This window comes from Nostoc piscinale CENA21 (assembly GCF_001298445.1).
Lineage (GTDB): Bacteria > Cyanobacteriota > Cyanobacteriia > Cyanobacteriales > Nostocaceae > Nostoc_B > Nostoc_B piscinale_A.
In genome coordinates this window covers 3804092-3861762 of the sequence record NZ_CP012036.1, presented here as the reverse complement: position 1 = coordinate 3861762, position 57671 = coordinate 3804092, and the positions used below count along the sequence as shown (strand labels likewise).

The 57671-nt window shown below is 40.8% G+C and carries 49 protein-coding genes and 3 pseudogenes (1 of these 52 cut by a window edge); 33 read left to right on the top strand and 19 right to left on the bottom strand.

All coding sequences use genetic code 11. The features are described from left to right. A protein-coding gene (locus ACX27_RS16745) for an STM4015 family protein (protein WP_235526240.1) crosses the window boundary here: on the bottom strand, positions 1-404 show its beginning. 742 nt of this gene lie to the left of the window's left edge; 404 of the gene's 1146 nt are visible here — the first part of the coding sequence; its start codon is at positions 402-404; its stop codon lies beyond the left edge, outside the window. 286 nt (positions 405-690) lie between these two features. Here ACX27_RS16745 and ACX27_RS16740 point away from each other — a divergent pair, with 286 nt between their 5' ends. From ACX27_RS16740 to ACX27_RS16715, 6 genes are all read left to right on the top strand, one after another. Then, positions 691-903, top strand: coding sequence for a DUF2997 domain-containing protein (locus tag ACX27_RS16740; RefSeq protein ID WP_062294520.1), 213 nt, complete (start codon positions 691-693; stop codon positions 901-903). An 11-nt stretch (positions 904-914) separates the two neighbouring features. Then, positions 915-1547 (top strand): hypothetical protein, encoded by a 633-nt coding sequence (locus ACX27_RS16735; RefSeq protein WP_062294519.1) that lies wholly within the window; start codon positions 915-917, stop codon positions 1545-1547. Between the two features lie 104 nt (positions 1548-1651). Continuing rightward, the gene (locus ACX27_RS16730; RefSeq protein WP_062294517.1) at positions 1652-3211 is read left to right on the top strand and encodes an Hsp70 family protein; all 1560 of its coding nucleotides are present in this window, start codon (positions 1652-1654) and stop codon (positions 3209-3211) included. Positions 3212-3327: 116 nt separating this feature from the next. Further along, complete coding sequence (locus tag ACX27_RS16725) at positions 3328-3930, top strand: hypothetical protein (protein WP_062294516.1); 603 nt, start codon at positions 3328-3330, stop codon at positions 3928-3930. Positions 3931-3938: 8 nt separating this feature from the next. Next, positions 3939-4727: a GUN4 domain-containing protein gene (locus ACX27_RS16720; RefSeq protein ID WP_062294514.1), complete on the top strand. Its 789-nt coding sequence runs from the start codon at positions 3939-3941 to the stop codon at positions 4725-4727. A 37-nt stretch (positions 4728-4764) separates the two neighbouring features. Then, complete coding sequence (locus ACX27_RS16715) at positions 4765-5556, top strand: GUN4 domain-containing protein (RefSeq protein WP_062294512.1); 792 nt, start codon at positions 4765-4767, stop codon at positions 5554-5556. A gap of 174 nt (positions 5557-5730) precedes the next feature. Here ACX27_RS16715 and ACX27_RS16710 read toward each other — a convergent pair whose 3' ends face one another. From ACX27_RS16710 to ACX27_RS16700, 3 genes are all read right to left on the bottom strand, one after another. Next, positions 5731-6105, bottom strand: a complete 375-nt coding sequence (locus tag ACX27_RS16710) for a DUF1257 domain-containing protein (protein ID WP_062294510.1) — start codon at positions 6103-6105, stop codon at positions 5731-5733. Positions 6106-6175: 70 nt separating this feature from the next. Then, complete coding sequence (locus ACX27_RS16705) at positions 6176-7801, bottom strand: AAA family ATPase (RefSeq protein ID WP_062294507.1); 1626 nt, start codon at positions 7799-7801, stop codon at positions 6176-6178. A gap of 239 nt (positions 7802-8040) precedes the next feature. Further along, positions 8041-10023 carry an amylo-alpha-1,6-glucosidase gene (locus ACX27_RS16700; RefSeq protein ID WP_062294506.1) on the bottom strand — a complete coding sequence of 661 codons (1983 nt, stop codon included), beginning with the start codon at positions 10021-10023 and terminating at the stop codon, positions 8041-8043. Between the two features lie 736 nt (positions 10024-10759). On the opposite strand from ACX27_RS16700, the gene ACX27_RS16695 reads away from it, so the two are divergent. Together ACX27_RS16695 and ACX27_RS16690 are read left to right on the top strand one after the other, a co-directional pair. Further along, positions 10760-11272, top strand: a complete 513-nt coding sequence (locus ACX27_RS16695; protein ID WP_062294504.1) for a hypothetical protein — start codon at positions 10760-10762, stop codon at positions 11270-11272. A 220-nt stretch (positions 11273-11492) separates the two neighbouring features. After that, positions 11493-11855: a prolipoprotein diacylglyceryl transferase family protein gene (locus ACX27_RS16690; protein ID WP_062294503.1), complete on the top strand. Its 363-nt coding sequence runs from the start codon at positions 11493-11495 to the stop codon at positions 11853-11855. A gap of 103 nt (positions 11856-11958) precedes the next feature. Here the strand turns inward: ACX27_RS16690 and ACX27_RS16685 are convergent, their stop codons facing one another. Then, positions 11959-12321, bottom strand: coding sequence for a cupin domain-containing protein (locus tag ACX27_RS16685; protein WP_200929812.1), 363 nt, complete (start codon positions 12319-12321; stop codon positions 11959-11961). Between the two features lie 641 nt (positions 12322-12962). Then, positions 12963-13790, bottom strand: coding sequence for a type 1 glutamine amidotransferase (locus ACX27_RS16680; RefSeq protein WP_062294500.1), 828 nt, complete (start codon positions 13788-13790; stop codon positions 12963-12965). A 341-nt stretch (positions 13791-14131) separates the two neighbouring features. Here ACX27_RS16680 and ACX27_RS16675 point away from each other — a divergent pair, with 341 nt between their 5' ends. After that, positions 14132-14911: a hypothetical protein gene (locus ACX27_RS16675; protein ID WP_062294498.1), complete on the top strand. Its 780-nt coding sequence runs from the start codon at positions 14132-14134 to the stop codon at positions 14909-14911. Positions 14912-15107: 196 nt separating this feature from the next. Here the strand turns inward: ACX27_RS16675 and ACX27_RS16670 are convergent, their stop codons facing one another. Next, positions 15108-16445, bottom strand: a complete 1338-nt coding sequence (locus ACX27_RS16670) for a Mur ligase family protein (protein ID WP_062294496.1) — start codon at positions 16443-16445, stop codon at positions 15108-15110. 258 nt (positions 16446-16703) lie between these two features. Between ACX27_RS16670 and ACX27_RS16665 the strand changes: the two genes are divergently transcribed. The 4 genes from ACX27_RS16665 (at position 16704) to ACX27_RS16650 (ending at position 18661) form a co-directional block, all read left to right on the top strand. Continuing rightward, positions 16704-17291: a thylakoid membrane photosystem I accumulation factor gene (locus ACX27_RS16665; RefSeq protein WP_062294493.1), complete on the top strand. Its 588-nt coding sequence runs from the start codon at positions 16704-16706 to the stop codon at positions 17289-17291. 163 nt (positions 17292-17454) lie between these two features. Then, positions 17455-18063, top strand: a complete 609-nt coding sequence (locus tag ACX27_RS16660) for a hypothetical protein (protein ID WP_062294491.1) — start codon at positions 17455-17457, stop codon at positions 18061-18063. A 194-nt stretch (positions 18064-18257) separates the two neighbouring features. Continuing rightward, the gene (locus ACX27_RS16655) at positions 18258-18449 is read left to right on the top strand and encodes a type II toxin-antitoxin system HicA family toxin (protein ID WP_062294490.1); all 192 of its coding nucleotides are present in this window, start codon (positions 18258-18260) and stop codon (positions 18447-18449) included. Continuing rightward, positions 18449-18661 (top strand): type II toxin-antitoxin system HicB family antitoxin, encoded by a 213-nt coding sequence (locus ACX27_RS16650; protein ID WP_062294487.1) that lies wholly within the window; start codon positions 18449-18451, stop codon positions 18659-18661. The genes ACX27_RS16655 and ACX27_RS16650 overlap by 1 nt, the downstream gene beginning before the upstream one ends. A gap of 248 nt (positions 18662-18909) precedes the next feature. Here the strand turns inward: ACX27_RS16650 and ACX27_RS16645 are convergent, their stop codons facing one another. Next, complete coding sequence (locus ACX27_RS16645) at positions 18910-19104, bottom strand: hypothetical protein (protein WP_062294485.1); 195 nt, start codon at positions 19102-19104, stop codon at positions 18910-18912. Positions 19105-19573: 469 nt separating this feature from the next. Between ACX27_RS16645 and ACX27_RS16640 the strand changes: the two genes are divergently transcribed. The 6 genes and pseudogenes from ACX27_RS16640 (at position 19574) to ACX27_RS16620 (ending at position 28446) form a co-directional block, all read left to right on the top strand. After that, complete coding sequence (locus ACX27_RS16640) at positions 19574-22102, top strand: mannose-1-phosphate guanyltransferase (protein ID WP_062294483.1); 2529 nt, start codon at positions 19574-19576, stop codon at positions 22100-22102. Between the two features lie 217 nt (positions 22103-22319). Next, on the top strand, positions 22320-22541 hold the full coding sequence (locus ACX27_RS33950) for a hypothetical protein (protein WP_062294481.1): 222 nt from the start codon (positions 22320-22322) through the stop codon (positions 22539-22541). A gap of 45 nt (positions 22542-22586) precedes the next feature. Further along, positions 22587-23678 carry a redox-regulated ATPase YchF gene (gene ychF, locus ACX27_RS16630; RefSeq protein WP_062294479.1) on the top strand — a complete coding sequence of 364 codons (1092 nt, stop codon included), beginning with the start codon at positions 22587-22589 and terminating at the stop codon, positions 23676-23678. 337 nt (positions 23679-24015) lie between these two features. Further along, positions 24016-25048: pseudogene (locus ACX27_RS16625) on the top strand (hypothetical protein). A 772-nt stretch (positions 25049-25820) separates the two neighbouring features. Further along, positions 25821-26756, top strand: coding sequence for a leucine-rich repeat domain-containing protein (locus ACX27_RS33945; RefSeq protein ID WP_235526239.1), 936 nt, complete (start codon positions 25821-25823; stop codon positions 26754-26756). After that, complete coding sequence (locus ACX27_RS16620) at positions 26728-28446, top strand: COR domain-containing protein (protein ID WP_235526238.1); 1719 nt, start codon at positions 26728-26730, stop codon at positions 28444-28446. Before ACX27_RS33945 ends, ACX27_RS16620 begins: the two co-directional genes overlap by 29 nt. A gap of 409 nt (positions 28447-28855) precedes the next feature. On the opposite strand, the gene ACX27_RS16615 is transcribed toward ACX27_RS16620, so the two are convergent. Both ACX27_RS16615 and ACX27_RS16610 read right to left on the bottom strand, forming a co-directional pair. Beyond that, a complete protein-coding gene (locus ACX27_RS16615) occupies positions 28856-31516 on the bottom strand; it encodes an MASE1 domain-containing protein (protein ID WP_235526237.1) in 2661 nt (886 codons plus the stop codon). A 438-nt stretch (positions 31517-31954) separates the two neighbouring features. Next, the gene (locus ACX27_RS16610) at positions 31955-33265 is read right to left on the bottom strand and encodes an alkaline phosphatase PhoX (protein ID WP_062294477.1); all 1311 of its coding nucleotides are present in this window, start codon (positions 33263-33265) and stop codon (positions 31955-31957) included. Between the two features lie 786 nt (positions 33266-34051). Here ACX27_RS16610 and ACX27_RS16605 point away from each other — a divergent pair. Further along, entirely contained in the window at positions 34052-34666 is a 615-nt protein-coding gene (locus ACX27_RS16605; protein WP_062294475.1) for a PEP-CTERM sorting domain-containing protein, read from the top strand. Between the two features lie 188 nt (positions 34667-34854). On the opposite strand, the gene ACX27_RS16600 is transcribed toward ACX27_RS16605, so the two are convergent. After that, the gene (locus tag ACX27_RS16600) at positions 34855-35922 is read right to left on the bottom strand and encodes a YheT family hydrolase (RefSeq protein ID WP_062294473.1); all 1068 of its coding nucleotides are present in this window, start codon (positions 35920-35922) and stop codon (positions 34855-34857) included. A gap of 154 nt (positions 35923-36076) precedes the next feature. Here ACX27_RS16600 and ACX27_RS16595 point away from each other — a divergent pair, with 154 nt between their 5' ends. Then, complete coding sequence (locus ACX27_RS16595; protein ID WP_062294471.1) at positions 36077-36808, top strand: response regulator transcription factor; 732 nt, start codon at positions 36077-36079, stop codon at positions 36806-36808. 612 nt (positions 36809-37420) lie between these two features. On the opposite strand, the gene chlP is transcribed toward ACX27_RS16595, so the two are convergent. Further along, the gene (gene chlP, locus ACX27_RS16590) at positions 37421-38677 is read right to left on the bottom strand and encodes a geranylgeranyl reductase (RefSeq protein WP_062294469.1); all 1257 of its coding nucleotides are present in this window, start codon (positions 38675-38677) and stop codon (positions 37421-37423) included. Positions 38678-38843: 166 nt separating this feature from the next. Here chlP and yidD point away from each other — a divergent pair, with 166 nt between their 5' ends. From yidD to hetI, 7 genes and pseudogenes are all read left to right on the top strand, one after another. Next, positions 38844-39350, top strand: a complete 507-nt coding sequence (gene yidD, locus ACX27_RS16585; protein WP_062294467.1) for a membrane protein insertion efficiency factor YidD — start codon at positions 38844-38846, stop codon at positions 39348-39350. Positions 39351-39518: 168 nt separating this feature from the next. Further along, positions 39519-40535: a sulfate/molybdate ABC transporter ATP-binding protein gene (locus ACX27_RS16580; RefSeq protein WP_062294465.1), complete on the top strand. Its 1017-nt coding sequence runs from the start codon at positions 39519-39521 to the stop codon at positions 40533-40535. Between the two features lie 990 nt (positions 40536-41525). Beyond that, positions 41526-42239: a hypothetical protein gene (locus ACX27_RS16575; protein ID WP_062294463.1), complete on the top strand. Its 714-nt coding sequence runs from the start codon at positions 41526-41528 to the stop codon at positions 42237-42239. A gap of 60 nt (positions 42240-42299) precedes the next feature. Beyond that, positions 42300-43412 carry a hypothetical protein gene (locus ACX27_RS16570; protein WP_235526236.1) on the top strand — a complete coding sequence of 371 codons (1113 nt, stop codon included), beginning with the start codon at positions 42300-42302 and terminating at the stop codon, positions 43410-43412. A gap of 346 nt (positions 43413-43758) precedes the next feature. Then, a complete protein-coding gene (locus tag ACX27_RS16565; RefSeq protein ID WP_062294460.1) occupies positions 43759-44151 on the top strand; it encodes a carboxymuconolactone decarboxylase family protein in 393 nt (130 codons plus the stop codon). Positions 44152-44359: 208 nt separating this feature from the next. Beyond that, entirely contained in the window at positions 44360-44557 is a 198-nt protein-coding gene (locus ACX27_RS16560) for a hypothetical protein (RefSeq protein ID WP_062294458.1), read from the top strand. Continuing rightward, a pseudogene (gene hetI / locus ACX27_RS16555) lies at positions 44544-45279 on the top strand (4'-phosphopantetheinyl transferase HetI). Before ACX27_RS16560 ends, hetI begins: the two are co-directional and overlap by 14 nt. Before the next feature lie 58 nt (positions 45280-45337). On the opposite strand, the gene ACX27_RS16550 reads toward hetI, so the two are convergent. Genes ACX27_RS16550 through ACX27_RS16540 form a run of 3 tightly spaced genes read right to left on the bottom strand, consistent with a single transcriptional unit; the run spans position 45338 to position 47900 of the window. Beyond that, on the bottom strand, positions 45338-46504 hold the full coding sequence (locus ACX27_RS16550; protein WP_062294456.1) for an IscS subfamily cysteine desulfurase: 1167 nt from the start codon (positions 46502-46504) through the stop codon (positions 45338-45340). A 30-nt stretch (positions 46505-46534) separates the two neighbouring features. Continuing rightward, positions 46535-47116 (bottom strand): hypothetical protein, encoded by a 582-nt coding sequence (locus ACX27_RS16545; protein ID WP_062294454.1) that lies wholly within the window; start codon positions 47114-47116, stop codon positions 46535-46537. Between the two features lie 43 nt (positions 47117-47159). Further along, positions 47160-47900 carry a Uma2 family endonuclease gene (locus ACX27_RS16540; RefSeq protein WP_062294451.1) on the bottom strand — a complete coding sequence of 247 codons (741 nt, stop codon included), beginning with the start codon at positions 47898-47900 and terminating at the stop codon, positions 47160-47162. 539 nt (positions 47901-48439) lie between these two features. Here ACX27_RS16540 and serA point away from each other — a divergent pair. Then, positions 48440-50020, top strand: coding sequence for a phosphoglycerate dehydrogenase (gene serA / locus ACX27_RS16535; RefSeq protein ID WP_062294450.1), 1581 nt, complete (start codon positions 48440-48442; stop codon positions 50018-50020). Between the two features lie 75 nt (positions 50021-50095). Continuing rightward, on the top strand, positions 50096-51013 hold the full coding sequence (gene prmA / locus ACX27_RS16530) for a 50S ribosomal protein L11 methyltransferase (protein ID WP_062294448.1): 918 nt from the start codon (positions 50096-50098) through the stop codon (positions 51011-51013). A 48-nt stretch (positions 51014-51061) separates the two neighbouring features. Here the strand turns inward: prmA and ACX27_RS16525 are convergent, their stop codons facing one another. Beyond that, a complete protein-coding gene (locus ACX27_RS16525) occupies positions 51062-51820 on the bottom strand; it encodes an RNaseH domain-containing protein (RefSeq protein WP_062294446.1) in 759 nt (252 codons plus the stop codon). A 67-nt stretch (positions 51821-51887) separates the two neighbouring features. Here ACX27_RS16525 and ACX27_RS16520 point away from each other — a divergent pair, with 67 nt between their 5' ends. Together ACX27_RS16520 and ACX27_RS16515 are read left to right on the top strand one after the other, a co-directional pair. Then, entirely contained in the window at positions 51888-54803 is a 2916-nt protein-coding gene (locus ACX27_RS16520; RefSeq protein ID WP_062294444.1) for a helicase-related protein, read from the top strand. A gap of 347 nt (positions 54804-55150) precedes the next feature. Further along, on the top strand, positions 55151-55657 hold the full coding sequence (locus tag ACX27_RS16515) for a hypothetical protein (RefSeq protein ID WP_062294443.1): 507 nt from the start codon (positions 55151-55153) through the stop codon (positions 55655-55657). A gap of 68 nt (positions 55658-55725) precedes the next feature. On the opposite strand, the gene ACX27_RS33940 is transcribed toward ACX27_RS16515, so the two are convergent. The 3 genes and pseudogenes from ACX27_RS33940 to ACX27_RS33930 all read right to left on the bottom strand — a co-directional run. Next, on the bottom strand, positions 55726-56343 hold the full coding sequence (locus ACX27_RS33940; protein ID WP_235526235.1) for a nucleoside transporter C-terminal domain-containing protein: 618 nt from the start codon (positions 56341-56343) through the stop codon (positions 55726-55728). Continuing rightward, positions 56258-56623: a nucleoside recognition domain-containing protein gene (locus ACX27_RS33935; protein WP_235526677.1), complete on the bottom strand. Its 366-nt coding sequence runs from the start codon at positions 56621-56623 to the stop codon at positions 56258-56260. The genes ACX27_RS33940 and ACX27_RS33935 overlap by 86 nt, the downstream gene beginning before the upstream one ends. Before the next feature lie 132 nt (positions 56624-56755). Continuing rightward, positions 56756-56934 (bottom strand): annotated as a pseudogene (locus tag ACX27_RS33930) (Na+ dependent nucleoside transporter N-terminal domain-containing protein); the annotation flags it as partial. A gap of 230 nt (positions 56935-57164) precedes the next feature. Between ACX27_RS33930 and ACX27_RS16505 the strand changes: the two are divergent. Beyond that, positions 57165-57437: a hypothetical protein gene (locus tag ACX27_RS16505; protein ID WP_062294441.1), complete on the top strand. Its 273-nt coding sequence runs from the start codon at positions 57165-57167 to the stop codon at positions 57435-57437. Positions 57438-57671: the final 234 nt, after the last annotated feature.

Here is a 57671-nt window from a genome sequence, read left to right as displayed (position 1 = left end):
GGTTCAACAATACCTCTATTTGCATTAAATTCTACCACTGGCCGATTAGCAAATTGAGCGGTATGACAACCTAAATACCGAGTCAATCTTTCTTCCAACTTCCAAGGTTTATATGTTTGCAAAGCTTGTTTAACTTGCGATTCTGTTCTTGACTTTAATAGTCGATAAGCAAAACGTTCTACTAATCTTGATTCATCTTGCAAACCTTGAATTAAAACATCCAACCCAGCGTCACCATATTTCAAGGCTTCGCTAAGTGCTGCTATTCGCACATTCACCACAGGATTTGATAAACAACGTTTAATTCCCTCAATTCCTCCCAGCACCACCCCATCTAGAGGCGGTGGTGATTGTCCTCCCAATACAGCATCATAATCCTGGGGTTGATTTTGATTGTTTGTCATGTTGCTTTACCTGTTGAGTTTTATGAGGGGTATACAAAGTTTGTCTATTGGAGCTGGGTGTAGGGGTTTAAGGGTGTATGTATTCAATTTCCATTGCTTTGTTCTGCCTATACATTTATATGCTGGACATACTGTTCTTGAGAATTGTGCAATCTTATTTAAAGTAGTATATTTGTTCTAGTATAATTGATTTGTGCTGATTGACAATTGCCGTTTACAGGCAAAAGTGATACAACGAAGTAGTTACGTATTGCTGTAAAACCTAGAAAATATTAATATTTGAGTTATGGCAGAGTATCAAAAAATCGAGTATCGCATTGGTAAAGACGGCAAAATTACTGAGACTGTAATTAATGGTTCTGGTGTAAGTTGTACCAATGCAACATCGGGAATTGAAGGTGCTTTAGGAGAGGTAGAAAGCCAAGAACTGCTGCCTGAATATTACGAAGGAGAAGAAAACGCTACAGGAACAGAACAACAGTCTCTCAAGCAAAAATAGGAGGGGCGGAAATGATTGCAGATATCTTATTAGATATCCAAGATATAGGAATGTTTTCTGTAGAAAGCTTGGTTGTGATAGCGATCGCAATTTGTTCGCCACTGTTGATAATTCTAATGATCAATGGTGCGAAAATCCTGCAACTCAACAAGCAATCTCAAATTCAACTCCTAGAAGCTGAAATCCTGACCTGGCAAGAAAAAAACTTAGAATTAGCCCAAAAACTCACCCAAATTACTGCTGAAAAAGAAGCACTACACCAAGAAGGCTTGCGACTGCATCAAGAATTGCAACAGCAGCAAATTCAACTCACCGCAGAATTTCGCGTCGCCACCTTTGAACAATTGCAGACATTACTAACCAACTATCCCAGCATTCATCAAATGGTGAGTGTGAAACCCGAATTACCTGCCAAAAATCTGCTTTCTATGTTTACCCCTCTAGATAACCTCCTTAGTAAATGGGGTTACGAACTCATTGGTAAACCTTGGGAACAAGTACCTTATAATTCCCAACTTCATCAACCAGACAAAGCTGATATGACGCAAGGTGAATTGGTTTACATCCGATTTGTCGGTTATCAGCATCAAGGGAAAATTCTTTGTCCAGCTAAAGTGAGTCGGACTTTACCTGGGGGGAGGTGAGGGGGATGAGGGAGACAAGGGGGACAAGGGGGACAAGGGAGATTAGTCTGTAACAATAACCAATGACAAATGACAAATGACCAATGACAAATGACTAATAACTAATGACTACAGTAATAATTGATTTTGGTACGAGTAATACTGTTGTTTGTACCACGGATTTGATTACGCAAAAGCCGCGGACTTTGCGATTTGAGGGAATGTCGCGGCGGTTTGAGGTGGGGACGGAACAGGTAAGCGTTGTACCAAGTTTGGTGTTTGTTGAGGGACAAAATAGCATTTTGTTTGGTGAAGAGGTACGCGCTAAACGCTTGGGGTTTGCCCAGCCAGAACGATGTTTTCGGGCTTTTAAACGAGATTTAGCGGCGGATTTTGTTCCACCTGCGCGACTGTTGGATGGTAATAGTTATAGTGCAGAGATTATTTCAGAACTGTTTTTGAAAGAGATTTGGCAACAAGTTGAACAGCAATTGCAACCAAGTCACGTTATCTTTACCGTTCCTGTGGGTGCGTTTGAAAGGTATCTTGACTGGTTTCGGGATTTGGGCGATAAACTCAATATGCCCACAGTGCAAATTGTGGATGAATCAACAGCCGCCGCCCTTGGTTATGCCGTCAAGCGTCCTGGTAGTGTGGTTTTGGTAGTGGATTTTGGTGGCGGAACTCTGGATTTAAGTTTAGTGCGGACTGTGAGTGTTGCAGCCGAACAGCAAGCCATACGCGCGGAAGTTCTCGCCAAGTCGGATGCTTTTATTGGCGGTGTCGATATTGATACTTGGATTGTAGAACATTATTTACACAAAATCGGTTCTTCCCGTGAGGAAGTGGGGGAAATCGGTTTTATGAATTTATTGGAAGTAGCAGAAAGGGTAAAAATTCAACTTTCCACCACAGATTTAGCCAAGGAAGCTTGGTTTGATGATGAAAATTTCATGTCTCATGAATTGCAGTTACATCGAGACGAGTTAGGCGAAATTTTAGAAAATCAACAATTATTAGAACAGTTAAGACAAGCCATCGATGAAGTATTCGCGATCGCACTTGCTAAAGGCATTAGCAAATCATCCATAGAACAAGTGTTACTTGTCGGCGGTACTTGTCAAATCCCTGCGATTCAACAATTAGTAATTTCTTATTTTGGTAGACAAAAAGTCAAATTAGATAAACCCTTTGAAGCTGTCGCACATGGGGCATTAGCATTAAGCGAAATGACAGCCATTGATGATTATCTACGCCACAGTTACGCGATTCGCCTTTGGGAACCCCACAGTAAAACTTATTCTTATTTCACCTTAATTGAAAAAGGAGCAAAATATCCAGGGGCGCGTTCTGAAGCTTTAACTTTGCAAGTAGCTATTGAAGGACAGCGAGAAATTCGCCTTGATATTGGCGAAGTTGCCGAAGTTTCCCAAGCGGAAGTTGCTTATGATGAACAAGGCAGAATGACGAGTAGTCACTTAATAAAACAAGATAGCTATCGTTCTCTAGAAACCCATCATCAACAAGTATGCGTCGCCTATCTGGAACCACCAGGACAAACCGGAATCGACAGAATCCAAGCACAATTTGAAGTCAACGAACAACGGGTTTTAGTAGTAACAGTCAAAGATTTATTGACAGGAAAAATGTTAGTAAATAGAGGTGCGATCGCCAACCTCAAATAATCTTCTCTCTGCGCCTTGGCAGTTCGTTTAAAAAATAAAGATCATTTGATATTAATGCGATCGCCTGACCTCAGTGATTGGGAATACTAAGTAGTAGGCTCAATAGTAAAAACCTGATGAAAGAAAATCATAATCGCCCCAGAGTGTATGATGCTGTGCTTGGTGGTCAAGAAAATGCACCTCCTGGTGCTGTAGTCTTAGGGGGACTAGAAGGTGTTAAAAGACGCTTGGCAAATCCGATAATTGAACAAAAAATTGCAGCACTAGAAGAAGCACTCAAGTATGGCGAAGCAGGTTTAGAACTGGTAATCTGGGCATTAGAAGATAGATTATGGAAAGTACGCCATACAGCTTATTCCCTACTCGCTTCTCGACCAGAACCTATAGTACAAGAAATACTACAGCAATATAGCCATAAAATTGACAGATATGATGCTTTTGTGGCGATGGCGCGTGCTGGCGGCATGTCTGATATCGATACACTAATGGATAATTTAGAACATGACCGTAATAGCGCCACTTGCAAGTTAATTGACTTTACACTTGGCTTAGTTAATACTCATGAGGGTCAAGACAGAATCCGACATTACCTGTTCAACGGTACGCACATACAACGTAACTATGCAGCACTTTACTTTAAACGACGAGGTATTACAGATATTTTACGAGAAGCAGTAAACCGGGGCTGTATTGATAGAGTGCAAGCCTTCTCCAAATAACAACCGCAATGTCAGAAAATTTCAATCAACCGCGAGAATATGATGCAGTTCTGGGTGGAAAAATACCACCGCCAAAAGATGGAGTAGTTTTAGGTGGTATTGCAGGTGTGAAACGGCGTTTGACTAGTGCTATCTCTGTAGAAGAACAAGTTCTAGCTGTTGCGGAAGCTTTAAAATATGGTGAAGTGGGAATCAGGTTGGTGTTTGAAATTATCAATCCCGAATCGGAAAAACTGCAATTCACAATATCATCACTACTAGGACAACAAGCATTAGCAAAATTACAATCCTCTCTAGACACCGAACCAGCCTTAATCTCTGCGGTTGGCGCAAACTACAGTAATTTACAAAAATTACTAACTGCGGGAAAATGGCGGGATGCAGATCAAGAAACTGCGGCTATGATGCTGCAAATTAGCGATCGCAAACCACAAGGATTTTTAGACTCGTCAGACGTTGAAAATTTCCCTTGTGCAGACTTAAACACAATTGAAAGTCTCTGGCAAAAATATAGCAACGGACGCTTTGGCTTTGTTGTCCAAACGCATATCTGGCAAAGTGTAGGCGGTACATCCAATCCCGACTGGGAAGCGTGGTGTCGCTTTGGTAAAGGTGTGGGATGGTTTTCTCAAGGTGCTTGGCGTTATTGGAATGACTTGAAATTCGATTTAAGTGCGCCTGTGGGACACCTACCCCGTGGCGGTGCATTTATAGGTTGGGGGTTAGGGGACTTTTGGACAGGTTGCAGAACCCTGTCTGCGGTTGCAGAGAAATTAGCTAACTGCAAAATAGCCTGAATTTGGGAACACTGGTATGAGTCAGAGGTAAAAAGCGATGCCAGATAATCCTAATCAACCCAGAGAATATGATGCTGTACTTGGTGGACAAGCACCACCTCCTATAGATGGTTTAGTGCTAGGTGGAATTGAAGGCGTTAAGCGTTGTCTTGATAGCAATTCGCAGGAAATTAAAATTGCTGCTTTATCAGATGCTCTCAAATATGGTAGAGAAGGTCAAGAACTTTTGAACCAGATTGTTTTAACTGAAACGGGAGTATTACAGTGGGTGGCTTACGATTTACTATTTCAGTCTTCTACAGAAGATGAAAAACAAAATTTACTACAACATATTCCTTTACAGTCAGAAGCAGGAGTAGACTACAGCAATTTACGTAACTTATTGGCATCTGGAGAATGGCTACAAGCTAACTTAGAAACTAATGAAAAAATTCAGGAAGCTGTAGGGAAGAAATCTCAAACGTATTTCCATTACCTCGATTTGATTGATTTATCACAAACGGATCTGCGAACAATTGATCAACTTTGGGTAAAATTTAGCAATAATCATTTTGGATATAGTGTACAAAAACGCATACTACTAGAGAAAGGCTGGCTTTTTGATGAAAAAAGAAATCATCTCTCCCATCTTTATAAGCCTAACTTGAAGGATAGAAAGGATAGAGTTTTTGATATTTACAAGCAATTTGGATGGATTGCATCAACATTTGAATCATCTCAATTTACTTTTGAGGCATCACCTATGGGTTCTCTACCCATGATTCCTGGTAAAGAAATTAGACGTAGATGGTACTATCAAATTCCGCTAATTATTCGTTCAGATTTGTAATAACTAACGTAAGTTCGGTATAAGCTGAAACCATGATTCAATCGCTGGCTGAAACTTCTATTCTTTCGTACAACTAGCAACGAAATCGTCTTAACCCGAACTGACGTTAACTACAAATAGGTTCAGATCCCCGAATTCTTAAAGAATTCGGGGATCTCGTTTCTTACAAATAAATTACACCCAACGCCCTACTACAACTCGCACTGTTCCATCTGCTAATACTTCTTCGTCCTCAACATTAAAGCCTTGTTCTTGCACTGTTGCCATCAAGGTTTTATGTGCATATTTTTGGCTGATGGAGTTAACAAACTTTTGTTCATTAATTTTTGCTCCCCAAAAGTCAGCAACTATTTCGTAATTTTCACCATTGCGGCGAAAACCTAAGTCATAACCATTTTTTTGGCGAATTACATACTCGGCTTGAGTTTTATCGCCTCGATATCCGCGTACATCTGTGTTGCATTCAACTTGATAGCCTAGTTCTTGCAACACTTCATGGAGAATTTCACCGCGTTTTATTTGAACTTTGATAGTTGTAAAATGAGACATAATTGATGTTAGATTCTAGGTTAAAAAACAGAACCGCCAAGACGCGGAGGGCGCAGAGTTTTTTTTTATTTTAATCAACTTCTAATGGCCCTATTCCTTGTTGGGTTGAGTAGTGCTTTAATTCCTCCACTAACTGAATATCGTTGGAAGCTGGCCTTGCACCTGCTTCTGCTGCCCATTGCTTTAAGGCTTCTATTTGATTGCGGGCGATCGCAGCTAAAGGTACAGTCTGTGCTACAGCCTGTAAAATATCTTCTGTATTGAAGTCTCGCCGTTGTCCTTCTATTCTTGTTGAAAATGCTTGGTGCATAGCATCAATAATTACTTGCTCAATTTCCGCACCACTGAAGTTTGCAGTTTGTTTAGCTAATGAAGCTAAATTAAATTCTCGCAGGCGGTTGGGGCGTAACCGTTGCAAATGAACTTTAAAAATTTCTTGACGTTCGGTTTCTGTGGGTAGATTCAAAAAGAAAATCTCATCAAATCTTCCTTTGCGTAACAACTCTGCTGGTAATATCTGCACGTTATTGGCGGTGGCGACAATAAAAACTGGGCTGGTTTTCTCCTGCATCCAAGTAATTAAGCTGCCAAATACCCGCCGCGATGTCCCGGAATCACCATCAACCCCACTGGTAATATTGCCAAAGGCTTTGTCAATTTCATCAATCCACAAAACGCAAGGTGCCATTGCTTCGGTTAGCTGAATCATTTGGCGTACACGGCTTTCGCTTTCACCCACAATTCCGCCAAATAACCGCCCGGAATCTAATCTCAGTAGAGGTAAACGCCATTCATGGGCGATGGTTTTGGCAGAGAGGGATTTACCCGTTCCCTGTATCCCTACCAGCAACATACCTTTGGGATTAGGAATACCGTAGCGTCTGGCTTCTTCTGTAAAAGCATCTTGGCGCATCAATACCCATTGTTTGAGTTGATCTAATCCCCCAACGCGCTTGAGTGATTCTTGGGGTGTGAAAAACTCTAAAATCCCAGTTTGGCGAATTGCTTGTTTTTTCTCTTCCAACACACCATCAATATCAGACTCATTTACCTGCTGTTTGGCGGCTAAAGCTTTTGCCAAAACCCTAGAAATGCGAGTGCGGCTTAAACCTTGACAAGCTTTGATTAATTGTTCTCGCGCCAAGCCAGCAATATTTAATTTATCTGGAACTACTAACTGGGTAATTAAATAATCGATTTCGCTGACACTGGGCAAGGGAAAATCAACAACTGTCACCTCTTGTAGTAGTTCATCGGGAAGTTCTAAAGTGTGACTGGTGGTGATGATAGTTTTACGCGATCGCTTTAACTCCCGCGCTAAGTTGCGTAATTCCCTGACAATGGGTGCATTCTTCTCAGTGGTAGGATTTTTCACAAACGGATGCAAATCTCGCAGCACAAACATCGCTGCTGTTTGCGAGTCAGCTTTGGCAATGCGTAATAAAGCCGCCATCACAGAACCTTTATCTGCACCATTGTCACTCCAACCCCGCACAATATCCCAAAATAACACCTGTCGCTGAGGCGCAGAACGCGCTGCAACTTGCAACAGCACTTCCTCTACAGGTTCTTCTTCCACAGAAATCACATACAGTAAGGGATACCGCGCCCGAATCATCAAATCAAGTTGTTCTATCAAAGAAGCGTATTGCTGATTCTCGCTGCTATGAGTTCCCGATTGTTGAAAATTGCTCATCTCTCTTTAGGGGTGTGCGGGTGTGGGGTGTAAGGGTGATGAAATGCTAATTACTTAACGCCGTATGCAATTTTCTCTCAAACTCTGATAACTTCGTGTCCTTTGCGTCCTTTGCGGTTCGTTCTTTAATACATTATAACACCGCATTTGTGTCTGATTATACAATCAAAAACATCAAACAGCTTGATCAGGATATTCCAATCTCTCCCTTCCCTTGTCCCCCTCGTCCCCCACATCCCCTACCCCTCCGTCGCCAACCAAGCACGTAAAACCTCCGCCACCGTCCAAGCCTGGGCAGTACAGCCGCGCGGAGTCATTGGTGCATCGCCATCAAAAATTTCGCTGAGACTGCCAACACCGGATGCGGTGAGATGATTTGCCATTGGTTCTAAGAATTGCCGCGCCTGTTGTGGATTTTTGTAAACACGTAAATGGGCGAGGACGAATGGCCCCAACAACCAACCCCAAACAGTCCCCTGATGGTAAGCACCATCACGAAGATACTGATTACCACCGTATATTCCCTGATATTGGGGATGTTCAGGGGAGAGCGATCGCAATCCATGAGAAGTCAGCAGCATTCTGCCACAAACATCTACCACACTCTTTTGTTGGGCAGAGGTAAGGGGGCTTTCTGGTAACGATACAGCAAAAATTTGATTTGGACGCAACGCCCCATCATCTCCATCAGGACTATCAATCACGTCATAGCAGTAACCCAACGCCTCATTCCAAAAGCGGGAAAATCTCGCTAAGGCGCGGTCTGCCATTGCTTCATATTCTTGATGGGGTTTACCTAATTGACGGGCAAACTTAGCCATTGTGCGTAGGGAATTATACCACAGTGCATTGACTTCTACTGGTTTACCAATTCGCGGTGTCACTACCCAATCTCCGACTTTGGCATCCATCCAAGTGAGTTGGGTACCTGTCTCACCTGCATAAAGTAAACCATCGGTGGGATCAAGGTGTATACCATAGCGTGTGCCGCGACAGTGCCAATAAATAATATCTGCCAGTACGGGAAACAGTTCACTTAGTAAATGATCGTCGTTGGTGGCATTGTCGTAGGCGCGAATTGCTTCAAAATACCACAGTGTCGCATCGACTGTATTGTATTCTGGCTCTTCACCAACATCAGGAAAGCGATTGGGTAGCATTCCCTGATTGACATACTTGGCAAAAGTGCGGAGAATTGCCCGTGCTACTTCTGGTCGACCAGTGGCAATTGTCAACCCAGGTAAACTAATCATGGTGTCCCTTCCCCAATCACTAAACCAGGGATAACCAGCGATGATAGTTTTGCCGTGAGATTCTTCTGGTACAGAACGGTCAACAATAAACTGGTCAGCCGCCAGTACCAAATGTTTAATCCAGGCGGGAGACTCTTGTGCTGTAATGGGTCGATTACTCTGCCAAATTCCTAATAGTTTCTGTTCTTGAGTGCGCCGTAATTTCAGTGCTGTTTCACCATGTAAATCAATTTGTTTTTCGGTGCTGGCAACAAAGGTGACTGCTTCCCCAGGATGGAGAGTCACAGCGAAGGTGGCAGCGTGGAGATGGTCTTCTTTGTCGTTTAAACCGCGATAACGTTCTACTGCCAAGTCAAAGTCATAATACCAGTTGTGAACAAGTGTGGCACTGCCTTTGTCACTCAACAAATAAAATGGTTTAGTACCGGGATCAGCCGTCACACAAATTCCTTGTTCGACTGCTTCCACCGACATTTGCCAACCATTGCAGTGGGTGTCGCTGTGATAATCGCGGTAATTTACCATTGCTTTGAGGGTTAGTTGCACAGGTTGGGTAGCACGCCGCAGAGTGTATTGGATATATGTGGTGTTTGCGCCTAACTGCATCCAGATGCGCTTTTCTAGCAAAGCATCAGCCACAGCCAATCGCCACAGGGGAATTGTCCCTTCCAAGGCAAAAGATTCAATGTGTTGATAACCTTGGGGACTCACAGTTTGATTTGCCCAGCGATTTGTGTGTAGAGGATAAGTGCGATCGCCATACAATACAGTTTCATCTAGTTTTGCCAACAGTAAAGTACGACCTAAAGGCGGGTGTAAAGCCGCAATGAGTAAGCCGTGATACCGCCGAGTCAGTAACCCTGCCACCGTCCCAGAAGCATAACCACCTATGCCATTGGTCACTAACCATTCCCGTGTTTCTGCGATGTCGAGATTGCCGCAGATTTCCCGCCCAAATTCCATACACATAAGGCAAACTGAGTGATTTTTTAGGTGATCACCAAAATCTATTGACTACAAATTTGTTTTATAGCAAGCAGGTGATAGGTGATAGAGTTACAAGCCTCAACTATATAGCAACCTTATTTGATATGTGAACAAAAGAGACAAGGGATAGATGTTTGTCAATCATTGAAGATTGCTATATTTCTGGTCTTTTCGGATTCTCGATTCAGTTGTTAGTACTTTTTCTCTAGTATCCCATTGTTATTTTGTCATATTAAATTTACTGAGACAGTTGCATCATAAATTTAAATGTTGATTTGTGGCAAGTTGACCTTTTTAAGAGATACTCAAACTATGTCTTGTATTTTTTGAATGCTAAGTAACAGCATTCTTTCTTTTAGATTGCCAAATCCCTTCCTTTCCTAGCTAGAGAAATTCTTCCTAACTATTCCAAACAGTGTATCTACTGTCGTCAAAACGACTGTAGTATTTTCATCATTTGTTGCAAAATATAACATTCATCAAACTATAAGTATTTATTCACGGTGTTTAAAGTTACCTTTATCAAAAAAAAAAATGTTGTTTGCAATACTTGAATTTAGATTTAACTTATTTTTATGTTGAGATATTTAGCTTACCAAATCAGGATATTCAGTTAAGATTAAGCATGTTTTACTATTTAGTTGCTGGTTCTGGACTGCTAGACTCCCTGGATTAATTTCATCTTGTTATTCAATAGCTGTTAGCCCATACTGCTCCCATGCTGACCTATCATCGCAAGCCTGTGTGCTTATCACTAGTTTCCACTGACCTGCCGTTCTGGTCAGTGGTCGAAACTGCCGGAACATTGTATCAGAAAGATACAGAACGATTTCACTTACTTTTAACTGCACCGCCTCTCATTACTTGTGAAGTAGAAACTTCTCTGAATACAGAAGAAATTTTGCCTCAGAGAAAAAACGCTGCCTACATTCCCAGTAGTCCCAGAGTTTTGTGGCTGGAAATTTCTCCATATCGGGTGATTATGACTATGCAAGGTAATGGCCAAGTAAGTTACCGCCACTTCTGGGAACAAGGGATATACGGTGTCAGCCGTTATTGGTTGCCCACGGAATCTTTACAACCAAATAATCCCATTCGCTTACGAAATTTTACAAAAACATTGAAACTTACGGGTAAACAATTCCCGGAACACTTGCGCCTAGAGTATGAATTGTGGGCAGAAAAAGTCCAAATAGGATGTTACATCCTAAATTTAGAAATTAAACACTGATAATTTCACCTTTTTTCCGATGCCTTTCCCAAGCCGTAGTTTGGGGAAGGCATAATTTTGTTCTCCTACTGTTCCCTTGTCTCCATAAGAAAACTTTCTTCACTAAACCGTATTGGACGATATGACACAAACAGCGCAATTTGTGAATTTCCCGGTATATTTTTAGTTAGGCTCATTACGGATTCATCCACATCTTTTATTTGAATCCTTAGCCTATGCTGTGGCTTTTCGTTTACTATTGTGCAATGTCCGCAAAGATGCGATCGCTCCTCGTCAACGCAGTTCGGTGATCCTGGGTGGGATGCTGGGTGCTTTGATTGGTGCTCAGGTGTTAGTTGCTTTACAACATCTAGATTTAATTTGGCAAAATTCCCAGCAATTCAGCTTACTACTGTATCGCAGTGGTGAGTTGTTTAAATTTTATTTAATTTCCTACGTAATTTTTCGGTTTTTTATTGATTTTCTCAAACCAGATTTTCATACTTTATTTGGGTTAAGTGCAATTCAAATTGCCTGTGTATTGGCTATCCTATATTATTTGCCCAGCATTCCGCAGGTGTTTTATAAGCCCGCCCAAAAATAAAAATTAATTTTTATCTTAAATATCTTTATTAATTTTTAACTCATTTAGATTTACAAAACTCAGCACTCAGCACTTTCAACTCAGCACTCTTGATTAAGGCTGTTTAAGATTTCATGGTCACAGGTTCATATCCCGCCTCATAAGGTGTCACCACAGAGATAAATATCAAAGGTTCATCACCATGATTGAACACACCATGAACACATTGGAGTGGTGCTACAACCACATCTCCGGTGGTAATTATTTTGCGAGAACCGTCTATATCTAAATAATATTCACCACTACCGGATAATATTGTCCAAGTATCCTGACCATTAGGATGAATGTGCGCTCCAATTTCTTGTCCGGGTTTGACATACCATGCAACTACAACAGCATTTGGTGATGCCGTGACAACTGAACGAATTGGTTCACTATCTGTAGGTTGAAAAAAATCAGTACTCTTGAAAATCCTCTCTATATTCATTTTCTGATTAATCTATAGTTGAACAATATACTAGGCTGACTGATAACAAAATTTATAATACGATTAAACAGGTTTTATGAGAGATGTATATTGGTAAATATTCTATAAGTTATTGAGTAAATAAATATTATTTTATATTGATAAATATAGCGCAAATTATTAATTTTAAATTAGTTTTAATAGATTCTTAATTTTGTGTTTTTCGGGATTTTATCTAGTCATATTTTAAAATTCAATCGAGTTGATTAGTGGCAATGTATGATTGTAATGGCATATCAAAACCAAAAAATTAGGACTTACGTAAGAACCCTCTCGAATCTCTTAACTTCGTGTCCTACCCTGCGGGAAGCCCTTCGGGTTCAGCAGTCGCTCATGGGGAAAACCCCCAAGACCGCGCTGCTTCACCGCTATCGCGTCTATGCGCCCTTTACAGTTCGTTTTTTCATGATTTTGCGTAAGTCTTGAAAACAAAGAGTCAGAAGCTGATATTCTGACTCTGAAATGATAAATTATTCTGACTCAAACTTTGCTAGTACAGATCGGCGGAAATAAACAGACCACACTTCGACCATGCTCAGTGACCATCTGGAATTGCTAAAAGGCTTGTGCTATGACTATTCTTTCTTTTTCCTTTTGACCTTTTACTTTTGCTTTGTTGTGCTAGTAGCCACCGTTGCTACGCTGACTTTTAAGCGTTTGAACATGGCTTCTCGCGCTTGTATAGCCAAGTCATCATCTAAGGGTTTGAGTGTGATGGATTGTTGATACTTCACCCGCAACGCAGTTTGAATTAACCAGTCAGCGACAAAAGGATTTTTGGGTAACAGGGGGCCGTGGGAATAAGTGGCGATCGCATTCTGATAAAATGCTCCTTCTGTACCATCTTCGCCATTATTGCCTAAGCCATACACCACACGTCCCAAGGCTTCCACTTTACCTAACTTGGTACGTCCGCCATGATTTTCAAACCCGACGAGATAAGGTTTGCTACCAGTCATCTCTTCTAATTCTTTGGCGAGGCGGGAAGCTGTAACTTCAATTACCAAGTTACCAATGCAACGTTTGGTATTTTCCCCAGGATGGATAGATACTAAATCAAGGATTCCTAAACCTTCGATTCGTTGTCCAAGTCCTGGTTCATAATAATGTCCTAGCAGTTGGGGTGAACCGCAGGTAAAAACTCCTGGTGTCCCATTAGCGATTTTTTCGCGCATTGCGTCAGCTTTTGCGCCTTGCAAATCACGCATCACAATTTCTTGCTGACGGTCTTGTGCGCCACCACCCACAATTACATCTACAGCTTTAATATCTTCGGCGGTGGAATTTTGGTCTAGAGGTAAAACTTTGACGTTGTATCTCCGCCATTGAGCGCGGCGTTCTATAGTGATGACATTACCGCGATCGCCATAGGTACTCATCAAAGTTGGATACAACCAACCAATTGTTAATTCTAATTGTTCAGAAGTCATAACTTTTTACTCATAACTGATAATTTATAACTTTTTTCTTTCTATAGTTGCAGAATCAGGTGTGTATCCAGAACCAAAGATACTGGGGTCAGCATATCGTAAATCTGTCCTCGGTAATGAGTTTGGTAGTTAAAATTTTTAGATGGACATATAGCAATTGTTATCAGACTTCAGTATTTTAGGTCACAGTTTTGTAATTGTCAGACAGCCATAATCTCCACAGGTAACTGTAAATTTACTAAATATTTGGGTAAACAGTTACACTCTTTTTGTGCAAATTTCCCAAAAAGTTAACTTTGTTTAACTAAGCAATAAATTGTGAATATCTCAATGGAGATTATATGCAAGCGATTGAAGCTCCCAATTTGACGGTAATTGCGTATGAAAATGCAGTTCCTGTATCTCAACTACCTTCTATATGGCAAGATATTGCTAACGGAATAGCAGATGTAGGCATCCCTGAACCCCAAAGTTATGTTGAGATGGCACAGTTATTTCAATATAAGTTAGAACAGGGTGATGTTGACTTATTTAACGAAAGTCCAGAATTAGAATATCTCAAATCGTCATTCTCCCAACTATTTGGCAAGTTAGCTTGGGAAACCCTAGAATTTTACGGTTATGACTTTATAAAAACTAACTATCCCGACTTTGCTACACTGCTTCAAGATTTAGAATCAAAGGGCGAAGAATTTGCCAATGAATTAAAAGTAGCGCGGATAGGAATAGAACTTTTTCAAGCGTTTGGCTATGAACTACCAGCGAGTTTTTATCATGTGCATTTAGCACCAATTTACCGCGATCATGTATTTGAAGAACGTGCCTTAAGATTTGATAAGCGAGATATCAAACATAAGCGTTCTTGGGATGCGATATTACACGCAGGTAAGGTTTTTGCGATGCAAATGAAGGTGCAAAGTATCGCCTCTAAATATGGCTTTACTTATCAACATGGTTGTGGTTGTAATTCTCACCTATCTTCGATTGATACATCTAGTGGGGTATTTGAGTATGAATTTAATCCCGAAAAGCGTCAACGGTGGTTGAGAAGTTTTGTTTGGACTGCTTGGTATGAATATGCTTTCTTTCCTATTGTGCCGAATACCAGTTATTTAGTTTAGGAAGCGATAAAGATTTTGAAGAAGTCGTCTTTAATTAGTAGAGGATTCAAACCCACTACTAATTAAAGACGACTAGATTGAAGATTTAATGTGGTGTTTCATCACTTATTCATCCACTAGTGAGGTACTCAGGTAAATTCAGAATTCTGACTCCTGAATTCTATTTTGATTCAAAAAGCTTCCCAATTCCCCATTGCTAAAGAATTTTTCTTCCAGTCAAAACTTCGCGCACTTCTAACATGGCGGAATATGTAGGAAGAATGTGTAAGGTTTCGTTGTCTGGTGTATGCTTGAGGGCAGTTGCGATCGCTTGGCGTAAATCTTCCTCGACAATTAAGTTTAAATTACTCTCCAGAGACTTTTCGCTATAACGCAGACGTAACGCCATATCATAAACGCGATCGCCACTTACTACAATCGTTCCGCCGCGTTCGACTAATTTTTCTGTATCAACATCCCAAATCCAGGATACATCAGTACCATCGGGGGTGCGATCGTTCAACACCATTAATGTAGTTTTATCAGTACTTTGATTCACTACTCGAATAGTTTCATTTGTCCCCACAGGATTTTTTGATAATAAAATCCTGACTTTTTTCCCATCAATTACTAAATCTTCTGCACGACCGAAAGCAGCTTGGAAGTTGTTAATAGTATCTCTAATTGTGGCTTCATCAACACCCAATTCGATAGCCGCAGTCGCAGCCGCTAAAGTATTATATTTGTTGTACAAACCAACTAAAATTTGTCCCCATTCGCTACTTTCTAGAGTTGGTTTACTCTTGCTAAAACCACAACTTGGACAAGTAAAATCTCCCAAGTGAGATAAATAAACGCCTTTGTAATCTAAAGAATGTCCGCAATTAGGACAATAAATAGAATCAACAGCGTGTTGAATAGCTTCAAGATATTGTTCTGGTTCATTCAAACCAAAGAATAACACTCGTTGCGGTAACTGCTGACCGAGGTGAGATAAAGTCGGGTCATCCGCATTGGGAATTACGACTGTTTCTTTGGGGAGAGTCGAAATCACCTTTGTCCAGCGTTTACTGATGGTATCTACTTCCCCGTATCTGTCGAGTTGGTCACGGAACAAGTTTAAACACAAAATAATACGCGGCTGGAGTGGTGTTAACACCTTGGGAACGATATTCTCATCTACTTCCAAAATGGCGTAGTCAGCATCTAGCGTCCCCACCAAGTTAGTATTTTCTAGTAAAGCTGTCATCAAGCCATTTTCTAGGTTTGCACCTGTAGAGTTATGGGCGATGTGGTAGCCTTTACGTTCCAAAATTGTTTTTAACAGCAGCGACGTAGTTGTTTTACCATTTGTCCCAGCAATGATAATTACGCCATTTTTTACCTGTTGACTCAACAATTGCAACAGTCGAGGTTCAATTCGACGCGCAATCGACCCTGGTAATACACTAGCAGCACCTAACCGCAGCGAGCGCACCGCAAATGTTACAGTTTTCGCCACTGATACCGCCAAACCAAGCCGTAGTTTATCTATCAGTTTAATTTTCTTGCCCACTTCTTTACCTTAATCTGCTCGTGTTTGCTAATTAATCTAGTTGCAAATTTAATCCTGTGAGTTTAGCGAATCCTGACTCAAAAAGCCAGCACTTAGCAAATATGAAGTGTGAAAAAGAAATTTCAGACTTCATACTTCATACTTCATCCGTAAGACGTTATCTTAAAAAATAGTGTGCGGGTGTAATTACTTATCCATCCCAGGTTGCCGAATTCAGCACAAACTTACGACAAATCGTAGCTTGCAAGGTTCCTTTTGATGAATATTACAAAATTGATTTTTTTACAAGAACGCATGGCTGACTGGCGACGGTTGGTATCCAAATGCCTGTTGTTGCTTGTGTGTTTACTGATGTTCAGTATTAAACCGGCTTATGCTGGTATTAATGATGATAATTATGATGGCAATATGTTTGTCGTTTATGCTGGCAATGGTTCCTTAGTTCCGCCAAGACAGACACTAGCACAGACTTTAGCAGAAAATAAACCTGCATTTTTAGCATTTTATGTGGATGACAGTAGCGATTGCAAAAAATATGCCATTGTAATCTCTCGTATCCAAGAGTTCTACGGACGCGCCGCCGAGATCATCCCGATTGATGTTGATACAATTCCCATCAAAGAGAAATACAATCCCACCGAACCAGGATATTACTACACTGGTGCTGTTCCACAAGTTGTAGTGTTTAATCAGTCAGGCAAGGTTGTATTAAACAAAAAAGGTCAAGTACCCTTTGAGGAAATAGACGATAAATTCCGAGAAGTGTTTGATTTATTACCCCGCTCTGAATCAGTAGAATTAAAGCGCCGTTCCTTTAATGAATTTAGTAGTGAGTTAGCCAAATAACTGCCAGGGTAGACTGAGATGGTCTACCCTAATTTTTAGTACTGTGGGCTACTGCATCACCAATCAAGCAAAGGATAATGTTTAAATAACCGATTTTCACAACTGCGGAAATTCATAGTCTCAAGTTCAAAACTATTGACCATTGACCCTTGACTAATAACTAATGTCAAAAGTTTACACTACCGAAGAGCTAATCCAAATTTTGGCAGCCGAACGCCAAGCTTGTCTGAAAGGAGAGCGTCTGAAGTTAAAGGTAACAGTCTCTGGCAATCCTGTAATAGACCAGTTTATCAGAACCGAGGGGTTCCAAAAGTTCACTGCCTATCAAGATTTCAAAGCGGCTATTCACAACTATCAAAGAGAACATCAAGTTTCCGGTATTGTCTGGCGCGAAATGACAGTCAAAGGCAAAACCTTGCGCTATCCAGAAGTAGATACCGAATTAGTAGGACTGACTAGTGACATCGCCATATTACAATCTGCCAAAGATTCGATATTGAAGTTTTGGTATGAAGTAACTAGCGATATGGATTTATATTTAAGTTTTAATAACAGTAAGCAATATCAACAAATTACCACCGATGATGTCCAAAGAATTGCTCACAGAACCGAATGGGCAAGTTTATGGAAGTGGGAAAATCCTAACTTTTTAGAGATGATTTTACAACTAGGATGGGGTAATACCGAAGAAGCTAGATATAAACGCGGTAGACCACATTCTGGTAGTGAATATATTCACGCAGTCAACCCAGGCAATTTACCTATTGGTTAATCAAGCCATTTTATATCTTGGATTGAGTTTTATCACAACTACAAAAAATTTCTGAAATTGGTAAACTTTGCTAAATGATAAAATTTCCCTAAATCAGGAAAATCCCTGAAATCGGGAAATCTTATTGACTTGATACTTCTCAATCAAGCACTCTATCTATATCTAAAGTTTACATTTTACAGATAAGTAGTGGTATGAAAGTCCGAGAAGTGATTAAAATGCTAGAAGCAGATGGCTGGTATCTTGTAAGAACGAAAGGTAGCCATCGTCAATTTAAACATCCTGATAAAGCTGGTACAGTAACAGTGTCTGGTAAGTCGAGTGTTGACGTACCAATTGGTACTCTAAAAAGTATCTGGAGACAGGCTCAATTGGAGGTAGATTGATGCGTTATACAGTAGTAATTGAGAAAGGAGACACTAGCTACGGCGCTTATGTACCAGATTTACCGGGTTGTGTCGCTGTGGGTGAAACTTTAGAAGAAGTTAAAACACTGATTGCTGAGGCTATAGAGTTTCATCTAGAAGGAATGCTAGAAGATGGTTTGCCTATCCCTCAACCTACAAGCATTGCCCATGAGGTTGAAGTATTAAATTAAGTTTTATTGAACTAAAAACAGTATGCACTGCCAAAAATAAATCCTAAATTTACGAAAGTTAAAAGGTAGGCTTTTTATCCTACCCTAACGACTAACTAAACTTTTTTAAAATATACTAATCCTAAATGATGTACAAACATCTCTGCCTTGTCTACCTTGTCTCCCTTGCCTCTTTTGTTCCCATATCAAATAGGACTGCTATATAGGCGATCGCTACAGGTCGATACTGCTAAATTTAAAATTAACACCTACCCTTTCAAAGCTTTTCTAAAATTGCGGCGATAGGACGGATTAACGATAAATAAAACAGGCCATAACAAAGATAAAGCAATCCGATTCGGTAAGGATGGTGTAAAGTTAGTCCTGGTAAATCCATTCCAAAACTTCCAACCTAAACCAACATAACCTACTAGCAAAATAAATCCAATTAAGCTGCCATCCATTGTAATCAACTCCGTTTGCTGCTAACCAAAGTAAGTTAAGAATTGTCAAAATCTCTCAACAATTATTAATTTATACTGACAAGCGAGAATTTAGTATTGATTTTCTGACCAGTTGAGGATGCGATCGCATATTTTCTGATTCCAGTGTAAATTAGCATAGCGCACAAGTTCATAAAGCTAAATTATAAAGATAAAAAGAATATACTATTCTAGATTTTTATGTTGTTTTTTCTACTTTCTTGCTACCTCAACAGCATGAGAAACTGTCATAATAAATAAACTCGATTTTTAGAAACATTTCTTCATTTTTCTAGACAGGCTACTGTGTTGAGTAAATATGCTTAACACTTATTAGATGTCTCTTGTGGAAGTTCCTGATTTCAGAACATCTATAAGACACTAAAGATAAAACCGACATATTTTCATAGCTTTACAAATAGCGGAAGCTGCAAATAATTTAGGAGGACTTATGCGTGCAGTACTGATGGCAGGCGGTTCGGGGACAAGGCTTCGTCCTTTAACTTGCGATTTACCTAAACCGATGGTGCCGATTCTTAATCGACCCATTGCCGAACATATTATTAATCTACTCAAAAGACATCAAATCACCGAAGTCATTGCCACATTACATTATTTACCCGATGTTTTGCGCGACTACTTTCAAGATGGTAGTGATTTTGGCGTACAAATGACCTACGCTGTAGAAGAAGATCAGCCTTTAGGTACGGCAGGCTGTGTGAAAAATATTGCCGAACTACTAGATGAAACTTTTTTAGTAATTAGTGGTGATAGCATCACAGATTTTGATTTAACAGCAGCAATTGAATTTCATAAACAAAAACAATCCAAAGCTACTTTGATTTTAACTAGGGTTCCTAACCCGATTGAATTTGGGGTAGTAATTACCGACGAAGAAGGTAAAATTAAACGATTTTTAGAAAAACCATCTACAAGCGAAATTTTTTCAGATACAGTCAACACTGGGACATACATTCTTGAACCCGAAGTTTTAGATTATTTACCTGCTAATACCGAAACTGACTTTTCTAAAGATTTATTTCCGTTACTTTTAGCCAAAAATGAGCCGATGTATGGCTATATTGCCCAAGGTTACTGGTGCGATGTCGGCCATTTAGATGCTTATCGGGAAGCACAATATGATGCTTTAGATACAAAGGTAAAACTTGAATTTGCTTATGAAGAAATTTCCCCCGGCGTTTGGGTAGGAGAGAATACTTTTATCGATGCGACGGCTAAAATTGAAACTCCAGCCATGATTGGCGATAATTGCCGCATCGGGGCGAGAGTTCAAATTGAAGGGGGAACAGTTATTGGTGATAACGTTACCGTTGGTGCTGATGCTAATCTGAAGCGTCCAATTGTGTGGAATGGGGCGTTTGTTGGTGAAGAAGCCCAATTAAGTGCCTGTGTAATTTCCCGTGGTAGCCGCGTAGACCGTCGCGCTCATGTATTAGAAGCTGCCGTGGTAGGTTCGTTATCTACGGTCGGTGAAGAAGCACAAATTAGTACTAGTGTGCGTGTTTGGCCGAGTAAGAAAATTGAGTCTGGTGCAATTTTAAACATCAACTTGATTTGGGGTAATACTGCCCAAAGAAACTTGTTTGGTCAACGTGGTGTGCAAGGTTTGGCAAATATCGACATCACCCCAGAATTTGCAGTGCGCTTAGGTTCGGCTTACGGTTCGATTTTAAAACCTGGTTCTAAAGTAACAGTGTCGAGAGACCAACGGAACATTTCGCGGATGGTGACGCGATCGCTAATTGCCGGTTTAATGTCTGTAGGCGTTGATATTCAAAACCTCGATGCTACCGCTATCCCTATCGCCCGGACGGTTATTCCTATGATGTCGGTGGCTGGCGGTATTCATGTCAGAGTCCATCCCGACCGCCCCGACTACATCTTGATTGAATTTATGGATGGCAAAGGGATTAACATTTCCAAAGCCCAAGAAAAGAAAATTGAAGGGGCATATTTTAAAGAAGATATGCGTCGGGCGTTGATTCATGAAGTTGGCGATGTCGCCTATCCCAGTCAAGTTATTGACAGTTACTGCACAGCCTTTGAGAAACTTCTGCACGTTTCTACCCTTACCAACAGTCGCGCCAAAATCGTGATTGATTATGTTTATGCTGTGTCTGGGGCAGTTTTACCCCAAATGCTGGATAAATTCGGCGCGGATGCAGTGGTACTGAACGCCAGCCTAAATAAACACGCCGTCACCACGGCTGACCGCGAAGCCCTGTTAACCCAGTTAGGTCATGTGGTGGAAGCCTTGAAAGCTAACTTTGGCGTGCAAGTCTCGGCGAATGGCGAACAGCTAATTTTAGTTGATGAATCTGGCTTTCCCATTCGTGGGGAAATGTTAACCGCCTTAATGGTGGATATGATATTAACCTCTAACCCCAGAGGTACGGTAGTTGTGCCAGTTCACGCCTCTAGTGCGGTGGAACAAGTCGCCCGTCGCCACGATGGGAGAGTAATTCGGACGAAAGCTAACCCAACCGCCTTAATGGAAGCTTGCCAAAAGAATTCTAATGTAGTTCTGGGCGGTAGTGGCGACACAGGTTTCATTTTCCCGCAACTGCATCCGGGTTTTGATTCCATGTTCTGCATTGCCAAGATCATTGAAATGTTAACAATTCAAGAGCGATCGCTGGCTACTGCACGTTCAGAATTACCCCGTGTTATTCACAGAAGTCAAACAATTCGCTGTCCTTGGACTGCTAAAGGTGCATTGATGCGCTACTTAGTAGAAACCCACCCAGCCCAAAACCTCGAACTCATCGATGGCGTGAAAATTGGTCAACCATTCGATGACAATTGGCTGTTAGTTTTACCCGATGCCAGCGAGCCATTAGTACATTTATATGCTAATAGTAGCGATCGCGATTGGGTAGACGACACCATCCGCAACTACCGCCATCGTGTGCAAACTTTCGTCGAAAGACAACAAGAATATCACCCAGCCGAAGTTTGAAAATTTCTTTGCTTTGCAAGGGTGTAAGGAAGTTGAAAATCTATATCCTTACACCTTCCGCCTCTAGTAACAAAAGACCTTTAATTCTGTTACCTCTCACCTACTACATTTCATACTTCAGACTTCATGCTTCAGACTTTTTCCTATTTCCTAGGAAGATGTCAGCATCAAGGGTAATCATCTAGCTTGAGGAAGTCTGGTAATTTAAGAACTACCCATGATTAATATCCAAGCTATTTCGATTCCCGACCCCCAAATTCCAACACCGCAACCGAACCCCCTACCAACTCCCGAACCAAAAATCCCCCAACCAGTACCAGAACCCGTACCTGCACCGATCCCACAACCAATACCGGGGCCTATACCAGAAACTGTACCTGCACCAATTCCCCAAACTGTTCCTGGGCCAATTCCCCAAACCATACCTGAACCTGTTTGAATTATCTTAGTAGTTTGAGCCAAAATTTAAAATCTAAAACCCAAAATGCTAAGAGCCGGAATTGTCGGACTTCCCAACGTCGGAAAATCTACTTTGTTTAACGCCTTAGTAGCCAATGCTAAAGCAGAGGCTGCTAACTTTCCCTTCTGCACGATTGAACCGAATGTCGGCGTTGTCTCAGTACCGGATGAGCGGTTAAACGTGCTTTCGCAAATTGCTGGTTCTGCACAAATTATCCCAGCCCGTGTTGAGTTTGTGGATATTGCCGGTTTAGTCAAAGGTGCGAGTCAAGGTGAAGGGTTGGGAAACCAATTTTTATCCCACATTCGAGAAGTAGATGCGATCGTTCATGTGGTACGTTGTTTCGAGAATGATGATATTATCCACGTTGCTGGTTCTGTTGATCCAGCGCGGGATATTGAGATTATCAATTTAGAACTCGGTTTATCCGACTTAGCCCAAATTGAACGCCGCATTGAACGTACCCGCAAACAAGCCCGCACCAGCAAAGACGCTCAGTTTGAAATTACAGTTCTCGAAAAATTAGTAGCAGCCTTAAACGAAGGTAAATCTGTCCGTCAAGTCAGTTTAAATGAAGAAGAAGCAGCCATTATTCAAGGGCTAGGATTGCTTACTAGTAAACCGATTATTTACGCTGCTAATGTTTCAGAAGATGACTTAGCTACAGGTAACGAATTTGTCGAAAGAGTCCGACAAATTGCCTCACAAGAAAATGCTCAAGTCGTCATCGTTTCTGCTCAAGTAGAAGCAGAATTAGTGGAATTAGCTGAAGAAGACAAAGCAGATTTCTTAGAATCTTTAGGTGTGAAAGAAGGCGGGTTAAAATCCTTAATTCGCGCCACTTACACCTTATTAGGTTTGCGGACATATTTCACTAGCGGCCCCAAAGAAACCCGCGCTTGGACAATTAACGCAGGTATGTCTGCACCCCAAGCCGCAGGTGTGATTCACTCTGATTTTGAACGCGGATTTATTCGCGCCGAAACTGTTGCTTATGATGATTTAGTCGCAAGTGGTTCAATGAAAAGTGCAAAAGAGAAAGGCTTAGTCAGAAGTGAAGGAAAAGAGTACATCGTCCAAGAAGGAGATGTGATGTTATTCCTATTTAATGTGTAGGTTAATTAAGGGTATGAGGGTTTAGGGGTGAAGGGGTGTAAGGGAAAAGCCAGAGGTATAAAAGTTGAAGATACCTTAACTCTTACACCCAGCCTCAAAAGTTAATGGTTGTGCGTAAGTTCAATTCATTACTCCTAACCATATACACATAGGAACCTCTGTTATTTGATGCTCAATTATTTCTAATCTCGGCGATCGCAACGTCAACGCAAATTAGCTAAGTAATATTTTTGAGTTTCGTCAAACTAGGTTTGTACTAGGTAATCTGTATCTTATTCCCCACTCCCTAAAGATTGTGTCATAATAAGCCGACGCATATTTTAGTCAGTCATCCACCGTGCAAGATACCGACGCTATTAATGACCTTGCTGCTGCCCTACAACAGCCCACTGATCTTAGTTTTGAATTACCAGACCCAGAAGATGAACAGATTCCTGAGTCTGATTTTTTACAGCAGTTAGATATAGCTTGGCAAGTATGCGATCGCTTTGACCTGCAAACAGAAATTTGGCGGGGACGAATTTTAAGGGCTGTACGTGATAGAGAAAAAAAAAGGCGGCGACGGGCGGGGTACAGGCTTTCTCAAATGGTTAAAGGAACGCGAAATTAGTAAGAGTCAAGCTTATTCTTGGATTCAACTAGCCAACAGTGCCGATACACTTTTAGAAGAAGGTAGACTAGAACCAGCCGCAGTCAACAACTTTAGCAAACGCGCCTTTGTGGAAACGGCGAAATCTGCCCCAGAAGTGCAACAAATGGTGAGTGAAGCCGCCCAAAAAGGCGATCGCATCACACGCCGCGAAGTCCGCCAACTCACCGATGAATGGATGGCGATGTCTTCCGATTTAATCCCGGAACCAGTCAAGGTAAAAGCCGCAGACAATTCCTTACCACCCCGCTACATCGCCCCATTGGTAAAGGAAATGGAAAAGTTACCAGAACAGCACCAAAAGTTTATTCAAAAAGAAATTATTGCCAACCCAGACGTAGACACCATCAAGCAAGTAACTACAGAAGCCCGTCAATTAGCCAAGTATCTCAAATCTGCGGCACAAGTCCAAGCTCTAGTTAAAGAAGATGTCGATATAGAAACCGCCTTAGAAGAAGCCCACAGAGTCGGCTGTTTAAGCGTTGCGGCTGATTTAGTCAATCAAGCTTCTCAAATGGAACAAATGATTGGCAAGTTATACATGACATGGAAACGCATCAGCAGTTTAGCCGATAGATTGTATGTAGATACAGGTGCAAGTACACCAAACCTGCGCTCTCTTCTCAGTTCCATTGAACCCCTCGGTACAGAAATTATGGAGCTGCAACTGAGTGGAACAACTGATCACACTATCCGCCTACAAATTCAAGAAACAAATTGAAAATAAGCAGTATTACGGACTCTTAATTAAATTAGTAGCTGTGTCACAAACAAGCTACAAATGTATGAATCAGCTGAAGGGGTGAAAAGGGAGCTACCGTGTACACACAAGTGGTATCTGCAAGGGTTTCAGGTGTTATAGACTCCTTAAATTGTCATTACGAGCGCAGTGATAACGGAGCGAAGTAATCACATAATCCCGTAGTTTTGGCGATCGCTTCGTCGTTCCTCCTTTCTGCGAGACGCTACGCGAACGCAATGACAGGTTTTCAAAGCGATCGCCAAACCGAAAGCTAGACGACGAAACTAAACTTTAGGTAGGATTTCAAGACTTGTCTGTACACCGTAGCTTGCCTACCAGGGGAGCATCCCAATTTTGCACAAAATATAATGCCGAACGACTAGAAGTCGCGGCTACAAGAACAAAGCCTGCCTAGCCTATCGGCAACGGCAAAGCCGAACGCAGGCTATTTGCATATATTAGTCCGCGCAGGCGGACTTCGTTTGTGTAGCCCCAGACTTCCAGTCTGAGGGGCATTTTGCTGTGGTATAGTGATGCTTTATCTGCGTGCAGATGCGTGCAGATGCGGTTTTTTATTTAAAAACCACGATCACTAATCACAAAATATCAAGGTGCGCTGGCGTAGTCCGCACTTCGACAAAGCTCAGTGACCACCGCAGGAATCGTTACAAAGCATGGTATAGAGTTTTTCCCTGATCCGCTAAAATCATCTTCAACAGTCTTCTTTCCTTTTACCCTTTGGCTTGGAATTATGACGCAGGATGAGTTGTTAGCACTGATAGAGCAAGCGGCGGCTGAGGGTTGGCGACAGTTAGACTTGTCAGGGCAAAATTTAGCTGAGTTACCTGGGGAAATTGGTAAGTTGCAGCAGCTTGAGTCTTTGATTTTGGGAAAGAAGGTTGAAGGGTATGAATTCGTAGAAACCCGTTATATCCAAAAAGTTTCAGGCAATAATTTAAAAACTCTGCCGCTTGAACTATTAGATTTGCCTAATTTGCGTAGGTTGGATATTAGTGGTAATCCTTTAAAGAAAATTCCCGGTGTGGTAACTCGAATACCACATTTAGAGAAACTTATTTTAATTCGAGCAGAGTTAACTGAAATACCTGAAGATATAACTAAATTAACCAATCTGACGCAGCTTGACCTCAGTTCCAACCAAATTACAGAGATACCAGAGGCGCTGGCGCAATTAACCAATCTGACGCAGCTTTACCTCAGTTCCAACAAAATTACCGAGATACCAGAGGCGCTGACTAAATTAACCAATCTCACGCAGCTTGACCTCAGTTCCAACCAAATCTCCGAGATACCAGAGGCGCTGGCTAAATTAACCAATCTCACGCAGCTTGACCTCAGTTCCAACCAAATCTCCGAGATTCCCTTAGAAATTCTTGATTCAAAAGATCCACAAAAGATTTTTAATTACTTGAGGCAAATTCGCACAAGTAAAACTCGACCATTACATGAAGCTAAAATCCTGCTTGTCGGACAAGGTAGCGTCGGCAAAACATCCCTCATCGAGCGACTAATCCGCAATCAATATGATAAAAATCAACCCCAAACTGACGGATTGAATGTAGAAACTTGGAATGTGCAGGTTAATACCAAAGACATCCGCCTGAATGTTTGGGACTTTGGCGGACAGGAAATTTATCATGCTACCCATCAGTTTTTTTTTGACTAAGCGCAGCCTCTATCTCTTAGTTTGTAATTGTCGCACCAGCGAAGAAGAAAACCGCATTGAATATTGGCTGAAATTAATTGAAAGCTTTGGCGGACAGTCCCCCGTGATTATTGTTGGCAACAAAAGAGACGAACAACCCCTCGACATCAACCGCAAAGCATTACGCGAGAAATATGCCAATATTCAAGCCATTATCGAAACTTCTTGCCAAGACAATATCGGCATTGATGAACTCCGCACCGCTATTTTTCAGCAAATTGCCAACCTCAAAGAAGTCTACGACCTTTTACCCCTCTCATGGTTTGAGGTGAAACAACAACTCGAATCAATGCCCCAAGACTTCATCAGCTACAGCAACTATATCGGCATCTGCTACAAAAACAAAATTCCCGAAGAACAAAACCAAGAGCAACTCATCGACTTGCTGCATCGACTCGGCTTAGTTCTCAACTTCCGCGAGCATCCCATTCTCAAAGATACTAACGTCCTCAAACCCAACTGGGTGACAGAAGGTATTTACACGCTCCTGAGCGATGAAATCCTTAAAACTCAAACCAAAGGCATTTTCACACCCGCCGACCTCAGCCGTATTCTCAATCCACAACGTTACCCCATTCAGCGCCACAATTATTTGATTGGGTTGATGAAAGAATTTGAGCTTTGCTTTGCCCTAGAATGTCACCCGCCACAATTCTTGATTGCTGGACTTCTACCCAAAGACCAACCAGAACAAACAGAATTAGAAGGGGAAACCCTCGAATTTCAATACCATTACAAAGTTCTCCCAGAAAGCATTATCTCTCGTTTTATCGTCAACACCCACGAAAAAATCTATAACAAAATCTATTGGCGCAGTGGTGTAATGCTGCAATATCAAGAAAACAACGAAATTTATAACATTGCGCGGATAAAAGCCGACCCCGAAGACAAAAAAATCTTCATCGCCATTAGCAGACGTAAAGAAACCCGCCGCTTATTTCTCGGTATCCTCCGCGATGTGTTTAACAAAATCCACAAAAGTCTACCTAACCTCGAAATAACTGAATGGGTTCCCGTCCCCGGCTATCCCAATCATCCCCCCCTCGACTATCAGGAACTCTTGGGACTTGAGGCAATGGGTGAAAGCACAGTTACTATCGGCAAATTAAAATTAAAACTCAATTTACGTCAACTTTTAGACGGCTACGAATCATTAGAATCGCGTCAGAAATTACAAAGAGATGAGTTAGAGCGCGATCGCCTCACAATTGTTAACCAGATTTACAATAACAACCAAGCAGAACATAAACCTATGACACAAAACACAAACAACTTTCACAACTCAAACATCACCAACGTTGCTAACGAAGTTAAAGACAAAGCCAGTCAGCAAGCCTCAGATTTCACTCAAACCAGTGGTGCAAACATCACCGAAATACTGCTACTAATCAGCAACCTACGCCAAACCGTCGCCCAATTTCCGCCAGAAATCCGCGACGACATCACTATCGATATTGATGATGTAGAAGCAGAAATTCAAAAGCCAGAACCAGAACGCAACAAACCCAAACTCAAAAAGCGTCTCATTGCTTTACTCACTGCTGCTAGTTTAATTGCTGGCCACATTGCAGGTATCACAGATTTTACAAACAATGTTCTAGAAATAGGCGACAAATTGGGGATAGAACTACAACTTCCTGCTGGGAAATAAGCTTTTCTAACTCCCTGTTGTGTACAGAAAAGTAGAATTACCCCCTTCTACGGTATACACACAAGTCTTTTAGAGGATGTTTTAAAAGTCCTCTTGTTGGTAGCAAAATATTTTAGATCCCCCTAAATCCCCCTTTTTAAGGGGGACTTTAAGAGGCTCTTAGCCCCCCTTTTTAAGGGGGGTTGGGGGGATCTGTAAGTGTCGATATACACAACAAACCACTTTTAAAACATCCTCTTAGAGTGAGTCGATACATTCACAACGTCAGGCGATACATTCACAATGTCAGGCGATACATTGGCAATGTTAGGCGATACATTGCCAATGTCGATGCAGCAACTTGTGTGTACACCGTAGCCTTTACAAAGGGAGGGTTAGGGTGGGGTAATTTATTTGTGCGTAAGTCCTGTTAATGTAAATTAACCAAAATTTGGGCGATCGCACCTATTAATTGTTCTTGTTGGACTGGTTTAACTAAGTGGATTTGAAAACCTGCTTCTAGAGCCTGTTTTTGGTTGATTTCTCCAGCATAAGCTGTCAGCGCGATCGCAGGTATGTTACTGCCTTGTTCTGGTGGTAAGGCGCGAATCAAACGTATAAGAGTATAACCGTCAATTCCCGGCATCCCGATATCACTTAACAGTAAGTCTGCTGTGTTGTTGGCTAAAAATTCTAAGGCTCGGCTACCAGATGCGATCGCTGTGACTTTAGCACCAAATTGTTCTAATATCACAGTCAAAAACTTTCCTGTATCTAAATCATCATCTACTACCAAAACATGTAAACCTGCTAAATTTATCACCTCATCTATTGTTGAAATAGGTTGATTTTTCGGCATAAAATCCAGCATTAGTGGCAATCTCACAGTGAATGTTGCCCCCATGCCTTCCCCTCGGCTTTCTACTTCTACTATTCCTCCATGCAGTTCTGTGAGATGGCGTACAATTGCTAACCCTAATCCCAAGCCACCAAATTGACGAGTAATTGTGCCATCAGCTTGCCGAAAAGAATCAAATACGAATGGCAGAAACTCTGGACTAATACCTTGACCATTATCTTGAATTTGAATTTGAGCAAAGGTATCAACTCTTTCTAAAATAATTTCCACTTTAGCCCCACTGTTTGGGGTAAATTTAATCGCATTGGAAAGCAAATTACAAACTATTTGTTGGAGGCGTTCTGCATCTCCTTTTACCCATGCTGTATCCACACAAATCATTTTTTGAATTTGCATCCTTTTAGCTTCCACAGCTAGATATACAGTATCGAGAGAGGCGTGCAGAATATCAATTAGATTTACAGGCTGAAGATTTAAAATTATTTTTCTCTGTTGAATCCGAGAAACATCTAATAAATCTTCTATGAGTTGAATTTGTAATTTAGCATTCCGCTCAATGGTTTCTAAGCCATGTGTGAGTTTTTCATCATCATATTTGCGTCTTCTCAGCAATGTCACCCACCCCAAAATCGGATTCAAAGGAGTTCTTAATTCATGGGAAAGTACGGCAATAAACTCGTCTTTAATTCTATTCGCCTTTTCCGCTTCACTCCGCGCCGATTGTTCCCTAAATAAGAGATTTTCTAGTTCAACTTCTGCTTGTTTCCGTGCAGTAATATCCCGAAAAAATATCCCCAAACCGTCTTCAAAAGGATAAGCATGAATTTCTAGCCACATATTCTGCGACGGATATAATGCTTCAAAATGCACAGGAATTAATTGCGCGATCGCCCGCAAATATTCTCGCTCAAATTCTGTACCTTGCATTCCTGGCCATTGCTGCCAATAATTTTGAGCCAGCATGCTTTCTGGGGTGACACCTTTGATTTTAGCTGCTTGTTGGTTGGCATAAGTTATTTGCCAATCTTGATTAACGGCAATAAAAGCATCTGTCATGCTCTCCAAAATATTACTCAAGCGATTTCGCAGAGCTTTTTCAGCTTTTAATAATTTATCTTTCTCTCGATTTGATTCTTCTAAACGAATATTTGTTTCTCTTAAGGAATCATTCAGTTTAATTAATTTTTCCGACATTTCAGCCCGTTCTTGATACTCGCCAATTCTAAATTTTTCAATAGCTAGTTCTACTTGAATTTTAGCCCTTTCGGTAATGGCAACCCCAACCAATAAAGTCACAATCGATTGCACTAATAAACTTAATTTATGAACATGCAAAACCTCTGGCTGTACAGGAAAATTCGGCAATAAGATAGCATTAGGATAAACTACTAAATAAGAGAAAAGTGTGATTAAAATGGAAAATGTCGAAACAAGCATTCCTGTAGAAACTCCGAAGCGAGTAGCCGCCCACATTACAGGAATAAAGCTCAAAAAAGATAACTGTTGAAACCTAAAATCTGTGTTAGTATTTATAGAAACTTCTGATACAGTGACCGAAGCAATACTAATACACAAAAATAAAATAGTAGTAACTTCTAATAACAAAGGACGACAAGTTGGCAGTCTAAAAGTTGGGGATGCAGAATTTGCTGTCGGACAGCGAGATAACCAACCCCAAGATTGCAGATAAGGCGTTAATACTAATAAAATTGTGGGGGTAAAACCCATAATACCGATCGCATTACCTAACCACCAGTGAGTAATGCTATCAGTAAGGTGAGCAGCAGGCATTTTGCCTATAGCCACCCAACCTAAACTACCAAACACAGCTAAACTACTGCTGGCAAACAAAGGTACAGTTAAGGTAAAAATAGCAGCATCTTTGAGACTATGAAACGTCAGCGAACCCTTCCAAAAACGACGGTAGAGTAACCAAGCAACCAGGGGTTCAACAATATCGATAACGCCAATAAATCGCTCCCAACCATGCAATCCCCAAACAGGAGCCATCAAGAAAGAAGCAATACCTGTGAGGATGATACCATCAAGGCCAAACCAAAAACTCAGAGCGATCGCTACCCCAGAAGGTGGAAACCACAAAGAAACCCCTGGCTGAATACGGTAGATCAGCGCCATTCCATGAGCAGCAACCAAAGCTAATAGCCCCAGTGATAAAATCAAAAGCCGTTGATGTCTGGCACTCACCCTAACAAATTGCGACAAACGCTGCATAATTGCCAATAAATTTTAGATTGTTCAGCCTACCCATCTTAGTGCTAATAAATATTCATAGCACCAGATATCCTTCAGCTGTGATCGGTGCAAAGGTAGACATTTTTGGTGTACCAAATATTGTTTTAACTATGGAAGTTCCCAAAAAATATTACAAATTATTTTTGATCAGATCATCTGTCCCAGTTGACGACTTACTCTAGGCGTGATTTTAATGTAGCGATCGCCTAGCTCAACAAAACGTTTATCTAGTAGCAGCCAAGGTGCTTAAGAAATCGGTAAATAATCAGACAACAAAAAGTAATAAAGGTTTGAGGATGTATGTAGATATTCAAAACCCTTACACCCCCAAACCCATTTTCCACAAAAAAAACTTTATGCGTCAGGTCTGACAAATGAGCCTGCCTAGACAGAGTATATCTTTATTAGTTGAAGTCTCTAAGCTCTTGTCCAAGGCCCCCAAATGGCAAAAGTAATACCAGGAGTTTGGATGTTAACAAACAAAGTTCTACCATCAGGCGAGAAGCAAGCACCTGCAAACTCACTATCATTTAAGGCATTACGGGCAAAATTATAGATTTCACCTTGGGGATTCACACCTCTTAAGAAATTATCGCCGTCTCCATCTTCACAAAGAATGAGATCACCAAAAGGTGCCACAACTATGTTGTCAGGCATATCCAGCACATTTCTAGATTGAGACTCGACAAACAAATCAAGGCTTTCAGGGGTTCCGTCAACTGGTGGAATGTAGCGCCAAACTTGACCAGCCTGAGCAGCGCCACCACTTGTACAACAAAAATAAAATTCTCCGTTACCATACCAGATACCTTCCCCACGAGCAAAGGTAGCTGCGCCTAATTCTTGACCTTGGAATCTGACAGTATCACCATCTAGTGGGTTGGGATTAGGAATAGTCACCCACTCTACAGCCAACTTCTGTCCTGGTCTGAAACCACTGTTAGAGGTATTAACTCTAGGTTGACCGACAATTTTCAATGCTTGCAGAGTACCACCAGCTTTTAAATTGCCGCGCTCTGTGGGAATAAAACGATAAAAAAGGCTATCTCCTCTATCTTCAGTTTCATAGACAATTCCGGTTCTGGGGTCTACAGCTACAGCTTCATGATTAAATCTTCCCATTGCAACTAGAGGCTCTGGTGTAACCCCAGAGGTAGCACTAGCTGGAACTTCAAAGTTGTAACCGTGTGGTTTTGTGACTCCGTTAGTTGCACTTGGTAAAGTCACATCTTCTTCACAACTAATCCAAGAACCCCAAGGAGTCAGGCCACCAGCACAGTTACGGATGGTTCCACTCAAAGACACAAAGTGTTTGATTAACTGGCGATTAGCGCCGACAACTAAGGTTGTTGTACCACCTCTAGCAATTGGATCATAAGGTTTTGTCCCTTGTGTACGTGAACCACTGAAACCAGTGCTAAGTTCGTGATTGCGAACCAAAATAACTGTATTTCTTGGGCCAGGGAAAGCAGCCATCCCATCATGAGCGCCTGGTACTAAAGTACCATCGGTCATGAGTTCGCCTGTACGGGAGAAAGTGCGATATTGAAATCCAGGCGGTAAATCTAACAAACCATTAGGATCAGGAACCAGCGCACCATAACCTGTGCCGAAAATAGGTTGACCGTTGGCTTGTCTGGCGTAAAGAGCTTCTAAAGGCGAGGCTAATAATGTACCAGCGGCACTTGCCCCAGCTAATGTAAAAAATCTACGTCTTGATAATTTCATTTGGTCACAAATAGAAATGCTTGGAAGAAGTTATGGGAATTAGATTAAGCTTGGGTAATGCTTTATTTAAAGTACAGTTATAAAAAACTCCTAAAATATCTTTTTAAATACTGCGAATAAATATCTCAAATAGCCTCTGCATTAACCGATTTAAGCAAGATATTTTGCCTATAAATTTTATATAAATGAGTAACAAATAATTTATAAACAACTTAAGTGCGCTTTCCGCATATCAGAAAAAATGAACAATAAATTAATAGATTTAGATAATTTATTTTGATGATTTATTGACAAGATAGCCAGAGATACTTAACAGACAACAATTGACAAAGTGAAAATTTTTATCGCTATCTAATTTTCATTATTTACCGATTTCACAACTAACTTATCATCGTTATAAACGCTTATTTAATGACGATTATAGCTAATAATCTCTGCCATAAAATTATTTGCTTTCAGATATACAGACCATCTTTAAGCAAAGGTTAATAAGTGATTAATTATTGAAATAAATATAATTTTTTTTTATAAAATCTTACTTTTTTTTGAATGCTATGAAAAAATAAATTATTAAACATTTAAATAAAAATAAATCTAATGATAAAATTCCATCTGGAATGTTTTAGGTACTGCACAGAAGCAAACAACATAAATCATGATTATAACAACCAGATATCAAACAGTCTGGTGAATATTTTGTTTGACTTTTATTACCGAATATTCCACCCATTAACTCTGTGAGCAGAGTTCGCATATTTCAGGAAAATTGATTATTTTCAAAAAAAAATGAACAGATTTTTTACCCAAATTAAAGCTACAGTAGCTGTAGTTACTGTCACATCTTTAGCGACTGTCATCAATGTTCCCCAAGCTGATGCAGCTTCTTTTGACTTATCTTGGTTGGGAGGACAAGGTTATTCAGCTAGCGGTAGATTTTCCTTTGACGATAGTTTCTTAGGCAGCGTTGTCACCAGAGATCAGCTGAGTGATTTCACAATCTCCTTTTTTGACCCAGCCGGAACTTTATTACAAAGTTTCGATTATGATTTTCCCAATCCCAACAGTAGCTTTAACTTCAACTTTGATACTGTTTCTCGCACTGTTTTGCAAACAGGTAACTTTGATACGCCCAACGGCTTTGATTTAGGAATTGACTTTGCTACAGAAGTGACTGGGTTATCTTTTTATACATTTTTAGATCCTGACCAGGGATTACCAAACGCTACGATATTTTTAAAGGATGACCTGTCACCAGAAGTCTGTAGTACATTCCCCAACTGTCGAGTAGATGTTGGTGGTCAGTTAACAGCCACAGCCGTTCCAGAACCAAGTGCAATTTTAGGCTTGTTAGTGGCAGGTTCTTTAGGCCGATTTTTAAAGAAAAAGCAAGCATCTATCTAAACAGCAAACTGAATAGTTGATGCCAGCTTGATAAAAACCGTAATTGACCAATATTGTATCTTTCATTCCCCAGGTATTGCCTAAACAACAAATCTGAAGCTCTCTTTACAAGAGAGCTTTGAGATTTTCATATTTTCATGTTCCGGGCGATCGCACTTTTGCCTAGAACAGAGATAATGGCAAGGCTGCTAAACAACAGCAGTATTTTGGTGTTCTAACCATTGCAAAATCCGATTCCAAGCCCACCAAGGATCAGGGTCTTGCGCCTGGGACTGACACTCTTTGCTACTTAAATAGCCGACATGACCTCCATAACGGGTGAGTAGCAAATCTAGGGCGGAATTCTGCTTACAGGCGGCTTTTAATTCGGGGACGATATCTGGATGAAATAAAGGATCATCGGCAGCGTAGATAATTAAAGTTGGTTTTTGGAGTTCTGGTAACAGTTGGAGGGCGCTGCTGGCTTTGTAGTATGCCTCTACACTAGGAAAACCCAGCCTTTCAATTACTAGTTCGTGGTCAAAATCCCAAATGGTGTTTGTTCTTTCTATGGCTTGGGGGTCAATAGTTCCAGGATGAGCATCATGGATTCGCCAAGCGAGTTTCTTTAACTCACGCACAATACTAGCTTCTATGAGTCTACCAAAACGGTCTTTGGTGAGATAGGTGAGCGATCGCAACGAATCCAAACTCGGACAAATCACTGCACCGCCACCAATATCGCTGTATTCGATACCCAAATTTTCATTACCCTGGGTTAACTCCGCAGCTGTTTTGATTCCCCACAGGGCTAATTGTCCCCCCAAAGAAAACCCCATAAACCAAAATTTCCTGGGACATCCCATCGCCGCCGCCGCCGCCGCCAAGCGTACAAAATCTTCGCCCTCATACAATCCATCAGAGGTTAAAGTTGGTGATAATTCTGCCGTTTTACCGTGCGCCCGCCAATCAAATAACACCACAGCGTAGCCTTGAGAGTATGCTTTGCGTCCTAATAACCGCAAAGACCATTCTTGGTCTAATTCGCCTGTAATTCCATAGGTGGCAATGATTGTACTGTGGGCATTTTCGGGAATAGCTACCCAAGTAAAAATCGGCACACCTTGTCCACCCATCAATATTGTTTTATGATAGGGCGGCTCTGGTTGAGAAACTGTACTTTCCCAGTAACGTTTTCCCCAAAAAGCAGTGTAAACAGTCATTGCTACACCATTTTGTAAAAACTTAGCTGGATTGTAGGGCGGGTAACACATCATTTTGCAAATTTCGTGTATCTTAAGTTTTGTTTTTCATGAATTAGTTTTAATATTTATGTTAGATTTAAAATCTTTTTTATAATCAAGACAGAAATCTTTGTATCCACCAAAGATTCTTATTTTTCCTTAAAAAGTAGCAATAATTTTTTTCATAATGCCGAGGATTCTAGTCATAGACGATGACCCAGCAATTTCCGAGCTTGTTGCCGTCAATTTAGAAATGGCTGGCTACGATGTCAGTCAAGCTGAAGATGGCATCAAAGGTCAAGCGTTAGCTCTCCAGCTACAACCAGACTTGATCATGCTCGATCTCATGCTGCCCAGAGTAGATGGATTTACAGTTTGTCAACGCCTTCGTCGGGATGAACGCACTGCGGAAATTCCCGTTTTGATGCTGACCGCCTTAAGTCAGACTCAAGACAAAGTGGAAGGCTTTAACGCCGGCGCAGACGACTATCTCACCAAACCTTTTGAAGTTGAAGAAATGCTGGCGCGGGTAAGAGCTTTGTTGCGGCGCACTGACCGCATTCCCCAAGCCGCCAAGCACAGCGAAATTCTCAACTACGGCCCCTTAACCTTGGTTCCTGAGAGGTTTGAGGCGATATGGTTCAGTGAGACAGTGAAACTCACCCATTTGGAATTTGAGTTACTCCACTGTTTGTTGCAACGCCACGGACAGACAGTTTCTCCTAGCGAAATTCTGCGCGAAGTTTGGGGTTACGATCCTGACGATGACATTGAGACAATTCGAGTTCATATTCGTCATTTAAGAACTAAACTCGAACCCGATCCTCGTCATCCTCGCTACATCAAAACTGTATACGGTGCAGGATATTGTCTAGAATTACCCAGTCTGCCTGCATCAGCTGAAGGCGCTTCTGCATAATGCGGTAGACTAACACAATCTATTCCTTGACCTCAGCCCTAAATTTGCCGAATCCATCATGTTGTGTGTCATGCTGTGGGGAATGAGGTTTAGTGGTTTTACCAAGGAAAACTCTAATTTCGCCTGCTTGACTCTACAGAAAGCTACCTTCCAATAGACATCCTTTTGTGGGGGTTGGTGCTTAGTAGGCGAATGCTACCCTATTAGTACTACAGTGCTAATTAATCGCCACGAGTCCAATAGCACTGCAATTAGTCAAAAATTGGCATTCTCTTGAAACAATTTTGAGAGAATGCCAATCAATTTAAGATTTTGTCGCAAAATATCTACGTCACTATTCACAATTCATAAGTAAGTTGGTGGAAAAAACAAAACTAGATTAATAAAGATTCTAGATTAATAAAGATTAATTAACCTAAAACCCTCTTCCCTCCTGCCTTCTGCCTTCTGCCTCCTGCCTTCTCTAATAACCAAAAATTACAGAGGAGCCGAGGTACAAATTAACTCACAATGGATTAATTGCCATTGAAATTATCTGCACTTCTTCTCCTCTGCTATGTTTTTCACCTTCGATTTTGATACCAAATGGCTAATCTAAAATCCAATATGGTATTAGGGAGCGAGGGCGTTACCGCGAATTAAGCTACCAATAGTTTTGGCAGTAATTTTCAGTTGGGTAATGGGGTTGGCGGGGACAACTGTTTTGTATAGATAGCTGTCGAAGGTGAGGCGCTGTACATCCATGTCAGCACACATTTCGACGAATGCTTCACGGGTTGCATCAGAACGATAGAACACAGTCTGCAAAATGTCTAACACTTTGTAGGTGAGTCCGTATTTCTTATCCCAACGCTTGATATACTGCTTCAGATCGTTTTCTGTGGGAATGCGGCTACCGTTGTTAGAGGTTTCCACAATGGTTTCAGCGCACATTCTTCCAGATTTAGCCGCAAAGTAAATTCCTTCACCAGAAGATTTGGTAACGTAGCCAGCAGCATCTCCAACTAGGGCGATGCGACCAACGACGCGACGAGGACGAGGATGTTCGGGAATGGGATGCGCTTCGACTTTGATGATTTTACCGCCTTCTAGTTTCTTGGCAGCACGGGCGCGAATACCAGCTTGTAACTGTTTAATACTGGCTTTATTGACGTGCATTGTGCCAGTACCGACGGCTACGTGGTCGTATTTGGGGAATACCCAAGCATAAAAGTCGGTGGAAACGTCATCGCCGACGTACATTTCGGCTAGGTCGTTGTAGAACGCCATTTTGTCTTGGGGTAAGCGAATTCGCTCTTGAAAAGCGATCGCATAATTATAATCCCCAGCATCCATTTCTTTGGCAATGCGGGAATTTGCCCCATCCGCCCCAATAATTAAATCTACTTTCAGGGTTTTTGTAACGCCCTGTACGCCGCCTTCAGTATGGTCAACGTAATGAATTGTATAGGGGTCGGTATTATTTGTGGGTATATCGACTTTATGAACAGTGGCGTTAATTAAATTTGCACCTAATTTTGCCGCGCGATTCCGCAAAAAGCCATCTAAAACTTCACGGCGGCACATTCCAATATATTCTTCTTCATTTACCAGATTAATATCAACCTCACGATTGGAAGGTGAAATCATTTTCATCTTCCGCACCCGGCGATCAATAATCTCTGGTGGTAGGTCAAATTCACCCACCATACAAAGGGGAATAGCGCCCCCGCAGGGCTTGGCATTGTCTAGCTTGCGCTCAAACAGGTAGGTTTCAATCCCTGCTTTTGCCAGTGTTTCGGCGGCAGATGAACCAGCAGGGCCTGACCCCACAACAGCAACCCGTAGTGTCAAAGGTCTTCTCCCAATCTTGACATTTACCGAAAGCATCGTACCACGGTCTTTTGGCTGATTTTGCGCTCTACCTCCCAGTTTTGACAGAAATGCAATATTCCTTAATATTCCGATACAAATGGAAAGTGTGAAGTCTTAAGTGTGAATTGGGAATACTCACTCAATAATCTCATCCCTAGACTCTAGCCCCTAGCCTCTCATCATGGAAATTTCTTTACTAGACTCTCTCACTCGAAGAGTTAGCGTTAGCGTGATTACTGGATATCAAAAGCATATTTCCCCCCATAAAGGTTTTGCTTGCGCCCATAGGATTTTATATGGTGGTGAATCTTGTTCCCAGTACATCAAGCGTGTGATTGCCAAAGAAGGTTTAAGAGTGGCGTTCATCAAGTCCCGCACAAGATTTCAAGCTTGCAAACAAGCTAACTTAATTCTGCGTTCCCAATTGGATGATTCTGAAGATTTAGAATCAAAAGATGAAGCAAATACACGGCAACCAAAAAAAGATAATGGCAGTAATAATTGTCAATCTTCCAATACAAGCTGTAGCAGTAGTGATAGTACTTACTGTGTAGATTGTGCAGATTTAAGTTGCAATTGTGCTGATATGGCTAATATCTTGAGTGATTGTGATTTCTTTCATTGTCATGCTGTAGATTGTAGTGGGACTGATTGTGGCTTTCTTGATTGTGGTAGTTGTGGTAATTAAATAATCTTCAGAATTCAGAATCTAAAAGTCAGTATTGATTCAGAGTTGCAATTATCAAGATTGAAATTCCGCTCAAAAGTATTTGAGTTAAAAATCTATGTATGGTATATATAAAGCACGGTAAATCTAGCAACATACCGGGGTTAGACTAGCAAGGGGATAACGGCGGTGGGCATAGTAGTTGAGAATGTATCCAAAAATTTTGGCAGTTTTAAGGCAGTTGACCAAGTTGATTTGACAGTTAAGAGTGGTTCACTGGTGGCGTTGCTTGGGCCATCTGGTTCTGGTAAATCTACTTTACTGAGGCTAATTGCTGGTTTAGAAATGCCAGATAGTGGCAAAATCCTGCTCACTGGAAAAGATGCTACTTATCAAAGTGTACAAGAACGAAATATTGGGTTTGTATTTCAGCATTATGCTTTGTTCAAGCACATGACTGTGCGGCAAAATATTGCTTTTGGTTTAGAAATTCGCAACGCCCCAGCCAAAAAAATTAAAGGGCGGGTAGAACAGTTACTAGAGCTAGTACAATTGGGTGGATTAGGCGATCGCTATCCTTCACAGTTATCTGGTGGTCAAAGACAACGGGTAGCATTAGCGAGAGCTTTGGCAGTCGAACCAGAGGTGTTATTGTTAGATGAACCCTTTGGTGCATTAGATGCCAAAGTGCGGAAAGATTTACGGGCATGGTTACGCCGCCTCCATGATGAAGTGCATGTTACCACTGTTTTTGTCACCCACGACCAAGAAGAAGCAATGGAAGTGTCGGATGAGGTCGTAGTCATGAACAAAGGACGGGTGGAACAGGTAGGTACACCAGCAGAGATTTACGACAATCCCGCTTCCGCATTTGTGATGAGTTTTATCGGCCCAGTGAATGTTTTACCCAACACTTCCAGAATTTTCCAAAGTGTTGGGTTTGATGCTGCATACCCAGAAGTATTTTTGCGTCCCCAAGATGTAATTATCGAAAAACAAGCCAACGGTGCAACGGCATCTGCCAAAGTTAGCCGCTTAATTCATCTGGGTTGGGAAATTCAGGTAGAATTGACTTTGGATGATGGACAAGTGGTAACAGCTCATCTCACACGCGATCGCTTCAACGAATTAGAGTTAGAACCACAACAACGAGTTTACGTCAAGCCCAAAGATGCCAAATCCTTTCCTGTATATTACTCAATATAAAGATAAAAATTAAATAATTACTCATAAAAGAAGGATGAAGTACATTTATCCTTCTTTTTTCGCTGTTAGAACTTACACCAGAAAATAAATCATCCTCTGTCCGCCTTGTCTTCTTGGCCCACCTTCTCTCCCTTACTTCCCTAAGCGCAGTGTATAGGTGTTCCAAACCTCCACACCCTCTTTATGCGTAACTCTTACGTGTATAAGTTTTTCTTTATTTTTCTTTATACTTTTATAAGTATATACTTACGTTTCTTAATGTTTGCTTAAAATTTAGAGATAAAACGTCTCTAAACTTCAAGTTGCAGTGTTCAGTTTTCTAAACTTGCCTACAATTAGGCATAGACGACCTCTACCCAATGGTAGAATTCTTGAGCGAAATAATCGCGCATAATTTTTGTTTGTTTAAATAAAAATATGAATGAAAAAATTACATCAGGGTATTAGACATCTACCAGCTAAAATACCTAATCAAAAGTTAAAAACATAACAAGAGCTTGACATTAGACATGCAACTCTCTGTTACTGTGACAATGCCAGTTCAGAATCCCAAAAGTTAAGTTGCAATAGATACAACTTTTTTTTTGCATAAAATCACATAGATGATTATCACTAATCATGCTTTCTCAAATTACCAAAAGTTAAAAAAAGAAAAATCTCAAAAAATCTTGCTTAGATGTTCACTGCTGTTTTTATCTGCAAAAATTTTAAATTTTTGTGATTAAAAAAGCTGGATTAAACTCAGTAGCAGATAGATATAATGTATACATTTTAAATTATTAGTTAAGTTCTGCAAATACAGCACTGAGAAAAATTGCTACCAAAGATCAACTTTATGAAATCTTATAAATTGCTACAATGAAACCCCGTAAAAACCGTAAAAACTTCAAACAAATAAAACTTACTTTGGCTCTATGATTTAAGAACTCAACCTATATCTATTAAAAATCCCTATTATTGACACCCCAAGCAAAAATAAAAGGTAAAAATATGAAGATAATTCCAGGTTTATTTAGGTCATTTATGCTGCAACTACTAACATTTGCAGCAATAGCTACTGCGGCAACCTTAAAGCATAATTCGCTACCTGCTTACGCCCAAGAGACTCCCACTGAACCCCAACCGACAACAGAGCGAATTTGTTCTTTAGATCCTGTGGAATCTTTATTACCACCACCCCAAGCTAAAACCAGCAACTCCTTATTGTCATACCTAGCTGCTGAGGGATTTACTCAGAGCAAAGATGGTTCCTGGGTATGTTATGTGAACGACCCCAAAAAAGAAGGACGTTATTACACCTTATTTAAAGTTCAAGAGGTAAATGGGAAGCTAATTGGCAGTTCTTTTTTAGACGGTGGGAATTTGATTGAAGGTCAAGACAACCGCACCTTAGATTTTTTTATGAAGCTGATTGAGCATCATCTTGATGGTGATCAAGAAAATCGCCAAAGCATACGTAGATATTTAGAATCCTTTATATCTTTAGTCAAAGAAGGCAAAATCAAAGCCTCCCGTCGCGGATTTTTGTTTGACCAACCCAATCGTGCTTTAGTTGTGTACCACACCATTGGTAACGGTACAGGAGAACTCAAAGGAACAGCAATTACCCTCAACATTCAAATATCTGATAAAGTCAATGCCAACTCAACCAAGAGTGCAGTACCAACTTCTGTAGGAGAGAATATCCAACCGAAGCAAAAATAATCCTGATGATTGAATGGCTTGTGAGTGGTGTTTCGTTTATTGACCAGGAGATGTATCTTGTTGAAATTAACTGTCAAAAGCATAGGAATTTCGTTAACGTCTTTGGCAGTATTGTTGTCTGTTTGCCAATCTGCTAACGCACAACTAAATATAGGAAAGCGTAAAATCCAAAGAGGACTGGAGCGAGAGTACCTCCAATATCAGCTAGAAAATCGTAATCTCAGTGATGCGTTCGTCATCCCTAGCTGTACTGTGGGTAGTGGTACTGGCTGTAATAAAACCGGCACAGTCCTGCAACAATTACTGGCAATTAATGGTGGCCCTAGTTACTACGATTTAGTAATTCGAGCCGCTGGGGGACAACAAAACTACCAGAATTTCGCAGCTTTTTACGGCAACAATGAAAGACTGCCAGAAATTCCTTTCGCATCGTTTTGGAAAAAACAATCTCCATCAATTGTGGATGGTTATCAATACGTCCTCGGCCAGCCTGTTAGCCGCAGTCCTGTGGCTGGTTTGGGTGCAGTAACTAAAAACTTTGCTTGGTCGCCAATATCCAGAGGTGATAATTCTCTGAGTCCCCGACAAGGACTATTAGATTTTAAATATTCTGTTGGGCATGAACTCTTAGTTGAGGTATCGAAAATTCCGAATCTCCGACAGCAGATTCGTGATTTAGATTTGCCTCCTGAGATGACGCAGTTTTATTTAAATAACCTCTCTCAAGGGTTAAATGCCTTGAAGACTGGAAATGAAGAGGCATTACAAGAAAACATTTTAAGAATCTTTTCTTTTCCCTATTCATCCGACTCGACAACAAGCCCTAACTATGGACGGGTATCTCTTGATACACCAAAAGAGTTAGACAACATTGCAGGTATTCCTATAGTTGGTGAAGAAATCAGCCCTAACATCGCATTATTAGAACCAGACTTATTGTTGTTAGAGTCAGATACTGGACTAGCTTTCGATGTTGGTACTATAACTGGAAGTGCTTTTAACCCTTTCTACTTATCACCTCTGGCTTTGCTTCCGCTGTTATTCCTATTTGGTGGAGGAGATGATGGTAGTTCTTCTCCCCCGGTCACAGTTCCTCCAGTGGTTCCACCAGTTCCACCTGTTATCAACCCAACCCCAACCCCAACCACACCGCCACCACCGGTCAGTGGATGAACCATCAACACTGACCGCTATACTATTGCTGACACCTTTATTGGGCGTACTCAGCTATAAAAAGCGCATAACCAGAACAAAAACTTTTGTGAAATCTTAAGAGTCATCTTTGATTTTTGAAAAAAAAATTCAATATCTGTCAGGTGGGCATTTACCAGTATGTTTTAGCTTGGTTGAGAGTTGGGCTGCAAATTACCATCCCAGCTATCCTTGATCAATAAAAATCCCTCGGTAGCTTGCCGAGGGATGATATTAATTAGTACTTTTCACCTAAAAATATCCCACTTCCATAGAATACCTATTCGTTTTAATATGAGTGTGCCAAAATGCCAAATCATTGTTACTTATGACTAAGCTCATCGAATATGAAGAAGCTAGCGCAGAAGTTCGCGCAGTCTATGATGATATTCGTGCAACACGAAAAACAGATTACATTAATAATTTTTGGAAAGCTTTAGCTAATCATCCGCCGACTCTGCAACGCACTTGGCAAACAATTAAGGAAGTGATGACTGGCCCTGGTGAACTTGATCCACTTGTGCGGGAGTTGATTTATATTGCTGTGAGTGTGACGAATGGCTGTGATTACTGTATATCGTCCCATACAGCTGCTGCCCGTGCTAAAGGGATGAATGATGCTATGTTTGGCGAACTGCTGGCGATTGTTGGAACTGCAAATATGACTAATCGTTTGGCTAATGGTTATAAAATTCCAGTGGATGAGCAATTTCAGTCATAATACTAGTACAACAAGGCAAAAGTAAAAAGGCAAAAGTAAAAAGAAATAATAACGATAACACAAGCCTTTAAGAAATTTTTTATAGTCTGTTTATTTACGCCGACCTGTACTAGTTTTGTAGTTCGATGCACAAAACCAAATAACAAACTACAGAAGAATTCTCCAATAAAGCCCATGTTATGCTGTAATCACGTCTAGGAAAGAGACTATGACTGCTTTAGTTCAAGAACTTCTCAATAGTTTTGACCGCTTGTCAGATTCAGAGCAATTGGAGTTGGTATTAGAAATTTTAAAGCGGACGGTTGATTTAGAGTTTCCGGCGTTATCTGATGAAGATTTAGTTCTTAATGCGGAAGGGCTTTTTCTAGAGTTAGACAAACAAGAAGCTATGTATGAGTGGTCTTGAGAATTCATGGCTACCAGCACCCGCAGATTTAACTTTATTGGCGAATGAAGTTCATATCTGGCGAATTGATCTTGATATAGCAGACTCACTGCTAGAAAATTTCTCTGCAACTTTATCTAGTGATGAACTGGCTCGTGCTAACCGATTTCGCTTTGTGGAACATCGCCAGCGTTTCATTGCGGGTCGTGGTAGCCTGAGACATATATTGAGTCGTTACTTAAATATTGCGCCGAACCAAGTAAGATTTGACTATGAACCTCGTGGTAAACCACTGTTGGCTGATGGTTTAGCAGCCAGTGATTTGTTGTTTAATTTGTCGCATTCTCAAGATTTGGCTTTGTGTGCAGTGAACTACACACGCAAAATTGGTATTGATTTAGAGTATATGCGCTCTGTGTCTGATTTGGAGGCGCTTGCTCAAAGGTTCTTTTTACCGAGAGAATATGAGTTAGTGCGATCGCTTCCTCCTCATCAACAACAAGAAGCATTTTTTTCGTTATTGGACTTGTAAGGAAGCTTATTTAAAAGCTACAGGTGATGGAATTTCGCAGTTAGAGCAAGTAGAAATATCTCTCACAACTACACAAGGCGCTAAATTACTCACATCTGAAGACTGGAGTCTTGTGGAGTTTACACCTGCTGATAATTATCGTGCGGCTGTGGCTGTGGCTGGTTCTGCTTTGGATTTCAAATATTGGCAGTTCACGGCTATTTTGCCATGAATCATTATTTGTCTTTCTGCATACTTCTGCACAAGTTTGCGTAGTCGCAGATGGCTACTTATACTAAAGTTTTTTGCTTACGTAAACTTTGAATGGTAGCGATCGCAGATTTTGCTACTATATCAATTTCTTCAGTAGTGTTAAATCTGCCAATACCAAACCGCACGGAAGCGTAAGCTAGTTGTTCAGAATTGCCCAAGGCTGTGAGAACATGGGAAGGTGCGATAACAGCCGATGAACAAGCAGAACCAGAAGATACCGCCATCACAGGTTGCAGTCCTAGAGAAAGTGCAGCACCATCGACTCCCTCAACGCTGATATTTAAGTTTCCCGCTAGTCGCTGCGTCTGGTGTCCGTTGAGGTGTATTCCTTCTAACTGTGATAATTGTGTCCACAAACTTTGTCTGAGTTGAGTCAGACGTGCAGTTTCCGTTGCTTGTTCTGCTAAAGCCAGTTCTATAGCTTTGCCAAAACCAACTATTTGCGGTGTGTACAAAGTTCCTGAACGCATTCCCCGTTCATGCCCACCGCCATGCTGTTGGGGTGCAAGTTGCACTCTGGGGTTGCGCCTACGGACATATAATGCACCGATACCCTTTGGCCCGTATACTTTATGAGCAGTCAACGACATTAAATCGATGTTCATTGCCTGCACATCTAAGGGGATTTTACCAATAGCTTGGGCAGCATCAGTATGAAAAATAATATTGCGATCGCGGCATATTTTCCCAATCTCTGCTAGTGGCTGCAACACGCCAATTTCGTTATTCGCCGCCATCACCGATACTAAAATTGTTTCTGGACGACAGGCTGTTTCTAATTGGTTTAAATCAATCAGTCCATCTTGTTGTACTGGCAAGATTGTAATTTCAAACCCCAGACTTTTCAGATACTCACAAGGGTCTAAAACTGCTTTATGTTCGGTCGCTACAGTAATAATATGCTGACCTTTTTGAAAATAAGCCTCAGCAATACCTTTAATGGCTAAATTATTCGCTTCTGTTGCACCACTAGTAAATACAATTTCTTCGGGTGTGGCGTTAATTGCTGCTGCTAAACTTTCTCGCGTTTGTTTCACAGCCGCTTCTGCTTCCCAACCATAAACATGGTTAATACTAGCAGGATTGCCAAACTTTTCGGTGAAATAAGGCAACATTGCTGCTAACACTCTTTCATCTACTGGTGTAGTCGCATGACAATCAAGATAAATCGGACGATGAGACATAAATTAATGTAAAACTTGACTGATTTTTTTTTAATATTTGCAGGACTTTTTTAATAAAGTAAATTCATCAGAGAGAGCATAAATTGGCTTATCTGATTTCAGTAGTTTCAAAAAGATAAAGTTACTCCCATTAGTTAATAACCCAAATACTGGTTTATCTTGGTTAGGTTTAGCGAGCATATAGGAAAGTGCTTGAAGAATATTCTCTAAAAGGGAAAAGCTGGCTCTTTTTGATTCGATTACCAACAACCAAAACTGCTCTTGAATCACCAAGAAATCGATTCTGCCTCTGACAATTTCTTCTGCATCTTCGACTGTAATTTCTACAGATTCTTCGGTGGCGATCGCATAAGGCTCTTGATAAAATCCCGCCAAGTCTAATAGAGGTGATACTATCACCATTTTGACGGCATTTTCTAAAATTGGCGGACGCTTAACTAAACTTAAAAAATTAGCTTTGACTCTATCCAAATATTGTTGATCTAAAGTTGTCACTGACGGTAAATTTTCCAGCAATTCTGTGAAAAATCTTGCATCTTCTGAAATTTGGAGACTAAATCTTTCCTCTAAATAGGCAAGTCCGATATTTTGCACTTGGACGACTTGAACCATATTAAATATCATGAATTTGGATGAATTCTGCCCAAATTAACTTTTAATCAAGAGTATCTGGATCTATACCCAAAGCTCTCAATTGTTCCGCCAATTTTTGGGCGCGTTGTGCTTCTTGCTGGGCGCGTTGTGCTTCTTGTCGAACTTGTTGTTCTGCTAACTCAGCCCGTAGTTGTGCTTGTTTAATTTGTTCTGCGGGTGTGGGATATCTGTTTCCAGCTTCGTCATACCAATAAAGCCATTCTCTAGTGACACCGCAGTAATTTCCTCTTTCACAACCAATTCCCAAGCCAATTTCTGCTAACCACACAGGATTGCCTGATTGTAATTCATATTTACCATTTACTAACTTATGCACTTCTAAGCGAGGTTTGCGGCGACGACGAGAAGAATAAATCACATAATAAAGTACACCTAAAGCCTCATATTCTTTTAACTTGTCGCTGTATTCTTTGCGATAGTTCGGCGAAACTACTTCTAACACCAAAGTTGGCAGAACATTTTCATCCCACAACACATAACTCGGACGTAATTCTTCATCATAGAACCGTTCTACGCCCAAACTTAAAAAACCATCAGGGACAATTGGCGGTTCATCAGGGTGATAATAAATACCCATATCTACGCCAAAAAACCAGTCCATGCGTTCTGACCAAAGTATTAACAGCATGGCTTTGAGTAACCCTGGTATTAATTCTTGCAGTTCATTATCCACTGGTGTCTCATCAGAGTCTGGTAGTTCCTCAGCAGAAGGCAAATACCTCGGCAAGTTGTACTCTAACATGGCTGATTTTCCCAAAACTTACGGATACTGGGCTTTAGTCTATGAATCCAAACCAATATCCTCACCAGAATTATAGCGATTTCGGATGAACAGGTTACAGGTTATAGGTGACAGGTTACAGGAGAAAAATTTTATACTCCCTAATCCCTAGTCTCTAGCCTCTAGCCCCTACTACGATGATTAATAAATATATTAGTTTTTTGGATCTCTGATTGGTTTATATTTACGAAAGGGTGTATTAACAGCCACTCTTTTTCCGAGGTTAGGAGGCAGCATCAGAAAATTTTAAATTTTGATTTGAGATTTTAGATTGCCCTAAAGATGTTGTTTGCAGAGGATGTCACAGAAGTATCAAATATTTATTGTGCTTTCCCCAGACTATCCTGGTCGCTGCTTTGCTTAAAATGACACTCTCATATATCTAAATTGATGGCAATCTAAGTTGATAGTGAAACGAATATTTTTGCTGAATTGTAACCGATAAAGACTAAACTAAAAAGTCTTGTGCAGCAAAACCTCTAGCTTTAAATGAAGTAATCATGTCCAAGGTTCTCGTCTCTGATCCTATTGATCAAGCTGGGATTGACATTTTATCCCAAGTTGCCACAGTTGATATCAAAACTGGTTTAAAACCCGCAGAATTAATCGAAATTATTGGTGATTACGATGCGCTAATGATTCGTTCTGGTACCAGGGTAACAGAAGAAATTATTGAGGCTGGCACACAGTTAAAAATTATTGGTCGTGCTGGTGTAGGCGTAGATAATGTTGACGTGCCTGCTGCTACACGTAAAGGCATCGTTGTAGTTAATTCCCCGGAAGGAAATACGATCGCAGCAGCAGAACACGCATTAGCAATGATGTTGGCTTTGTCCCGCCACATTCCTGATGCTAATGTTTCGGTGAAAAGTGGAGAGTGGGATCGGAAAACTTTTGTCGGTGCGGAAGTTTACAAAAAAACACTCGGTATTGTGGGGTTAGGAAAAATTGGTTCCCACGTTGCGAGTGTGGCTAAAGCAATGGGAATGAAATTACTCGCCTATGATCCTTTCATCTCCAACGAAAGAGCAGAACAAATTGGCTGTCAGTTAGTAGAGTTGGATTTACTGTTCCAACAAGCAGACTACATCACACTCCACATTCCCAAAACCCCAGAAACTACCCATTTAATCAACGCCGCCACTTTGGCAAAAATGAAGCCGACAACGCGGATTATTAACTGTGCGCGTGGTGGGATTATTGATGAAGCAGCTTTAGCCGCAGCCATCAAAGAAGGTAAAATAGCTGGGGCAGCCTTGGATGTGTTCGAGTCAGAACCTTTAGGTGAATCGGAATTGCGATCGCTCGGTAAAGATATCATCCTCACCCCCCACTTGGGAGCCTCCACCACAGAAGCGCAAGTTAACGTCGCCATTGATGTTGCAGAACAAATCCGCGATGTTTTATTAGGACTCCCCGCCCGTTCCGCCGTCAACATTCCAGGACTCGGCCCCGATGTTTTAGAAGAACTCAAGCCTTACATGCAACTGGCTGAAACCTTGGGTAACTTGGTTGGTCAGTTAGCTGGCGGTCGCGTCGAAACACTCACAGTCAGACTCCAAGGAGAACTAGCAACGAATAAGAGTCAGCCCTTAGTAGTTGCATCCCTCAAAGGTCTACTTTATCAAGCTCTGCGGGAACGAGTGAATTACGTCAACGCCAACATCGAAGCCAAAGAACGGGGAATTCGCGTCATTGAAACCAGGGATGCTTCAGTGCGCGACTATGCTGGTTCTTTACGTTTAGAAGCCACAGGTACTTTAGGGACTCACTCAGTGACAGGTGCTTTGTTGGGTGAAAAAGAAATTCACTTAACAGACGTTGATGGTTTTCCCATTAACGTCCCCCCCAGCAAACACATGCTGTTTACCCTACACCGCGATATGCCAGGAATTATCGGTAAACTCGGTTCTCTCCTGGGCAGTTTTAACGTCAACATTGCTAGTATGCAGGTAGGGCGGAAAATTGTCCGTGGTGACGCGGTAATGGCTTTGAGTATCGATGATCCCTTACCCGATGGCATTTTGGCGGAAATCACCAAAGTACCAGGGATTCGTGACGCATATACAGTAACTTTATAAGGCAAAAGTAAAAGGGCAAAAGTAAAAAGAACTCTCTTTCTTTTGCCTTTTGCCTTTTAATTTTTAACTTTTTTTATGGCAAACACTTGGTGGGAACTGCAAATTTTATGTGAACCAGAGCTAGAAGATTCGATCTTTTGGCGACTGGAAGATTTTGGTAGCAGGGGAACAGCGAGCGAACGCAAAGGAAATTCTTCGTTAGTTAAGGCTTACTTACCGCAATTTCAAGCGCAGTTACTCGATTTGGCAGCATTGGCGCTGCGGTTGCGTCAAGATGCTTTGTGTGTGGGCATGTCTGCACCGAGCTTGCATTGGCAATTAATTGATGAAGAAGATTGGGCAAGTAGCTGGAAGCAATATTGGCAACCCCAGGAAATTGGCGATCGCTTTTTGATTAATCCCGCATGGCTACCAACACCAGAAAACTCAGACAGGTTAATAATTCTCCTTGATCCTGGTGTCGCGTTTGGGACAGGAAACCATGCCACAACTCAACTGTGCTTAGAAGCATTAGAAATGCGCTTGAGTGAAGTGCCGCAATCATTTGTGGGCAATGCAGAAAAAGAACCAGTCACAATTGCAGATATCGGTTGCGGTTCCGGTATTTTATCGGTCGGTGCAGTTTTGCTGGGAGCCGAAAAAGTTTATGCTGTGGATAATGATCCCTTGGCAGTGCAATCAACTTTTAGCAATCGTACCCTAAATAAGATTAGTCCAGAACGCTTGATTCCCGCCGAAGGTAGCGTAGATGTTTTAAGCACAATCATCGACAAGCCAGTAGACGGTATCGTTTGTAATATCTTGGCTGACGTAATTATTCAGTTGGTTCCCGAAATGACTGCGATCGCTAAACCCAGCACTTGGGCAATCTTTAGCGGCATTTTAATCGAACAATCTAAATCCGTAGCCGATGCCTTAGAAAAAAATGGTTGGGTAGTTGCAGCTTTATGGAAAAAGAAAGAATGGTGCTGTTTAAATGCACGGCGTTCTTGATTTGATGAGTATCCCAGGTTATCAAAGGTTTTCCCTCCTAGCTTCTACTTAAATTTGTAAATTTACACCAAGTACACACAAGTGATCCTCTATAACTTCCTGACCTAAGTGCATTGGGTATGACAAAACGATATTTCCCATAGACCAAGCAGGTGAGCATCTTAAATAGTGAGGAACGCGACATAGTGCTTTTAAAGCTTCTTCTTGTTGAAAATCTGGGCGTACAAAGAACGGTACAATTTCCACCAGATGTTGATGTTTGAATGGGAAGTTAGCACCGAATTTATCCTCTTGATAACCGAGTTTATAAAGTTCGGGTATTGGCATTTCATCTTGCTTCTTTTGTGTTTTTGGCAGTTTTCCCACAGAAAAGTAATGCAGTAGTTCTGGCACAGACTTATCGTAAAAACCGCTTAGATTTTGGAAATCTCGCGCTGGAAAATCTTTGTTCCAAGTTTCTCGATTGGTGATGTACTGTGGTGTTTCTTTACCAGTGCGAACCCGAATTACTGCTAGCAAGTTCTCTAGTTGCTTATTCTCACGGCTGTACTCGCAAGTGTGACCAGGAACATGGCGAAAGTCTAGAACGTTGCGTTTTGCCAGCAGGTACTCATTTTTCAACTGAAACCAGACTGAGCCATCATTATCTTCGCCACGTTCGTTACGCCACCCGTCGGCTTCGATTAAAACAATAGTTGGTCGGTCTAAATGTTTGGTTACTATGCGTGCAACAAACTGTACTAATTCCGTGCCGCTCAACTTGATTTTACTTTGAGTGCGTTTTGTATTTTCTTGGCGATCGCTCAATTATAGTACATAAGTATCAATACAACAGATAATAGAAAGGTATTGCTGAAATTAGTAACACTCCCTTATGCCTCGTAAGCCTAAGCCGAAGTTAGCATTAGATTTACAGTATAATCCTGATGGTTCGCCTATTGCAGGTGTCGGCCCTGGTGTTGGATTAGAGTTTATCAAAGCCTATTTTCCAGAAGCTCAAAATATAATTCGTATTGCTAGTGCTTACTTTAGCCTGCTTGGATACAAGTTGGGTCGTAAGTATGTGGCATCAGATGTACAATTTCAAATCTTAGTGGGTCGGGAAGAAGGAAGGCATGTCCGAGCCACTGTCATTGATGAGATTATGGCAGATTTGGCGCAGTGTGATACAGACCTGTGGAAAACAGTTTTTGAATTAGTTGAACGCATGAAATCCGGACGCTTCATTATTCGAGATGCCCGCGAAATGCAAGTGCCTTTTCACTGTAAATTTTACATCTGTGATTCAAAGTTAATATGGCATGGTTCATCAAACTACAGTCGTAAGGGACTTTGCGAATCAGCAGAGCAAGTGAGCGTTAGCCACGATTCTGAGCAGATCCGTTTGTTCACAAATTGGTATGATAGTGTTGCTCAAAATGCCCAAGATTTACTGGCTGAACTGATCAAAAAATTAGAGGATTGGCTGAATCTCGCCACCCCATTCGAGGTTTATCTTAAAACACTTTTTCTGCTCAATAACTTAGCTGAATATCCTTTGTGTTCAGGTGCGTATTCTCCTGTGTATTATCAGAAGGGTGTAATTGCACGCGCTCTTCGTCAAGCTAATGAGTATGGTGGTGCACTTATCATAGCTGCTACTGGTCTGGGTAAGACTGTTATAGGTGCTGAAATTGCTTTGCGTTTGCAACCGATAGGCAGAACCAGTCAAGTTATTTTAATTGCTCCTGGTGGAGTACGCGAAAATTGGGAACAGCAGCTTGAAAATCGCAATGTTTACTTTAAGTTTTTTAATATTGATCTGCTGTTTCGCAAAGCTTCTGAGGAATCTCGCCATCTAACAACCCAGCTAGAGAAGCGGCTTCAACGAGCTAATGATAATACTGTGATTATTATTGATGAGGCTCACTTCTATCGAAATGAACTTTTACGGAAAAAGTCCAAGCGTGGTAAGAGTCTGGTTTATGAACGTATAGTACCAGCAGTCAAAGCAGGTGCAAAAATCTTTCTTCTCACGGCTACGGCGTACGGCACGGATTACTTAAATCTTAATAGTTTGCTATATCTTCTACCTCATCGGTTTTACAAACCTAATCTATTGGAAGAGCAAATTCCTTGGGAAATTAGTGATGCCGAAGAATTTTCTCGCTTACCAATCGTGACCATTTTGGGGTTACCTCACGTTTTACAAATGGCTCGAAACAGAGGTGATATTGATACAAACGGACGAACTTTTATTCAGTTTGGTGATGAACGACGTTATCTACCAAAAAGCCTCAAGCTATATTCATTACGCTACCAGTTGTTCTTGCAGCCTGAACTACAAGCTGCTTTTGATCGCCGTTGTTTTGATCAAGCTTTTAAGTCTCCACATGAATGGTTTGATGACGAGAAAATGGCTCTATGCGAAAGTGCGATCGATACAGTGTATAATTCTTCACTTACGAACTGGCTTAGTTCACCTGTAGCAATGGCATACAGTATTGAACAAAACCTTGCGACATTAAGCTCTTGTGAGCAAACAGAAGACTCCTCTCAACTCACTCTAAACCTATGGGAACAGTCTGTTACTGATATTCATAATCAAGAACATCGTTCTTTTAACGTGTTTGATACACAAAATCGGTCTCATAAAACACCGATGTATCTAAGCTTGGAAGAGCGTAGCAATACTCTGATGCCACTATTGGCACGGCTTAGGCAGAGTAACTACACAGATGACAAGTTTCTGAAATTGCAGAACATTATTCAGGAGCATTGCCTAGATACAAAGGGTAAAGTCATCATATTTGTCAAGAGATATCTTACTGCCCAGTATTTACTAAGTATGTTGGAGAGAACATTTAGTGACGCACTTAAGATTGGTTGTACAGTTGAAACGGATGAAGGTAATCCGCGATTAAAAGCTGGATTAGAGCGTTCTGAAGTACTAAAACAGTTTTCACCACGTTCTCATAATTACAATGCCAGCCGAGAGTATGACGTACTAATTTGTACTGATGCAGATGGTGTAGGTGTGAATTTACAAGATGCCGATACTGTTGTGAATTATGATCCACCCGAAGGAGCGGATGAGCTATTTCAAAGAGCAGGTAGAGTGCTGAGAATAACTGCCAATTCTGAACGAGTCATACAGTTCTATAGACTTGTACCGTTAATCATAGATCAAACAGACAGCCTCTCCCGCGTACAAAACGATATCTGTAAGAGATTTACTCGCATCGTTCATCGCCACGATAAATCGAAACGCATTTTGGGATCTGGTGTCATATCAGAAGAAGAACACTCTGAAATAACGCTTGATAGAGATTTAGATGTGGAGCAACTTACACGAGATAGTCAATTTTTAAAAGATATTGGTGGACTTGGTGCTGAATCCATGCTGTCTCATGTAGCAGTGCTTGAACAATACCGGAGCCGCGCAGAAGATCTGCCAGAATATTTACTAAGTGCAAGGGGCTATTCCAAGCCTCAACCCCGTATCTTTGTACTGCTTAAGTATGAAAGCAAATATTGTCCCATACTTTTCAACTTGTCAAGCCAAAAGCTTGAAAAGCAAGATGAACTTGCTTTTCTTGACTTAATTGCTTGTATAGAATCAGAACCTTGTGCCGCAATTCAAGCTGCTGAGATTGAGAAGATAGCTAATCAAGCTGCTCGTGCTTGGTGCGATTTTGAGAATATTTCCGTAGATCAGGTAAGCAAAATTTGTGGTCTTTATCTCGTACCTCGTGACAAGACAGCAGAAATAAATCGGTTGCTAGATGACATTTCTAACTATGAAAAATAAAACATGGAAATACAGAGTTAATATATTTCAGATTCCCCGACGGGGTTTACTCTGGGCTGTTCAGCGTCAAATGACACAGACACAAATAGCATTGCATTTTAATGCAAGTGAGGAAATGTTACGATTACGTAGCAACGTTACAGGAATAAATATTAGGTGAAAGTTATGTAAAAAGTTTTGGAATTTCTGAAACTTTTCGTTAGATGGATATAATGATGCTTTTAAGTCCACGGATTTTAATTACTAATTAGGCTGTAATAAACATTACATCCAGTGATGTGTGCGATCGCTACCTTTACCCCAATTGCTAAAATAGAACTGCAACAAATAGTATAAGTATCCCAGCAGTGCGAAGATATCAATTCTTTTATTTAATATTTTTTCTCACCTTAGCTGCTATTGTTAGCTTTTGTTTATTCACTGATGTTTCACCGTTGGTTAGTTGCGATAAGTGGAAATCTTCTCATAGTTCCTCACAAGAAAAATCTTATGCCCATCCTGTAGATTTGGTAGTTATGCCTTGGCGGGGGCAACATAATGTTTATGGGACATTTATTATTCCCAATGGTTATAAAAATGATGGCTTTTTTACTCTCACATTGCCAGGAGATAAAACTTACTGCGGACAACTTTTAAATGTGAGTGGTTTTGTCATTCCTGGACTCTCCCCAAAGCCGACAAATCGGGTTCTTCGAGGATATTTAAATACTCGTATTGCTTTTTGGCTGATTTTGCAAGGACATATGAATGATTTAAAACAACCAAATAATTGGAAACTAGGTTATTTCGAGAGCAGAAAAGTTAAGAAAAAGAGAGATAATGTTTATCATCCTAGTAATACCAAATCGATATGAAGAAGCATGTAATTATAACTTCTTTTTTTGCCTTTTAAATTTTTACTTTTGCCTTGTTCAGTCATTTTTCAAACTAATATTCCCGCAATACAAGCAGTAATAAAACCAGCTAATAATCCTCCAATCATTGTCCTCACGCCCAAGCGAGCAAATTCATGTTGGCGCTGAGGAGCCATACCTGTAAGTCCACCAATTGTAATTCCAATTGAGCCAATATTAGCAAAGTTGCATAATGCGTAAGTCGCAATAATTACGGCACGTTGAGAAATTTTGCCGTCTTGAATTAGCTGTTTTAAATCTAAGAAAGCAATAAATTCATTTAAAATTGTTTTTGTTCCTAATAGCGCCCCGACTTGTTGGCAATCATTCCACGGTACACCCATCAACCATGCTACAGGAGCCATGACAAAAGATAATATCAATTGCAAAGATAATTGCGGCAAATTTACAAGCGAACCAACCCAGGCAAATAAAGCATTTAAAGCCGCTAGTAATCCTAAAAAAGCAATAATCATTACCCCCACATTCACAGCTAATTTTACGCCATCAATAGCACCTGTTGTAGCTGCATCAATGACGTTTACATAATTTGTTTCGACATCAATTTTGGCTTTTCCTGCTGTTTGAGAAACTTCTGTTTCTGGGTACATTAATTTTGATACAACTAATGATGTAGGCGCAGTCATAAAAAAAAGCCGCAATTAAATGTTCTGGAGGAATACCAAAGGAAAGATAAGCGCCTAAAACTCCACCAGCAATTGTCGCAAAGCCTCCCGTCATCACAGCATGAAGTTCAGATAAAGTCATACTGCCTATATATGGTTTAACCATCAGTGCAGATTCTGTTGGCCCTAAAAAGATGTTACCTGCACAAGATAAAGATTCTGAACCTGATGTTTTCATAGTTTTAATCATTACCCAAGCCAGCATATTGACGACGCGCTGTAAAATTCCGTAGTAATACAAAACACTAATAAAAGCAGAGAAAAAGATAATAGTCGGTAGTACTTGAAAGGCAAATAAATGCTCTTTAAAGTTTTCGCCAAAGACAAACTTTGCTCCAACATCAGAAAAAGCTAAAAAATTACTGACAATATCTCCCAAAGATTTAAATATATTTAAACCCCAAGGTGTTTTCAAAATGAGTAGTGCAAAAATAACTCTAATCCCAAACCCCAAGCCACAGTTCGCCAACGAACTGCTTGACGTTCCACAGATAAAGCATAAGAGATGCCAATAAAGACTAATATTCCCAGTATGGAGATAGCGCGTTCCATAATAACTGCCAAAAATTTATAGCTATCATACTCGGCTATCCAGCATACATAAAAATGTAACTTTTTTAACTTTTGTATTTAACTGTCTTGGTATCAAAAGAGATTGCGATCGCCCCTCAATTGAGAATTACAGTCTATAAAAGTGCAAAGTTCAAAATTTTTAATAAAACTTCGGTATCAAACAATGGCAAAACTGATACCTTAAAATTTACTTTGTTCAAAAACTGTTTATGAATCGTATGTTTCGCCGCTATCACCGTCAGATAGCTATTATTTTGTGCTTGCCCTTATTTTTAACTGTATTAACGGGTATGGGTTATACGGTAGCCCATGAATTATTACACCAAGATGAGTTAGGCGAATTCCTTTTAGGACTACATACCTTAGAAATTATTCATTTAGAAAAAATTTACCCACTTTTGAATGGCTTAGGGTTAGTTGGCTTGTTGATTACTGGCGTAACGATGACGGGTTTATTCCGCAAACGACCTTCACAAGAATAATTATTCTGGTTTTGTAATAAACCCCTCACACTGGAAGTCTGGGGCTATCCACTTCGGCAAGCTCAATGACCACCTTCGCAGGCTAATTATATGCTTCTTCATATCAATTTGGTATTCGATATGAATGTTTGACTGCCAATATACGCTGCTAAAAGTCGATACATCAATATTTTTTAAGCCTGACCAAAACTACTTTATTACTACAAAAAACCACAGATAAACCCAGTGTTTACC

What these genes read in the sequence shown, in the direction of transcription:
- ACX27_RS16740 (WP_062294520.1), top strand. Translation starts at nt 691, where the DNA reads ATGGCAGAGTATCAAAAAATCGAGTATCGCATTGGTAAAGACGGCAAA.
- ACX27_RS16735 (WP_062294519.1), top strand. Translation starts at nt 915, where the DNA reads ATGATTGCAGATATCTTATTAGATATCCAAGATATAGGAATGTTTTCT.
- ACX27_RS16730 (WP_062294517.1), top strand. Translation starts at nt 1,652, where the DNA reads ATGACTACAGTAATAATTGATTTTGGTACGAGTAATACTGTTGTTTGT.
- ACX27_RS16725 (WP_062294516.1), top strand. Translation starts at nt 3,328, where the DNA reads ATGAAAGAAAATCATAATCGCCCCAGAGTGTATGATGCTGTGCTTGGT.
- ACX27_RS16720 (WP_062294514.1), top strand. Translation starts at nt 3,939, where the DNA reads ATGTCAGAAAATTTCAATCAACCGCGAGAATATGATGCAGTTCTGGGT.
- ACX27_RS16715 (WP_062294512.1), top strand. Translation starts at nt 4,765, where the DNA reads ATGCCAGATAATCCTAATCAACCCAGAGAATATGATGCTGTACTTGGT.
- ACX27_RS16710 (WP_062294510.1), bottom strand. Translation starts at nt 6,105, where the DNA reads ATGTCTCATTTTACAACTATCAAAGTTCAAATAAAACGCGGTGAAATT.
- ACX27_RS16705 (WP_062294507.1), bottom strand. Translation starts at nt 7,801, where the DNA reads ATGAGCAATTTTCAACAATCGGGAACTCATAGCAGCGAGAATCAGCAA.
- ACX27_RS16700 (WP_062294506.1), bottom strand. Translation starts at nt 10,023, where the DNA reads ATGTGTATGGAATTTGGGCGGGAAATCTGCGGCAATCTCGACATCGCA.
- ACX27_RS16695 (WP_062294504.1), top strand. Translation starts at nt 10,760, where the DNA reads ATGCTGACCTATCATCGCAAGCCTGTGTGCTTATCACTAGTTTCCACT.
- ACX27_RS16685 (WP_200929812.1), bottom strand. Translation starts at nt 12,321, where the DNA reads ATGAATATAGAGAGGATTTTCAAGAGTACTGATTTTTTTCAACCTACA.
- ACX27_RS16680 (WP_062294500.1), bottom strand. Translation starts at nt 13,790, where the DNA reads ATGACTTCTGAACAATTAGAATTAACAATTGGTTGGTTGTATCCAACT.
- ACX27_RS16675 (WP_062294498.1), top strand. Translation starts at nt 14,132, where the DNA reads ATGCAAGCGATTGAAGCTCCCAATTTGACGGTAATTGCGTATGAAAAT.
- ACX27_RS16665 (WP_062294493.1), top strand. Translation starts at nt 16,704, where the DNA reads ATGAATATTACAAAATTGATTTTTTTACAAGAACGCATGGCTGACTGG.
- ACX27_RS16660 (WP_062294491.1), top strand. Translation starts at nt 17,455, where the DNA reads ATGTCAAAAGTTTACACTACCGAAGAGCTAATCCAAATTTTGGCAGCC.
- ACX27_RS16655 (WP_062294490.1), top strand. Translation starts at nt 18,258, where the DNA reads ATGAAAGTCCGAGAAGTGATTAAAATGCTAGAAGCAGATGGCTGGTAT.
- ACX27_RS16650 (WP_062294487.1), top strand. Translation starts at nt 18,449, where the DNA reads ATGCGTTATACAGTAGTAATTGAGAAAGGAGACACTAGCTACGGCGCT.
- ACX27_RS16645 (WP_062294485.1), bottom strand. Translation starts at nt 19,104, where the DNA reads ATGGATGGCAGCTTAATTGGATTTATTTTGCTAGTAGGTTATGTTGGT.
- ACX27_RS16640 (WP_062294483.1), top strand. Translation starts at nt 19,574, where the DNA reads ATGCGTGCAGTACTGATGGCAGGCGGTTCGGGGACAAGGCTTCGTCCT.
- ACX27_RS33950 (WP_062294481.1), top strand. Translation starts at nt 22,320, where the DNA reads ATGATTAATATCCAAGCTATTTCGATTCCCGACCCCCAAATTCCAACA.
- ychF (WP_062294479.1), top strand. Translation starts at nt 22,587, where the DNA reads ATGCTAAGAGCCGGAATTGTCGGACTTCCCAACGTCGGAAAATCTACT.
- ACX27_RS33945 (WP_235526239.1), top strand. Translation starts at nt 25,821, where the DNA reads ATGACGCAGGATGAGTTGTTAGCACTGATAGAGCAAGCGGCGGCTGAG.
- ACX27_RS16620 (WP_235526238.1), top strand. Translation starts at nt 26,728, where the DNA reads ATGCTACCCATCAGTTTTTTTTTGACTAAGCGCAGCCTCTATCTCTTA.
- ACX27_RS16615 (WP_235526237.1), bottom strand. Translation starts at nt 31,516, where the DNA reads ATGCAGCGTTTGTCGCAATTTGTTAGGGTGAGTGCCAGACATCAACGG.
- ACX27_RS16610 (WP_062294477.1), bottom strand. Translation starts at nt 33,265, where the DNA reads ATGAAATTATCAAGACGTAGATTTTTTACATTAGCTGGGGCAAGTGCC.
- ACX27_RS16605 (WP_062294475.1), top strand. Translation starts at nt 34,052, where the DNA reads ATGAACAGATTTTTTACCCAAATTAAAGCTACAGTAGCTGTAGTTACT.
- ACX27_RS16600 (WP_062294473.1), bottom strand. Translation starts at nt 35,922, where the DNA reads ATGATGTGTTACCCGCCCTACAATCCAGCTAAGTTTTTACAAAATGGT.
- ACX27_RS16595 (WP_062294471.1), top strand. Translation starts at nt 36,077, where the DNA reads ATGCCGAGGATTCTAGTCATAGACGATGACCCAGCAATTTCCGAGCTT.
- chlP (WP_062294469.1), bottom strand. Translation starts at nt 38,677, where the DNA reads ATGCTTTCGGTAAATGTCAAGATTGGGAGAAGACCTTTGACACTACGG.
- yidD (WP_062294467.1), top strand. Translation starts at nt 38,844, where the DNA reads ATGGAAATTTCTTTACTAGACTCTCTCACTCGAAGAGTTAGCGTTAGC.
- ACX27_RS16575 (WP_062294463.1), top strand. Translation starts at nt 41,526, where the DNA reads ATGAAGATAATTCCAGGTTTATTTAGGTCATTTATGCTGCAACTACTA.
- ACX27_RS16565 (WP_062294460.1), top strand. Translation starts at nt 43,759, where the DNA reads ATGACTAAGCTCATCGAATATGAAGAAGCTAGCGCAGAAGTTCGCGCA.
- ACX27_RS16560 (WP_062294458.1), top strand. Translation starts at nt 44,360, where the DNA reads ATGACTGCTTTAGTTCAAGAACTTCTCAATAGTTTTGACCGCTTGTCA.
- ACX27_RS16550 (WP_062294456.1), bottom strand. Translation starts at nt 46,504, where the DNA reads ATGTCTCATCGTCCGATTTATCTTGATTGTCATGCGACTACACCAGTA.
- ACX27_RS16545 (WP_062294454.1), bottom strand. Translation starts at nt 47,116, where the DNA reads ATGGTTCAAGTCGTCCAAGTGCAAAATATCGGACTTGCCTATTTAGAG.
- ACX27_RS16540 (WP_062294451.1), bottom strand. Translation starts at nt 47,900, where the DNA reads ATGTTAGAGTACAACTTGCCGAGGTATTTGCCTTCTGCTGAGGAACTA.
- serA (WP_062294450.1), top strand. Translation starts at nt 48,440, where the DNA reads ATGTCCAAGGTTCTCGTCTCTGATCCTATTGATCAAGCTGGGATTGAC.
- prmA (WP_062294448.1), top strand. Translation starts at nt 50,096, where the DNA reads ATGGCAAACACTTGGTGGGAACTGCAAATTTTATGTGAACCAGAGCTA.
- ACX27_RS16520 (WP_062294444.1), top strand. Translation starts at nt 51,888, where the DNA reads ATGCCTCGTAAGCCTAAGCCGAAGTTAGCATTAGATTTACAGTATAAT.
- ACX27_RS33940 (WP_235526235.1), bottom strand. Translation starts at nt 56,343, where the DNA reads ATGACTGCGCCTACATCATTAGTTGTATCAAAATTAATGTACCCAGAA.
- ACX27_RS16505 (WP_062294441.1), top strand. Translation starts at nt 57,165, where the DNA reads ATGAATCGTATGTTTCGCCGCTATCACCGTCAGATAGCTATTATTTTG.